Source organism: Alicyclobacillus fodiniaquatilis (assembly GCF_042678105.1).
Taxonomy (GTDB): Bacteria; Bacillota; Bacilli; order Alicyclobacillales; family Alicyclobacillaceae; genus Alicyclobacillus; species Alicyclobacillus fodiniaquatilis.
Genome location: NZ_JBHUCX010000013.1, coordinates 154,454 through 212,124 on the forward strand (window position 1 = coordinate 154,454; position 57,671 = coordinate 212,124).

Genomic DNA, 57,671 nt, shown 5'->3' on the forward strand with positions numbered 1-57,671 from the left:
GGTCTCAACACCTGCCATAACGTCGTTCGCTTTTGCAAATTGATTTATGGCTGCGTTAGCAACCAATTTCGCATCCGTTAAATATGTGCTGTCCCCTGTCAATTTAAACAATTCAACAGCCGCACCAACAACGGTGCCGTAGTTATATGTCCACTGTGCTGTGCCACCGTTTGGATAGGTGTTCTGCTGAGTTTGCGGATTCCAGTCTACGCCGTCCATAACAGTACCTGGTTGATAATCCGTTCCATTTACATTGCCGCCCGTGGGTAGAACAAGAGTGTTCCATTCCCAATCAAACACTTGCTTGGCATCGGTAAGGTACGATTTATTGCGGGTAGCCGCGTAAAGTTCGGTTGATAGAATGGTATCTGTCATGTTAGCGGCCGTGTCTCGGTAGTACGGATTGTACCAACTGGATCCAGCGCTCGGTTTATCCCATGTGATGCCGCCTTCTGACGTCCAACTATTCTCGATATCAGCCTGAAGGGCTTCCGCGTCTTGTACAAGTGCTGGCACACTGGAACTACTCATACTACTCGAGGTGGTTCGTACTACTGGAAATGCCGTTGAAAGATTGGTTACCTTTGCTTTAACTGCCTGCATGAGTGCAATCCCCAACCAGCCCTCATCGTCATTCCAGCTATTATACATTTGTGTGCCATATTGATTCTGAAGACCAGCAATAAAGTGATTCATGTAAGAACTATAGGCTGTCGAGTTTGTCGCCAGATCCGCGTCTGCCAGTGCATACAACCCATTGGCTTCCCACCAATAGTTTCCTGTATAGCTTCCACCCGGGGTGTTTTCGAACTGATTGCCACTACTGTTCCAGTAGCTTCCGATTAAGCCTTGAACAGCCGTGGTCGCTTCAGTCTGGTAATTTACTGGGCGATTGGCTTGACTAGTCGGTGTCGAGTCTGCGAAAACTTCGCTTGTACTCAAGATGCTACCCGCAGCTAGCACGCTGAAGGCGGTCATCATACTGCGTTTTACGAGCTTGGCATTACACGAGCCCATTGCAACAGCCCTTTTCATCACTGATTCTCCTCTCAACTCATGTTGTCGCATCTAAAGCCGAGCGAATGTTCAAGTTGAGCATCTCCCGAAACTTAAACTCAACTTCCCATCAAATTAGAGGATGATTGGGATCCCTTTTCTAAATATATATTGGATTGAAACAGTTTTGTTAAAATTCAATTATTATAAATATACGGTGATAGTTTGATTGATATTGTTAAAGGTTGTATAAAATGAGGTGACATATGGGGCCTCGCTTCGCTGGTTCAGGGAGGCGGGAGATGTGCCGAAGTCCCAGGTCTGCCTGGCTGAATCCGTGTTCATGTGCGGCTAGAATATATGATGATAAACTTGTTCTGGTGAGTGACTTATTTAGAATGTAGAAGCTTTAGCAAAGATTTGGCCTTTTCTGGGTCATTCATCAATGCCGTTCTGTATTCCAACATCCAGTTCAGCGTTTCAAGAATCTGATCCAATTCATCTTTCTTATGTTCGATCTCTATCATCTTTTGGCGAATCCACTCAATCACCTGTTCATGGGTAGGGGCATTGGTGTCATGATCGTGCAAAACTGTCTTCAGTTCGGCGAGCGAACACCCCAATCTCTGAAACTTCTTTACCAGTTTCAGACGTTCGATTGCCTCGTCTGCATAGTTGCGATAGTTATTTTCCGCTCTCTGGACATGACGACTGTCCAATAAACCTTCCTTTTCATAAAAACGAATGGTGTGCGCTGATAAACCCGTTTTATCAGCCAGTTCTTGAATTTTCATGTCAATCCCTCCGGCATATCGCTTGCCTTAGAGTTCACTCTATAGTTTAGACTCCAATTGTTCAAGTAAATCTACAAATCAACAATTGAAGGAGGATATCGTGATGCGCGTTTTTGTAACAGGAGCAACAGGGTACGTCGGCTCCGCAGTCGTCCGTGAACTCATCGCAGCCGGTCATCAGGTCGTTGGTCTTGCCCGCTCAGATCATGGCGCTGCGGCGTTGAAGGAAGTAGGGGCCGAGGTGCTCCTCGGTACGCTTGACGATCTCGACAGCCTTCATAGCGCCGCCGCTGCTGCGGACGGTGTCATCCACCTCGCGTTTAAGCATAATGGCGACTTTTCGGATTTCGCCAGTTCCCTCGCAACTGATCTGCGTGTCGTCGAGACGATAGGGGCAGCATTAGAGGGCTCGGGTAAACCGTTCGCAATCACCAATCACATGAACGGGGAAGCATCAGAGAACGCGGTGTTCGCGCTGGCTGGCGTGCGATCATCAGTCGTCAGTCTCGCACCGACCGTGCACGGCGAGGGCGACAAAGGCTTTGTGCCGAGACTCATCAACATTGCACGTACGAAGGGTTTCTCTGCCTATGTGGAAGATGGAACCAATCGCTGGCCAGCCGTGCATCGACTTGATGCCGCGCATCTCTACCGCTTGGTGTTAGAAAAGGCGCCATCCGGTTCAAGGCTAAGTGGCCGCGCTGAAGAAGGGGTGCCGTTCCGGGACATCGCAGGCGTCATCGGTAAACATTTGAACCTGCCGGTGGTCAGTATTTCGCGTGAAGAGGCTGAGTCCCACTTCGGCTTAGTCGTCCCCATTGCGGCAATTGATGTCACCAGTATGTTTCCAGGGGCGAGCGCGCAGATGCGTGAACGCTTGGGATGGAACCCCACCCACCCCGGACTTATCGCCGACCTTGAACAAGGACACTACTTCAACAACTGATTTGGAGCTTAAGGTCATGCCTCGCGAATGTGCGAGGCATGACCTGTTAGTGGTCTTCGCAGATCCAGTGGTCCATCTACGGCGTGCCCCGCAGTCATTTTAATTCCGCCTTTTGCGGTATTGGGAAGGGGAAATTCCGTAAAAGGCGGTGAATTGTCTGGTGAAATGATGAATCGATGAATAACCCAAATCCGCAGCGATCTCGGTGACAGAACGATTGCTTTCCCACAGTGTTGCGGCGGCTCGTTTCATGAGGGCCTTTGTCCAGTACGCCTTGGGAGACACACCAGTGGTTCGTTTAAACAACGCGTGAAACTGCGTTTTTTGCAGCCCACTCATTTGCAGCCATTCTTCGTAGTGAAATTCTCCATCCGCTTCCGTTTCGATTTTTTGCACAAGGCGTTTGATACGAAAATCATCCAGATCCAAATGGTGCTTGCGGATTTGGATGATTTCCAAAATAAATGCTTTCAATAAGCTGCTGGCTATGGTTGTTGAATACACCTCGTCCTTCTGATGCTGTGCGACGATGTGTGTAAAGAGATCGATCATCGCGCCATCGTGCTGGATGGGGAAAACATGGGGCAGTTCGTTCAGTTCTGTATCCGCCAGCGAGATGGTCAATAAGTTCGGGTCAAACTCAGATTCGTTGCGCGCCAAGTGCTGTTCCGTTTTTAATGGCGTGTCTGTCCACAATTCAAAATAGATGTTGTATGTCGAAAGTCGATGTACAGGGTCAGGGTAAAATGAATGTGGCAGCTTCGGCGGAAAGTATATTAAATCTCCCTTTTTTGCGGCAAACGTGTGATTGGGAATTGAAATTTGCGCTTTTCCAGAGTCCACGAGGTGAAAGGCGTAGCAATACCCGATGCGGCCAGTTTCACTCGAGTGTTGCTCCACCGGGAATCGATATTGATGAGCAACTCTGATGAATGGCCGCATCGCCTCCAAATGTTCCATTGTTGCGACACCCCCCTCAAATTCCTGCTGGACTTCAGTAAAAGCATCGGAAAAATTGATCAATTTCTGAACTTTTGTAGAAATATCTTATGTCGAAAATGGATTAAGATCAACTCAAATCGGCATTTTAGAAGGAGGTTGTCTGATGACAACGCATACAAATGGCGGAAGTCTGAGCAAAGAGCAAATCGACTTTTACAATGAAGAAGGCTACCTGGTCATCCCACAATTGCTGTCCAGAGAAGCGTTACAACCAGCTAAAGAGGCCATGAACGAAAAGGTCTCGATGATTGCGGATGAGTTGTTTCAGGCGGGGCTCATTGATGACAAATTGGAACATCGGCCATTCAAATATCGCTTGGCAGAGCTGTTCGCGCATTTGACAGAAGATGACTTTTTGAAATACGGCAGGAGTTGGCGGGATCGACTACCAGGTTATTTTCATCTGATGAGCCAGCCCAAGATCTTGGATGCGGTAGAGTCGCTGATTGGTGGCGAGATCTTCGCCAACCCGGTTTACAATGTGCGCCCCAAGGTGCCCAACGTCGCGGCAGGCGCAGTGCCATGGCATCAGGATAAGTCGTATTGGCCAGATGCGAACTCCAATCCGGTGATTACGGTTTGGATCCCGATGGTGGACGCCAACGAAGTGAATGGATGTCTCCACATCAAACCACGAACGCATCGGAGCCGGGTGTTAGAATGGCATCAGGAGACGTACACAAAAACGGGCTACAATGCGCTTGAAAACAAACAATTGGGCAAGACGAAGACCGTTGCGCTGCCCGTGCCGGAGGGAAGCGCCATCCTTTTCAATGATCGGGCGTTGCACATGTCGACACCAAATCAATCCGATGAAGTGCGGTGGAGCGTGGATTTGCGCTATCAGCCTACGGATCAGGATCCAATGCCAGCGCATGGAACTGGGTTTTTGGCTCGGAGCTACATGTACCCTGACAAGGTTGCCACATTGGAAGATTGGCTGGCCGAGCGGATGGAGCGGGTGTGAAATGCCAAAGAGTGACGACCAAACTGCCAAGCAAAGCAGTTGAGCAATACGCCAGAAATCAAACGCTGTGCGCAAAAATGCCGCGTGCTCACCTGAGTACACGGCATTTTTGCGGTGGAGGTCAGCAAAGCAGAGTATAATCACAGTTTGATTCGCAATTGTGGGACGATTGCAGCAAAAGGTACAATGAATCTAGTAGGAATGCGGACAGTTCGTTTTGTGCTAGGGTCGTTGCCAGATATCAATCGAATGAAACATGGATGAAAGCGGTTAATTTTCTCTTAAAGACATGATGAGTACAGAAGGCATATGCGAAATAAGCGCGAAAGCGCTGTTTTGGAGGGATATATCTTGACTGAACAGGCAGTAGGCGAGCGAACTCGCATCTGGTTTCGACAGCCAGCAAATGAGTGGAATGAAGCTTTGCCCATCGGAAATGGCCGCTTGGGCGCGATGGTGTTTGGCCGCGTCAAAGAGGAGCGGATCCAATTAAATGAAGATTCGTTATGGTATGGTGGACCGCGGGATCGGCATAACCCGGATGCGCCCACATATCTTCCGAAGATCCGGGCGTTGATTTTTGCCGGGGAACTGCAAGCGGCAGAGCGGTTGACGGCGATGGCGTTGACGAGCTTGCCTGAATCACAACGTCATTACACGCCACTTGGCGATTTATTATTCTCCTTTTCAGGTGAGGAAACGGATGTGGTTGATTACGAAAGGGAGCTTGATATTGAGCGTGCTGTCACGACCATTCGTTACAAGCAGGGCGGAATCCGTTTCACCCGCGAGATGTTTGCAAGTTATCCGGATCAGGGGTTGATCATCCGCTTCAAGGCAGATAAGCCTGGGGCCATATCATTCCAGGCGCGGCTGACCCGAGCGAGATCGCGCTATGCGGAAACGATACAGAAGTGCGGCCCTGCTGGCATTCTCATGCGTGGGAACGCAGGTGGAGAAAACGGTTCCGACTTTAGCACTATTTTGAAATGCAGCGCAGAGGGTGGGCGTGTTCAGACGATTGGCGAATACCTCATTGTCGACGAGGCGGACAGCGTAACGCTGCACCTTGCGGCGAGCACTTCCTTTCGCAGCGCGGATCCAGAGCAAGCCTGCATGTCTACGCTGGATGCAATCGCGAAACAACCGTATGAACAGTTGCTCGAACGGCATCTTCAAGACTACCGCGCACTTTACAGCCGCGTGACGCTGCGCTTGCTTGAGCAAGACGCCAAGGCCACCTTGCCAACTGATGAACGCCTGCAGCGATTGCAGCAGGGGGAAACAGATTTAGGCTTGGTGAGTCTCTATTTTCAGTATGGCCGCTATCTTTTGATTGCCGCTAGTCGGCCTGGCTCTCTGCCAGCCAATTTACAAGGGATATGGAATGAGCATTTTCTACCGCCATGGGACAGCAAATACACCATCAATATCAACACGGAAATGAATTATTGGCCTGCCGAAATATGCAATCTGGCCGAGTGTCATGCGCCTTTGTTTGATCTCATCGAGCGGATGCGGATATCCGGACGTCACACGGCGCATGTATTGTATGGCTGTCGCGGCTTCACGGCGCATCACAATACGGATATATGGGCCGACACGGCGCCGCAAGACAGGTATTTGCCTGCCACGTACTGGCCGCTCGGCGCAGCTTGGCTTTGTCTGCATCTCTGGGAACATTATGAGTTTCATCAGGAGATACCGTTTTTACAGAAAACGTACGAGACCATGAAAGAGGCTGCGTTCTTCTTTCTCGATTACATGGTGCCTGGACCAGAGGGCTATCTGGTCACGTGCCCGTCCGTCTCGCCGGAAAACACGTATGTTTTGCCGAGTGGTGAGGCTGGTGTGCTCTGTTTTGGCTCTTCCATGGACAGTCAGATCATCCATGCGCTGTTTACTGCCTGTGTACGCGGGAGCGAAATTTTGGGAATAGACGAGGCTTTTCGCGAGGAACTACAAGCAGCGCTTGCCAAGTTGCCGCCCATTAAAATCGGGAAGCACGGCCAAATCCAGGAGTGGTTTGAGGATTACGAGGAGAAAGAACCAGGCCATCGGCATATCTCCCATTTGTTTGCGCTGCATCCAGGCAACCAGATAAACCTAGATACACCAGCGTTGGCCGCGGCCGCGCGCGTGACGCTGGAGCGACGCTTGGCCAATGGGGGCGGCCATACAGGCTGGAGCCGGGCTTGGATCATCAACTTTTGGGCGCGGCTGAACGACGCCAAACTGGCGGCGGAAAACGTGCAGGCGCTGTTGGCGAAATCGACCTTGACCAATTTGCTGGACAATCATCCCCCCTTTCAGATTGATGGGAATTTTGGCGGCACGGCTGGCATCGCCCAAATGCTGCTGCAAAGTCACGCTGGGGCCATTCACATTCTGCCTTGCTTGCCAGATGATTGGCAGACTGGCCAAGTTGTCGGTCTGCGAGCGCGCGGCAATGTGACAGTAAATATCTCATGGCGTGATGGCAGATTGGAACGAGCATGGTTGGCCGCAGGTGTGGACGGCGTCTATCTGGTGCGCGCGACAGAACCAGTGGATGTGTTTTGTGCTTCGCAAGAAGTGCCTAGCAGTCAGGTAGAGACAAACGTAGTTGAGTTTATTGTGGAAAAAGGCAAAGTGTACGAGTTGGCGCCGCGCGAAGGATCACAAAAATAGGCTGGGTGATGAATCGATGTCCAACGTGAATCAAGTTCTGAAGGTATTTGGATTAAGGCCATCCGTCATTACTCGTCCGCCTGAATCGTTCGGTTCAGAGGTTTACGATGTGATCCTGGAAGGCGGGGAACGTGTTATCGTCAAAATCCCTTACAATAAAGGCAAGTTGGCCAGAGAACAGCGGGTACTCGCTCGATTACAAGGTGCTTTACCCGTTCCTGTGGTGTTAGACGTCTGGGAGGGAGACGAGGAGATAACCGGGGCGCTTCTTCTATCCGCAATCCCTGGGAAATCCATCACCGGTCCAGTTGATGCTTCCATGGCTTATCAAATGGGGCAGATGCTCGCTCGGCTGCATGAAATCCCCGCCCCGGGGTTTGGGCATGACACCATGAATGGATTTGAACATGTAGAAGGAAATCGATGGTTTCGGTTTGTTGAGGATAGTTTTTCATCTTGGGGAATCGATTGCCAAACGGTGCTCGATTACGACTTGTACAGGAAATGTTGTTCATACTTTGAACAAGCGATCAGCAGCATGCCAGAACCGAGTAAGGCATCCATGATACATATGGATTTTCGGCCTGGGAATCTTCTCGCAGAAGGGAACCGTCTCACAGGTGTCATCGATTTTGAAAGCGCGCGAGGGGGCGCAGTAGAGCTGGATTTCGTAAAAATACAATCCTATGTCTGGGACGTATACCCTGCAACAAAACGAGCATTTATGGATGGTTATCGATCCGTAAGCACTGTATCAGACTTGGAGACATGCCTGCCGTTTTACACATTCTTTAACGCGTTTGGCGGGGTATCCTGGTGCAAAAGACGCGGTATAGTGGCCAATCAAGCGTTTCTGAAAGAGAACGTCGACACGTTGCGAGCAGTCATGCATTCGTCCAACAAGGTTGTGTAACCATCTATCATTGGAGTGTGTTACCTAGCTCTGAAGCGGGTATCTGGCGTGTTTCCAGTGAGCAAAACAAATCCTTTCAGAGTGGCTGTAGTGGTTGTCTTTCGCTACAGCCACTCTGAAAATTGCCTTCGCAGTCGTGGTTTTTTATTGCACCTTTATTCTGTTATCTCTCCACCATGTTGATCTGCCCAAGATGGGCCAGTCGGGTTTCCTTGATTGTCTGTCTGAAATGCCTGTGTTTGGAAGGCGAGGAATGTAGCGACCCATCGTTGATCATTGGGGAAGTAAACCAATAGACCGCCATCTTGGTACGTGCCGTTATCTTTTTCGTAAGGAGAACTGTTTCCCTGGTTCATGTGAATATCGTGAATCCCTTGTGTTGGCAGGTTTTCTTTTCGATCCTGTGCGGCGGAACGCGACCCATCATGAAAATATTGACCGAACGCAAAGACGGACGCATTGTTTGTTTGCGCGGATGATACAATGGTGCCGATAAATGCGTCGAGATCGTTTTGGGAAGGCCCATCTATGGGTAAAGGCACCATAGCAGAGGTTTCAAACAGCGTTTCCCGCAGATAATCAAGCGCACCGGAATTTGCGTTATTCTTCAGGGCGGTGAAGCCTGGAGTAAGGGATAGGAGGTTCTGTGTCATGTCATTCTGGAAATTGTCATTTGCATAGTACAATACTTCCGATCCGTCACGCGATAGCACATTGACATCCACTTGATACGCTGTATTGTGATTATCCGTCAAAATCATGATGAAGTGAGGGGACTGGGGCGACCCGGGCGTGTACCGTACAACTTGCCCACGTATGACACCATAGTTTTGGATAGGCATGAACTCGTCACCTCGAGAATGAATTTGCTGTCTCTGTTCATACAATTCGATAATTCAAGGGATTTTCCTGACCGCCGTCAGTATAAGTTATGTTCGCTTAAGATCCGGGATAACTCATAGAGATTTTGAATTTCATACGTTGGAACGATCCCCGTCTCGTTTGGCTTCCTTGCTGGATTGAACCAGCACGTGTCCATTCCCGCCATCTGTCCGCCCTTTATATCCGAAGTCAAGGAATCTCCAATGATTAATCCTTGGCCTACAGAAAAATTCGGAATCCGTGCAAATACGTATTCAAAAAATTCTTTCATCGGTTTCTGATAACCGGTGTCTTCAGAAACAAAAATCCCTTTAAAGATTGGATGTAGACCAGAAGCGCGCAGACGTTGATCCTGCGTTTTCGACACGCCATTCGTCACGATATACAAATCATAGTGATTTTTCAGAGCTGTGATGATCTCCATGGCGCCGTCAATCAGATCGTGCCCTTGTTCTAGGTGCCGACGGTAAGTTTGTTCAAAAAGAACACCATCTACCTCTTGCCCGTATTTTTTAAATAAAAGTGTAAAGCGTGTATTCAGCACTTCATCGCGATTCAACTTGCCTTCTTCAAAGGCTTCCCATAAACCTCGGTTGATTCTTTTATACTCTGCTTCAATCTCTGATGTATAGGGAATCTGCTGTTCCTCAAACAGGAGGCGCAGGGCGAGCTTTTCTGCTCCAGCGAAATCGAGAAGTGTGTCGTCTACATCAAAAAACAAAGTCTGATATTTTTGCAATTGCAACTTCCTCACTTGTTAAATTCCTAAGTGAATACCTGTCGACTCTCTTCCGAATTATAGCGTGCTCAAGACGAATTCATCAAAAGGGTGCGGAACTTGTCCATTGTTTCATGCAGGATGCTGTCATCAGTCTTTATTCACCGGGATCCACACTTCGCACCGGTAATCATCAGCCATCGTGTCACCTAGAGGGTAGACCTCCATTTCCGGCGCTTCGGCGTGTTGGTAGCCTGTGGCTGGAAACCACTCTTGAAATATACGCATCCATACATCCTGAATCGACTTTGGCAATGGACCTACCGAGGGAAACATGGCCCATGTTGCAGCAGGGATTTCACTTGTGGTCCAACCGCTTTCCAATTCCTCGGCGGCGCCTTCCACTGCAATTATATAGGTGAATTGCTCATCGTCATCGTCGAATTTCATTTTAATGCCAAGCAGATTTTTGCCTGGGCAAAGGGAAGTGAGGCGCTCAATGGTTCCGTCTGCTTGACACTCACTCCAGAACGCTGGCATCCTTCTCATAGCATCTCCTTCCTTTAGTGAGACACGAATCGATTTGCCGATAACGGGGAATGCGTTCCGATGCACAATCTTGTAGTCCATTTCTTTGTCTCCCTTCAATGAAAGTTGGAAGGAAATTCGAGGATAGGCTTTGAGTTGAACTCCTTGTGCGCGTGCTTCCGATGGGGAGAGACCGTGTGCCTTGCGGAAGGCTTTGGCGAAAGATTCAGGTGACTCATATCTGTACTTGAGGGACACATCAAAAACTTTGGTAGCCGACATAGCCAATTCTTGTGCGGCCATTGTGAGCCTCCGCCTACGGATGTACTCCGCTACAGTAACGCCTGTCAACATATGAAACATGCGTTGAAAATGAAATCTCGACGAACAAGCCCGTTTCGCCACTTCCTCTATGTCGATGTCATCAGACAACTTGCTTTCAATGTAATCAATCGCATCATTCATCCTATCCAGCCATTCCAAACCATTCATCTCCTTCATGTCCAATCATAAACCATGATGAAACGGATATACCTGTTCATTCGTGCTTTGTTTGGATAGATGGGAAACACGCCGCTAACAATGAGCAGTTCGTGTTTCCCATCTGATGCCGGTACAGCTTGATGTCCCGCTGGGTTTAGTACGGCTTGTCTGGATGCCCCTTTGTTTCGGCTCCCTTCACGGCCTGATTGGCTTTTGCTGCTGCGACGGGCCCGCTTTTTACAGTGCTGCAGCGTGTTGACGAAGTTCTTAATCAACTCTGCTCGCTCCCTGTATGTATTCACGCCGGATCCCTGCATTTGACGATAGTTTGCGGGAATGCCCCAGGGGGAGAACAGGAATGTGATCATGTGCATCGCTTCTGGCGTATTGGAGACGAAGTCAAAGATGCGTTCTCCGCTTTGAATGCTGGCGATGGGATCCTCCCCCATTTTCCCATACGCTTCAAAATAGCCATGGGCGCCTGCGCCGCACGCATGCACGACACGTTCCGGAATCCGTTCGCGATCAAAGTGACTGATTTTCTCGATGAAATGGTAATTTTCCAATGTTGCAGGGCCGCGATTGCCGACTGTAAGCGCAGTCTGGTTTGACGCGGAATGGGCGTCAAAGTGTTGTGTCATCTTGTAATATCCCCTCTTTCGCAAGCATCAACATCACAGTTGCGAAGATGAGAGTCTTATACTGGAAGCAGATTACAGCAAAAGGGTTCGTAAAAAAGCGGATGGGTATACGCAATTTTAAAGTGTGGATAGGGGCTGTCGTGGGCTGCACGATATTCGTTTAGATGTCCTGCCATTGCGGAAGAGGATTGGGGCGGGTCACACAGTGGGACAATATGAGACCCATAAATTCGAGTGAATGACAAGCACGTAAGCGTCTCTTTCAGCGGCTTATGCGTTCTTGTCCGGGCTTGCTGGCGATTGTTTGTCTGTCCCTTCGCACCATTTGTTCGCCCATCCTTGAATCGCTTCGAATGCGGGGGCGAGATCTCTCCCTTTTTGGGTCAACTCGTACTCGATGCGCACAGGGGTTTCTGGATGCACGATGCGCACTAAAATACAGGCTTCTTCCAATTCCTTGAAACGTTCCGCCAACATTCGCGCACTGATACCTGGGATGGTTTCTTCCACTTCAGAAAATCTTTTGGCTCCATTTGCAAGCGCCTGGATGATTAAACCCGTCCAGCGTTTTCCGAGGAGCGTAAATGCTTCTTCAAATTTGGGACACATCGGTTTGTCGCGCATGTTCCCACCTCCACCTGAACTATTTTAACATACTTACTTGACAGCAGTAACTTGTAAAGTTTAGACTAACCGTTGTATTTTAGTTACATTTTGTAACTAGATTGTGCAATGTAACGGATGAATAAACCACGATTCGTGGCACCATAACGCACCAGTGGGACCCTAAAAATCCATACAATTAAAACACTGCAGACGGTGCACCCCACTATGAAGGATATCAGGAGGACGGCAACCATGACGCAATTGTTGAATCGTTTTACGCTAAAAGGTCTGGAACTCAAGAATCGGATTGTGATGGCGCCGATGTGCCAATATTCTGTAACGGCCAAAGACGGAAAACCGAATGATTGGCACTATACGCATTATACCAGTCGAGCAGTGGGCGGCGCTGGATTGATTTTGGTGGAAATGACGGATGTGGAGCCAGACGGACGCATTACGGATTTTGATTTGGGGATTTGGTCGGACGAGCACATCCCGGCGTTTGCAAAGATCATTGATGCCTGCCACGCATATGGGGCGAAAGTTGGCATTCAGATTGCTCACGCTGGACGCAAAGCGGAAGACGCCATTCAACCTGTTGCGCCTTCTCCGATTCGGTTTGAGGGATCACAATACAAGCAACCCAAGGAACTGACGTTTGATGAGGTAGGGGCCATCGTCCAGAAGTTTGGCGAAGCTGCCAGACGTGCTGTCCAGGCCGGGGTGGATACCATTGAACTGCATGGTGCGCATGGCTATTTAATTCACCAGTTCCAGTCGCCGTTGACGAATCAAAGAACGGATGCGTATGGCCAGGATCTGGCGAAGTTTGGCGTAGAAGTGATCCAGGCGGTAAAGCGGGAGATGCCGATCACGATGCCTCTTTTGATACGAATTTCGGCAGTGGAGTACGCAGAGGGTGGATACGGCATCGACCATATGATTGAAATTTGCCGTCAATATCAGCAAGCGGGCGTTGACATTTTCCACGTGAGTTCGGGCGGTGAGGGTGTGCCAGGCGCTCGGCGCCCCGGCAACTACCCAGGTTATCAGGTTCCGTTCGCTCGAGCCATCAAAGAGGCGCTGAATGTGCCTGTGATTGCGGTCGGGATGCTGGAGGACCCACAACTGGCCGAATCAGTGATTGGCAATCAGGATGCGGATCTTGTGGCAATTGCGCGGGGAATGTTGCGGGATCCATACTGGGCTATCCATGCTGCGCAGGCGCTTGGCGCGAAGCCAGAGGCGCCGCAACAGTACGCGCGCGCTTTTTGAGCAGCATGCTGTCCATGCAAGATGCGCACCGTACAAGCGGAATCTTGCAAATGTCAGCAAGTACGGCATCGCGTGTGGCTCGGTGATGTTCAGGGATAACGTTAATGAGGTGAAGATATGGGTTTACAAGGGAAAGTGGCGCTGGTCACGGGGGCAGGCAAGGGCATTGGCAAAGTTATCGCGACAAAGCTTGCTGCTGAAGGCGTTCATTTGGCGTTGCTCGCCAGGACAAAGGCGGATCTTGAATCGCTCGCACAAACCATTGAAAAAACAAGCGATGTCCGCGTTGGGACAGCTGTCGCAGATGTGGCGGATCGAACTGCGGTGGAAGCGGCGCTTGCTGAATTGAAGGAGACGGTCGGGCCAGTTGATATGCTCATCAACAATGCCGGAACGGCCACATTCGGTTCCGTGGCGGAAATGGCGCCGGAGGAATGGGAACGGATTGTCAAAGTAAATCTATTCGGCACGTACTATGTGACCCGCGGCGTATTGCCGGATATGATGGCCCGCAATGACGGCGTGATCATCAATGTGAGTTCCACTGCGGGATTGCGGGGCGCTGCCACGACGTCTGCTTACTCCGCCTCCAAATTTGGCGTGATGGGATTTACTGAATCTTTGATGCAGGAAGCTCGCAAACACAATATCCGTGTCACGGCGCTGACACCTAGCACGGTGAACACTGAATTGGCATCGCGTGCAGGACTCAAAATCGGCAGCGAAGACAGGATGATGCAGCCGGAAGATGTGGCGGATTTGGTGCTGGCGATTCTGAATTTGCCGCCGCGCGTATTTGTCAATCAAGCTGGCATCTGGACCACGAATCCACAATGAGCAGTTGGGGGACGTCATTTCGACGGAGATGGCCTCCGCGATGCAGCTTTATCTAACCAGTCAAACAAAGTAACCTGGTTTTAACACGGGCACAAAATAGAAAACTGTTGAGCCGATGAAGCGTCTTTTTCATGGGGCCAACAGTTTTTTCTTTATTTTTTGCAGCAAAATGCAAGGATTGGCAGCAATGTTTGAATTAAATTCAATATTTTTTTGTTATTGTAGTATCAGTGTGTTGTACAAACATGCCTAAGCAAAACGAGTCACGAAATTTGAGGTGCATGATGAGTTTACAACCTAGTAAACCAACGAAAAAAAGAACACGTCTTGGTATTGTCTACGCCATCGTCTTTTTGTCCTTTACCGCGCTGATTTTTCGAGCTGCATATGTTCAAGTGGTGAAAGGAGCCGCATTTCGCAAGGAGGAAGTCAACACGCAATTTTTGAAGGTGCCTGTGATCCCGCAAAGGGGTTGGATTTACGATGCAAACGGACAACTGTTGGCGTGGGATACACCGACTTCCGAAATTTTAATCAACAACTTCACGGCGAATACAAGCTCTGAATACCAGCGGATCGCCGATAAATTTGCTTCTATTCTCAATACGACACCTAAGAAGTTATATCAAACGATACTGAGTGACAAAAACGATTTGCAAATTCCGTTGACGACGCATGCGACAGATGAGCAAATTGCGTATGTGATGGAGAACAAGCAATCGTTCCCAAATGTAGAGATTGAACAAGCATATCAACGTCAGTATCCTGAAGGGGATTTGGCTGGGCAGGTGCTTGGCTATGTCAGCAGCATCACAGCTGAAAATGTAAAAAAATACAGCAAAGAAGGATACATCGACAGTCAAAAAGTAGGCACGACCGGATTGGAAGAAGAATACGAGCCGATTCTGCAAGGAAAAGTAGGAGAGCAGTTGTTGGCTATCAATCCGACGACAAACCAAGTGCAAACCATTGGGACTGCGCCGGATGCCGTGCCTGGCGACAATCTGCAATTGACGCTGGATGGCCATATGCAGGCGGAAGCGCAGATGATCTTTCAAAATAGCATCAACTCATATTCGGGAAAAGATTTGGTCACGGGCGCTTCTGCTGTGATGCTCAATGTCAAGACAGGCGGCGTCATATCGATGGTGAGCTACCCGTACCTCAATCCGAATTGGTTTACATCGGGTAAGCCCATCACATCGGCTGAAGGCAATTATTTAAGCAACTCAGGGGCACAGGAGAACTATGCAATTCAATCACCGGAGTATCCAGGTTCGACTGTGAAACCCGCCAACTTGATCACGGCGCTGAAAGCAGGCGCCATCACGGCAGACACCACGGTTGACGACGAAGGATATATCCATATTGGCCAAAGCATCATTCATGAAGATGACGGCATTGCGTTTGGGTGGGTCAATCCAATTGAGGCCATTGCCGTTTCGAGTGACGTGTTCTTTTACAAAGTTGGACTTGACCTAGGGAAATGGTTTGGCAGCAGCGCGACCAGCGGCGGATCGTATCCGCCGAGCGATGGCAGCTATCAAAACTATTTGGACACGGATTTTGCCAAAGGCATCAACACCCTGTTTCAGGGGGAGTGGGACTGGGGATTAGGGCATCTAACTGGCATTGATTTGCCAAATGAGTCCCCCGGGGCTTTCTATATAGAAGATTCGAACGATGGATACGCTCAAGTCCAATACCCTTTGAAAAAGAGTGAAGCGTCTATTAAAAAGACGGGTAAATACGTCAATCACGGAACACCGGAAGATCTGGCGTTTGCAGGAATCGGTCAATCGCAACAATTTACGACGATGCAACTGGCGACATATGCGATGAACTTGGCGAATGACGGAAAAAAATTAAAACCACATTTGTTGAGTAAAGTTTATAGCGCGGCTGATACGCCAAGCTCGAATGCAAAGCCGATTAAGACTGTCGGCACAGAAGTAGAAGGACAGATCAAGGCAGATCCTGAAATTTTCCAGATGCTAAAAACGGCAATGCAGGACGTGACAACCGGTGGTGTAGGCGGCGCAGACGCAACGGCAAACGGGATATTTAACTCGTCTCCATATGAGGTCGCGGCTAAAACAGGCACCGCGCAAATCACCATTAAAGGCCAACAAACGGATAACTCTGTATTTATCTGCTACGCGCCCATCGATCATCCGATTGTGGCGATGGCCATCATGATTCCGGGCGGCGGATATGGCGCATCTTTGGCTGGTCCGATTGCCAAACAAATGCTCGATGCCTACTTTGATGAGCACCATGAGAGCTTTATGCCGAAGAAAGACTGGACCAGTACAAAGATTCCAGCGAACTGGAGCACTTCCGCAGCGAATACGTTACCTTAAACCGCCCGTTGCTCCAATTCACATGGTGACCTTTGGCTCACTATCCTGACGGCACCTTGTTACACGCCATTCGCACCCTCCCGAATCACTGGCTTTTTCATGCTGTTGGTGCGGGAAGCATCGCGGATGGCGGTCTAATGCATTGTGAGGAGGGGCACAAATGAAGGCCATAGTGGTAACCGAGTGGGGAACACCGGAAGTCATGCAGTACACAACGGTTGATAAGCCCACGTTGCAGTCACACCAAGTTATCATTCGCGTGGTTGCGACGAGTGTAAACTTTGCGGATATCAAAGCGAGGTGTGGCAATAAAAGCGCAGGCACCGCGCCCCCATTTATACCCGGTTTAGATGCAGCGGGCGTTATCGAACAGGTTGGCGACAAGGTGCAGCATCTCAAACCAGGGCAGCGCGTGATTGCCTTTCCGCACAATGGTTCTTATGCAGAGTATGTGGTCGCAGACGAGTCGCTCACTTTTGCCATACCAGACAGTCTGCCGTTTGACGTTGCCGCAGCGGCGCCCATTGTTTCTTTTACCGCTTACAAGTTGCTTGCGGATGTGGCTAGACTCGTACAAGGGGAAACGGTGCTTATTCATGCCGCCGCGGGCGGCGTTGGATCGACCGCAAGTCAATTGGCTAAACTCCTGGGCGCGGGTTGTGTCATCGGCACCGTCGGCAATGAAGCAAAACGACAAATCGCTTTTGAGTCGGGTTGCGATCACGTCATTTGCTATGAAGGAACGGATTTTGCCAACGAAGTCAACGACATCACGCATGGCCGCGGCGTTGACGTCATTCTGGATTCCATTGCGGGTTCAGTGTCGGAAAGAAGTCTCGAATGCCTTGCGAAGTACGGCAGGTTGGTTCATTTCGGCAACGCCAGCGGAGCAATTGGACATTTTCAGACGAAGGATTTGCATGCAAGCTGTCGTTCTGTGCTGGGATTTAGCCTTGGCACCACGCGCAAGGAACGCCCATACCTTCTGCGTGATACCGCAAATCACGTGCTTCGATATCTGGCAGACAAGCAGTTGGATATCAAGGTTGGCGCGCGTTTCAACTTGGCGCAAGCTGCAGCGGCGCATCGGCTTGTGGAGAGCAGAAATAGCGTCGGCAAAGTTTTGTTAACAGTGTGATCGATAGGCTTGAATTTGTTCTTTGTTGGGAGATTGCGAGACCACGGATGAGCGGAACATGATATGATCCATCTGGGCAGCGACGTGGGACGTTGCTGTCGGTCAGAAGCTTGAAATCGTTGGTGGATTCTATTAAGGTGTATTTCTTTGTTTGGAATCCAGCGAAAATTCAAGCAAATATCGTTTTCGCGCGCGAGGTATAGAAGGGATGGTTCAATGCATGAATTACGATCCGCTGTACAACCCGTACCATTCGCAAAGAATGACGACGTTTGCCCGCAAAGGGATGGTGGTGACGACCCAACCGCTGGCCGCAGAGGCTGGCCGCGACATCCTGCGCAAGGGTGGCAACGCCGTTGATGCTGCGATCGCGACTGCTGCTTGCCTGACCGTGTTGGAGCCGAACTCCAACAGCATCGGCGGCGATACGTTTGCCATCGTTTGGTTTGAGGGGAAAATGCACGGTTTGAACGCAAGTGGCCCGAGTCCCAAATCCATCTCCATTGAAGCGGTCCGACAAGCTGGCCATCAAGCGATGCCTAATTACGGGATGGTGCCTGTCACCGTGCCGGGGACACCAGCAGCTTGGGCGGCATTATCTCGCAAGTTTGGACGCCTGCCGCTGACGGACGTGTTGCAGCCTGCGATTGAGTATGCGGCAACTGGTTTTCCTGTCTCGCCGACCATCGGCAAGTATTGGGCTTTGGGATACAAACACATCAACGCACTCGCTGATCCCGTGTTTGCGCCCTGGTTGGCGACGTTTGCCCCAAACGGACGCGCGCCAGGCATTGGTGAGTTGTGGAAATCGCCGGAACATGCGAAAACGTTGCGTACCATCGCGGAAACGGGCGCAGAGGCTTTTTATCGCGGTGAATTGGCAGAGCAAATCGACGCGTTTTTCAGACGGCATGGGGGATTTCTCACAAAGGCCGATTTGGCGGATTACGAAGTGGAGTGGGTCGCGCCTGTTCAGACAAATTACAGGGGCTACGACGTCTGGGAGATTCCGCCCAACGGGCAGGGCATCATTGCGTTGATGGCGCTCAATATCCTGAAAGAAATGGAGATTGGCGCAAAAGATCGTGTGGACACGTATCACAAACAAATCGAGGCTGTGAAGCTGGCTTTTGTCGATGGACTCAAATATATCACGGATCCGCGCAAGATGGTCTTGACGGCAGAGGACTTGCTGTCCCAAACGTATGCCCAACAGCGGTTGCGCCTGATTGGGGAAGAAGCCCTGATGCCTGAAGCCGGTCAACCATTTAAAGGAGATACTGTCTATCTCGCCACAGCGGATGGGGAAGGGAATATGGTCTCGCTGATTCAAAGTCATGCCGGTGATTTCGGAGCTGGCGTGGTCATTCCTAACACGGGCATTTGCATGCAGAATCGCGGCAGCGGTTTTTCCCTCAATCCGGACGATCACAATGCTTTGGAACCAGGCAAGAAGACGTACCACACCATTATTCCCGGCTTCTTGACGAAAGACGGACAGCCTGTCGGTCCGTTCGGGGTGATGTGTGGCATGATTCAGCCGCAAGCGCATGTCCAAGTCGTGATGAACCTCGTGGATTTCTTGTTGAATCCGCAGGCTGCACTGGACGCGCCACGCTGGCGGTGGGTGAAGGAAAAAGTAATAGAGGTGGAGCCGCAATTTCCGGATTATATTGCGCAAGCGCTGGAGCGAAAAGGCCATGAGGTGCGGCGCGCGCTTGATTCCGGCATGTTTGGTCGCGGGCAGATCATCCTGCGTGACCCAGTCAGCGGCGTCCTTGCAGGAGGAACGGAACCGCGCGCAGACAGCGCTGTCGCTGCGTGGTAGGGATGGGATGACGCGGTGGCAGAATGCGTTATGATCGTTTTGAAAATGTGACAGCCCCGAAGAAAAACACCATATATTTGAATTTAAATCAGCAGATATTCTTGCGTTGACCTACATTTGCAATATAGCCACTCTGAAGCATATCTGGAAGTTCGTCGCCACTGGTCGGACGCTTCCAATCCGTATACGCCCTGTTTGCTGATGTGAGACAACGAAGTGATCGTGCCACACTTGAAGTTGGTGGATCGAAAATCTGAATCGTTTGTTTTTCATACAAACACAAATTTGGAGGTGCGTTTGCATGGCTCATCGTTCAACTGCGCTCATTATAGGCGGCGGCGTCATTGGTGGCGCTATCGCTTGGGAACTCACAAAACTTGGCATGGATTGCACCATCGTTGACAAAGGCGCTTTCTCTGCGGAGGCATCGACCGCTTCGGCAGGCATGCTATGTCCGCAGGCGGAGATACTGGATAATCCCAATCATGCGGAACTCTTCAAACAGAGCCAAGACCTGCACCGGGCTTGGACGGAAGAGTTGGAGGCAAGCAGTCACATTCCGGTGCAGTATATGCAAAAGGGAATGCTTCGCGTCGTGTTGGGTGCGCAGGAGGAAGCGTCGGCGAAAGCGCTAGTGCCATCGGCCAAGACGGCATTGGAGTGGCTGGATGCAAAAGACGTTTTGGCGTTGGAATCAGATGTGACTGCAGATGTGCGCGGGGGGATTTATTTTCCCGAAGATGGTCAACTACATCCCATCTACTTAGCCAAATCCCTCTATACGGCGCTTCAGCAGAAGGGCTGCCAAATCAAGGAGTGGACACCGGTTCTGAATTTGTTGCTGGAAGGCGAACGCGTGCTTGGAGCTCGTACCACAGATGGCGACTATTTCGCTGATTACACCATCGTCGCGGCAGGCGCATGGAGTTCATCCCTCTTAGCGCCACTCGGATTTCATATGCCAGTTCATCCCGTGAAAGGTCAGATGTACGCAGTTCGCTATGCGTCCATGTCTCTACAGCATATTGTGCAAGGGCCAGGGGGCATGATCATCCCTCGCCTCGACGGCACATTCACAGTTGGGGTGACGCACGAGGAAGTGGGGTATGACAAACGTCATACGGTGGAAGCAGTGACTCAAGTCCATCAACGTGTAAAACAATTTATCCCCAAATTGCAGGAGGCTATTTTCGTGAAAACCTGGGCTGGACTGCGTCCAGGTACACCAGATGGGTTTCCTTATATCGGAGACATCAGCGGTATGGAAGGTGTCTTCGTCGCAAGCGGACACTATACCATCGGCATTTTACTTGCGCCCATTACTGGGAAATTGATTGGGCAGTTGATGACGAAGGAACGGCCATGCATCGACACGGCACCATTTCGTCCCGATAGATTTAAGACAGCCGTTACGCTGTAAATGAAGTTTTCGATGGCTTGTTGTCTGTTCGACAAAAGAGATGTATGTTCAAAGAACCATCTCGCATTTTGCTAATGCTGAAAACTGGGTGGAACGAGTCGTTTAAAACCGCATCTTTTTGGAGTTAAGCGGCGACACAGGGGGACTACATGAGCGTATCCGAAACGAAGCGATCCAAAATCATCACCAGACTTCGAGACTCGGGCAGTGTCTTTGCTGAAGACGAGGCAGAGTTACTTATCTCCACAGCTCAAACCTTGGATGAGCTTGCAGGTATGGTGGCAAGACGTGTCGCTGGACATCCTCTTGAGTATATTCTCGGCTGGACTGAATTTTGTGGGCTGAGAGTCATCGTCGAACCGGGCGTGTTCGTGCCGCGCCGTCGGACCGAGTTTCTGGTCCAGCAAGCCATCGCTGCCGCGCGTCCAAGTCGCAATATCATCGTTGACTTGTGTTGCGGTTCGGGAGCGATTGGTCTGGCAGTGGCCACTGCACTTGGCAATAGCGAATTGTACGCAGTGGACATCGAACCTTCGGCAGTGCGGTGTGCTCGTCGCAATGTCGCTGACAACGGTCAGGTCTACGAAGGTGATCTATATGATCCACTGCCTCCAGCTTTACAAGGACGAGTGGATATCTTAGTCGCCAACGCGCCTTACGTACCCACTGAAGCGATTGAGATGATGCCACAGGAAGCCAGACAATACGAACCTATGGTGGCACTCGACGGTGGTGCGGATGGACTCGATGTGCAACGTCGTGTGGTTGCAAAGGCCGCAATGTGGTTGGCGCCAGGTGGCAGCTTGATCATAGAGACGAGCAAACGCCAGGCAACGCAAACCGCTGAAATGTACTCGAAGCATGCGTTGAGTCCGCGGATTGTTTGTTCTGATGAACTTGATGCGACTGTTGTCGTTGGAACCAAACCAACACTTTAACACGGTGGAAATATACACATCTAGCAGTTTAGTACGCTTGCGGATATAAGATCAATTTAAGACGATAAACTTCCATAACAGAACCTAATAAATTGACTAATCACGCCTGATTTAAAATGGGCGTGATTTTTTGGATAAGGCTTTTTAACCTCGTTTATTGTAGGCATAGGCCATGTATTTGAGTTGTCGAACCTAGTCGCTATTTCTCGGGAAATGTGGATTGAAAGAGTTTGACTGAAGCAGCGAAGCTGTATTTGTGGGTTGAACTCAAAAAAAATGAACGATTGGTGAAGGAGAACTTGAAAAGAGTTAATGTAGTTTCTGCGATCATTCACGACGAAAACAACAACTTGTTCTCTCAGGGAACATTTGCAGAGCTACACTTTAAACACCCTCAAAAAACGCAAACATTAAAAGAAAACAAACCAAATCATAAATTTATGGCATTTCGCACGAACCAATTAGGATTATAGAATTTAATGCAAAGGTTGCTGCAATACGTATGGGCAACTGGAGAAATCTGAATCTTTGGATGTCTCATTGGGTGAGGTGGTGTGACGTAAAGCAGCTTATCCGCGATTCGCAAGAAAACGGTCGGCTTATTTAGCAGATTATGAAAGCGCTATCTGAGCGCGGGGGAGGTCACATGTTAAATTTACCTCCGAAGACAAGTACAAAATTGTATGGCAAGGTGCCTCGAAAGAACAAGATTCCATCGTTGCGCGGCTCGCGGCAAGAACGGAATGTGGCGGGCTATCTTTTTATTGCACCTTGGTTAATCGGTTTTTTTCTGCTGACACTCTACCCGGTGGCTTGGTCTTTTTATCTGTCGTTTACGAATGACACCTTGTTCACAAAGCCGAAATGGATTGGATTTGAGAACTTCATTCATATCTTCACCACAGATACGATGTTCGACAAATCGCTGTTCGTCACGTTTATTTTTGTAGTGATTTCGGTGCCCGTCAAGTTGTTCTTTTCGCTGATGGTGGCACTATTGCTCTCACGGAATATCAAAGGTATGTCGGCTTATCGAACGGCAATTTACTTGCCATCATTGATTGGCGGCAGTGTGGCGGTATCTGCCCTATGGAAAAACATGTTCGGGGTAACCGGATATCTAAACCACATTCTCGAGTGGTTTGGAATTCCGAGTGTTGCGTGGCTGACCAATCCAAAAACTGCACTGGCGAGTTTAATTCTCCTCAATGCATGGCAATTTGGATCGACGATGGTGATTTTTCTAGCTGGGTTGAAACAAATCCCGCGAGATTTGTATGAATCAGCTGCGGTTGACGGGGCGGGGAGATTAAAACGGCTCATCGCGATCACTTTGCCGATGTTATCTCCAGTTATGTTCTTCAACTTAGTGCTCGGGATCATCGGCGCTTTTCAGCAGTTTACTTCCGCCTTTGTCATTACCAGCGGAGGACCCTTGGACGCTACGTATTTTTATGCTTTATATCTCTATACGAAAGCGTTTACGGATTATCAGATTGGCTATGCATCGGCACTAGCTTGGATACTCTTGGTGATCATTGCGGTTCTCACGGGGATCAACTTTCTTCTCTCGAACAAATGGGTGCACTATGAGTCAGAAGGAGCGGGTGGTTGATGAACGTCATAATCGGAAGGTGGGCCGCCATCAGACACCACCTGTTTCTCACCGTATTTTCTTTTATCATGCTCTATCCAGTGATCTGGTGGATCGGCGCTTCCGTCAAGTCGAATGCGGAACTTACACTGCCGTCGCTTTGGCCAAGAAACCCCCAGTGGAGTAACTATTCAAAAGGATGGTTTTCATTGTCGGGGGTCAGTTTTACAAAGATATTTGCCAATACATTTTGGATGGAAATATGGATCGTCTTGGGCGCTGTAATCACCAGCACGCTTGTGGCTTATGGATTCGCCCGAATCAATTTTCGCTTCAAGCGCTTATGGTTTGCCGTTTTGATCAGCACGATGATGCTCCCAGGTCAAGTTCTGATCATTCCACAATACATCTTGTACAACAAATTCCATTTTGTAAACACGTATGTACCATTGATTTTACCCTTTTGGTTTGGCGGCGGGGCATTCTTCATTTTTTTACTGATCCAATTTATTAGAGGTATCCCGCGTGAACTGGACGAAGCAGCGAAAATCGATGGCTGTTCTACTTATGGAATTTATTATCACATCATCCTTCCACTCATACGGCCTGCCGTTGTCACGGTGGCAGTCTTTACTTTTCTTTGGAGTTGGCAGGATTTCTATAGTCAACTTCTTTATCTGAGTTCACCAGTCAAATACACCATTGAATTGGCGCTGAACATGTTTTTAGAACAAGGATGGCAGGTGGAGTGGGGACAACTGTTGGCCATGTCGCTGATTTCGATTATTCCGTCGATCATCATCTTCTTCAGCGCTCAAAAATATTTCGTGGAAGGCATCGTCACCTCTGGTTTGAAGGGCTGATGCTTTTGGCAAGGTGAGTTCTGGATGTCATGGTTAAAACTTTGTGTCTGTTCCCATACGGCGGCTTATACGTAGCAGATGATGGGAAAGACCAATATGCCCATGAACGATATGAGGGGGATTCAGCTATGAATTCAAAGTTCACAAAACTCGGAATTGCCTTGGCGGCGAGCGCCACTTTAACCACGGCTTGTAGCGCGGCAACAAATCAACCTAGCACATCGACGAGTGGGAAAACAAATCAAAAAGTGACGATAAATTGGTACTTTGAGGGTCCGCAAACGCGGGCAACGCCCACTCAACAGGCAATTAAGCTGTACGAAAAGCTTCATCCTAATGTGACAATCAAGGCTCAATTCGGCAGTTGGACGGGATATCAACAAAAGCTGACGGTTCTTGCAGCCGCTCACAATTTACCGGACATCGTTCACATGGATATGGCATGGTTTCAGTCATATGCATCTAAAGGTGTTTTACTGAGTCTGAACAACTCAAAGTTGGCTCAAACGATTCCGCAGAAATACCTGAATCTTTCAAAGTATAACGGACAGATTTATGGAGTCCCTGTTGGGATGAACGGGTCGGGATATGAGTATGACATCCCCGAAATCAAGAAATTGGGCTTACGCATGCCTTGGGCGAACTGGACGTATAACGACTATTTTAAATGGGCTCAACAGGCCGCTGCGAAGTTGCCCAAGGGCCATTACGCCATTGTCGATTCTTCAAACAGTTGGCAAGCGTATCAATCCTACCAACAGGCGCTTGGCGAGGGTGAAGTGTTTCCTGGTGGGAATAAAATTCACATTGTAAAAAACACCTGGATTCAGTTCATGAACATCTATGCAAAGTTTCGTAAAGATGGCGTGGTGCCACCTGCGGCGATATCTCTGAGTGAGTCTGATGGGGATCCCACTTCAGATGCACTGGTCAAGGGCTGGGCGTTGATTGTCCCTACTACCGCTGCTTCAGCTAACGTTGAATGGTCCTTACTTCCGGGCAAGATCGGGGTCGTCAACGATCCCATTGATAAAAAGGGAGGTGGCTGGCAGCAACCTACCATTTTCGAGAGTATAAGCGCAAGTTCGGCGAACGCTGCACAGGCTGAGCAGTTTCTTGGTTGGCTGTACGGCAGCGTCCAGGCAGGAAAGATTCTTGGCACATCTTGGGGATTACCTCTGAAATCGAATATCTGGAAAGCGATTGCGCCGAGCCAGTCGCAGGGTAACAAATTGGGCGAACAAATGCTACAGGTTGGCAAAGCCAAAGCCCTAGGGTTTTATCCCCTGCCCCCTTACCCGGCATGGAACGATTGGTCGACCACTTATACGAATGCGACCGAAGCAGTGATGTATGGTAAAGAATCTGTGACACAGGCTTACAACCAGATCACTCAGGCTGCACAACAGGCATTGTCTCAATCAGGCAGTTGACGGTTCTTGATGAAGCAAAGATCAAGGGGAGCCAGAGAATGATTTGGAGGCGTTTTATGAACCTGCAAAATCAAGTCATCTTCATCACAGATGCAGACAGTTCATCCGGCCAGGTGCTCACTAACTGTTTGGCGAGACAAGGCGCCCGGTTTATTTTAAATAGCGTCTCCAATGGCACAGCTAATCGCGAGGTTTTGGAGAAGTGTAAATCTGCCGGATCGAACGTCGTACTGGTCAATGTGGATTTGTGTAATCGCTCGGCTGTCCTCGCCATGCTAGAAAGGGCCGCAGAGCAACTTGGAACCGTTGACGTTCTCATTCACAACAACAACGTGGTTCAATCAACTAGGGTGGAAACTTGTGATGAAGCACTTTTTTTGGAGTTGCTCAATGTCAATGCAAAGTCAGCTTTCATTTGTACACAAGTGGTCGGAAGGCAAATGATGGCCAAACAGAGGGGGAGAATTGTGTATGTAAGTTCGATACATGCCGAAAAACCAACCGGTTCTTCGTTTGCCTATAGTGTATCAAAAGGTGCGGTAAAAATGCTCAACCGCGAAGCCGCACTCAAGTTCGGACGTTACGGCGTGAATGTTAACGCCATTGAATTGGGGGCGATCGAAGGCGATGATGCGCTGTTTCGCAGCGAGATCTCGACACTCTATGATGCGTATCAGTATAAAGTTCCGAATGCAATCGTCGGGAATTATGACGATTTAGCCCAACTGGTCATTTATCTGTGCAGTGATGAAGCACGTTTCGTAAATGGCGCTGACATCCGCCTGGATGGGGGATTTTTGCTGCATTACATGGACGCGAAAATGAGGCGGCCTCCGTCGTTTCAAGGAGAAGTGTTATGAGATTAGCGGGAAAAGTCGCGTTGGTAACCGGTGCGGGCACAGGGATTGGCAAAGGAACTGCGATAGAACTTGCCAGGCAAGGTGCATACGTTGCCATCAATTATTACGGAAACGAGACGGATGCGAAAGATACGAAGCAGCAGATAGAACAAATTCCTGGGGAAGCGATCATCGTCCAAGCTGATGTGTCTGATAAAAATCAGATCGAAACTATGGTCAAACAGGTGGCGGATCGATATCACAGGATTGATATCTTGGTGAATAACGCCGCACTACAGTTGAATTATGATCTTTTGGACTATACAGATGATCTTTTCGACAGAATGATGTACATCAATTTGAAGGGATACTGGCAGTGTATTCAAGCTGTTATTCCCTATATGAAGGAGCAACGATTCGGGAGAATCATCAATATTGCCTCAGTCCATGCCAAAAGACCGACAGATTTTGACGCAGTCTACGCCATGACCAAAGGCGGCATCAAAATGCTGGGACGAGAAAGCGCGATTGAGTTGGCGAAGTATGGTATTACCGTGAACACGATTGAACCAGGAGCTGTGAACGTGGGGAAAAAAGGACCGAAAGAAGCAAGACCTATCGTCCCACCAGAACAAGCCGCTAAAATTCAGAAAAAGCCCAATGATATGTACAAGAAATTCCCGCTGGGACGGGTTGGGCGACCTTCAGATGTTGCGCATTTGGTGTGTTATATCGCGTCCGATGAAAGCGAGTTCATGACGGGCTCGTCGATCCGCTTAGACGGCGGTAGCATGTTGCTCTAGGAAATCTATGATATCTAATCGCAAAGGAGTCTGAAGCATGTCAAAGCAGGAAACGTACGAACATACCTTAGCCCATGTGAATACGTATTCAAATCCTTCTACGCTGAAAATTACGGACATTCGCTTTACGGATATCGTCGGGGCGCCCATGCATTGCAGCTTGATCAAGGTATATACGAATCAAGGTTTGGTTGGCTTCGGTGAAGTGCGCGATGGTTCCGACAAAGTGTATGCACTGATGCTGAAAAGTCGCCTTTTGGGCGAAAATCCATGCAACATCGACAAATTATTTCGTCGCATTAAACAGTTTGGTGGGCATGCTCGCCAAGGCGGCGGTGTCAGCGGTTTGGAAATCGCGCTTTGGGACTTGGCGGGAAAGGCCTACAATATCCCCATTTATCAAATGCTCGGTGGGAAGTTCCGGGACAAAATCCGGATTTATTGTGACACGGACGTAGCTGGCAGGGATACGGGCACCGCGATGGGCGAAGCACTAAAAAGGCGTATGGAAAAAGGGTTCACGTTTTTGAAAATGGACTTGGGGATCAATCAAATCATCGATCATCCGGGCACTCTGAGTGCACCGATTGGTTTTTTGGAGGAGATGAGATCCCTATCTGCTGCTTGGTACAATCGAAAGAACAGGGACATTTCCGAGCATGAACTGCGCAATCTCCGCAATCGCCAGTACGACATTCACAATATTGCCCATCCATTTACGCAAATTCAGGTAACCGAAAAAGGACTAGATATGTTGGAACAATACGTCGCCGATGTGCGCGCTGTCATCGGCAACGAAGTTCCACTCGCCATCGATCATTTCGGGCACATCGGCCTGGAGAATTGTATTAAGCTGGGTCGCCGGATCGACAAGTTTAACCTTGCCTGGATGGAAGATATGATTCCTTGGCAGTACACGGAACAATATGTGCGATTGGCCAATGCGGTGTCCACGCCAATTTGTACGGGTGAAGATATTTATCTCAAAGAGAACTTTCGGCCGTTGGTAGAAGCTCGCGGCGTGTCGGTGATTCATCCGGATCTGCTGACAGCAGGCGGTATTCTGGAAACGAAGAAAATCGGTGATATGGCGCAAGAATATGGCGTGGCCATGGCGATTCATATGGCGGAAAGCCCGATCGCCTGTTTGGCAGCCGTTCACGCTGTTGCCGCTACGGAAAATTTCCTCGCACTGGAATACCACTCTGTCGACGTGGATTGGTGGGACGATATCATCATCAGCCAGTTGCCAAAACCACTGGTTCAAAATGGATTCATCACGGTTTCTGATGCGCCGGGGCTGGGAATTGAAGAACTGAACGATGAAGTGATTGCGGCGCATGTGCATCCGGATATCCCCGGGGTATGGGAGTCCACTGATAGCTGGAATGATTATTTGTCCAATGACAGACTATGGAGCTAAAAATTCAAACGTGAGGTGTTCTATATGAAATTCGACAATTATGAAGATATCATACAAATAACGCCGCTGTGGACAGGGGAGCGCTTTGCCAATGGACGTCCCAAAGTTCCGGAGGATATCCTACGGCGTATGCGCAGGATCACACTGGAGGAAGCATGGGGGCCACTCTGGCACCGAGGGTATCACTATCAGTTTGAAGGGGATCTCAAGATGATCCATCCGAACAAAGTGATCGTCGGCCGTGCGGTCACGGCTGTGATGGTGCCGATGCGTCCAGACTTACACCAAACGCTATTGAACTACGGCCATGAACAGGAAGGCCGCCACGGCTTCTTCAATCAATGGGTAATCGACTCATTGGAGGAAGATGATGTCGTTGTTGTCGACATGTTCGATAAGGTTTACCGGGGCACTTTCGTGGGCGGCAATCTTTCGACCGCGATCGCTTCACGCACAAAGCGGGGCGGAGCCGTCATTTGGGGTGGTATTCGCGACACGCAGCAGGTGATTGAGATCGAGAATATCAATGTCTATTACCGCGGCAGCGATCCGACGGCAATTGGCGACGTGACGTTGGTCGGCATGAATGGGCCGACCCGCATTGGGCGGGCCATTTGTCTACCGGGTGACGTCGTCTTAGGTACGCCAGCGGGCATTGTTTTTGTTCCAGCGCACTTGGCGGAGATTACTGTCGTGAATGCTGAGAAGTCTCAAGTCAGAGATATATTTGGTTTTGTTCGCCTCAAGGAAGGCGTTTATTCAACAGCGCAAATCGATGCATCATGGGGTGTTTCACTTTGGCAGGACTTCTTGAGTTGGTTCGAACAAGACCAAGCTGCCTCTGAGTATCGCCATTTGACATGGGATGCGGAGCTGGCAGAGGCGCGGAACCGGGAGGAAAGCGGGCCTGCAAATGACGTAAGGGTTTAGTTGCAGGGAGGGCCACATAGGCGGAGGATAAGTGGCATTATCGCGCTTATCTTTCGCCGTCCTTCTTTGGGCGAGTTCGACCAAACTCCGCAGGTTGTTCCTCACATTGTCGTCTAGTTTCCGTAGGTTTCGCCGTATGCGATAACAGGCACCAACCACATATTTTGAAGTGGTATAATTGCAAAATGATCAAAATAGATTCTCGTGATGACTTCCTCATCTGGCAATTAAGTCACATTCCTCAGAGGTGTTTACTGATGGAAGATGGAGTTATTCAGAAAGCAATTCGCTTGATGGAATCTGATTTTCAGGTCATTACCCTCACTGCAGTTGCGGAAAAATTGTACTTAACGCCAAGTTATCTGAGTCATCTGTTTAAGCATCTCACGGGAAAATCCTTTGTGGAACATCTAACCGAAATTCGTATCAAAGAGGCAAAAAAATTACTTTTGGAAACTGGTATGAAAAATTACGAAATATCTGATGTGATTGGCTATCAGAATGCGCGGTATTTCAGCCAAATGTTTAAGAAACATGTGGGGTTGCTTCCAAATGAGTTCCGCTCTGTGGCCGTTTCTGTTTATCACAAATTGAAGCGAATGTTCATTGAGGGTGAGTTTGTTTCAGGCCAGACCCTCTTCGTCTCGGAGACAGCCGAGCGCTTGGCTGTGAGTCAAGATGTCGTCCGCGAGGCCTTGGTTATCCTGGAGAAAGAAGGACTGTTTACAACCTATCGAAACGAAGGAACCACCGTATCCGACATCACCGTCAAGGATATCAGGGATGCATTTGAGCTGCGGGAACTGATTGAAGGTTACGCGGTTCGCGAGGTGATGAAAACGCTTAAATCTTCCGATGTGTTGTATTTGGATAAACTCCTCGAAAACATGGATGTCGCTGTGCAAGAGGACAATTCTTACCGGATGATAGAGTTGGACATGAACTTCCACGAGTTTTTTTACGTGCGCTGTAGCAACGAGGCAGTTCTGAAAACATGGAAGTCGATTAAGAACAAGATCATGCGCTTTAACGCCATGACAAACAAAGGATATACGAACGAAGGGCTCCGACTAAACCACACCAAACTGAAGGCAGTTATTCAATCAGGTGATGTGAACTACACAGTAAGGCAGTTCATCGAACATATGCAGGGATATCGCCGGTTTAAAGATCCCATATGAATGCCTTAAAGACCAGAAGTGTGCAAGTCTAGGGGATGCGGTGGGGCGATGAGGTGCACGGTTTCCTTGCCCGCCGTGGGCGGTTAGGAGATTACGATCACGCCAAGAATTTGTGATTTCATGCATACTCGCGCAAGGCATGAGCCCATTGTTTATTACTGTTGTTCTGAAGCGCTTTAGGTTCAAGTACCACTGCTTCGGCCCCGTACAAAAAAATAGTCGGCAATGAAAGAGTTCCCTACGACAGGTACTGCTGCTTCAAGTATGTCCTTCCCATTCACAGGGACTTGGATCTCCTCCCAGGGGAAGATCCAACCTTTATCGCGGAATAGTTTAATTCCCTTTTCCATCAGTTTGACGCTTACATCCACTTTATACGGACACGATTGTAATGATCGCTAGTCATAACAAGTACGTTGTGAAATGATGATGGTACATAACAAGTCGTGTTCGGAATATTAAATCTAATCTGTTGAACCCGGTTTTAAAAGGAGGATTTCCAATGCCTGATACACATGACACACCTCAATGTTCGTTTTGCGATAAAACGGCTGGACAATTTGGTGTCGCCATCATTTCAGCAAAAACACAAGGTGTCTATATCTGCGATGAATGTGCAATAATGACTGTCTTCGGTCCTGTGATGGAAATGCGTGGCGGGAAGATTGACTTCGTGCTTCCAACTGGGGATAAAACTCATCTTCAGTCTTTTGGCGACAACTTCTTGGGCGCAGAGTACTGTCCAAAATGTCGCACATATAGCGTCGAACTTGGTACACCTGTAAAAAACACTTGTATCAATTGCGGTTCGATCTTTCCTGCACGAGAAATGGTTAAATATGAAGACTTAGATTTAGAGTAAAAAAGAACAAATGGCTGATTGAAAAGTAATCGTATTGCTGTGATCTAAAATCATATGAACTGTACTTTCATATCTGAACAAAGCATCCATGACAAACGATTATTTGTACATCTGCTTATGGAAGACTATAACAAGTTATTATGGAAGGAAAAATAGGGTCTTGCCTGCAACGGGCTTCTTTTTTGCTAATGATCTTAAACAATTATTCAATACATCCCGTTTTCGAAGATGCAGCCAATAGTTTCATAAATTGCTTCAAGTCGTGTCCAAACCAGACTGTGCCAGATGTACTGTCGGCGAGTTGTTGCAAATAGGCTACACCTTGCATATACCCCGCCTCACTCACGTAGGTCTGTGGGAGATTGGGCGCTGTACCATAGCAGTCCGCAGAATAGGCTGCATCGGATGCGAGAATGATGGTCCCTTGCTCACGCAGATTCACCTCTAAAGCCAGCATGCCATACGAATGCCCCTGACCTAAGTTATGAACGACCAAGCCCGGCAGCAATTCAAATGGGCGAGCGTCATAAGGCACCGTGCGTACGTTTAGACTTGCGCTCGCCCATGCTTGCACGTCTTGGCGGACAAAATCGACAGACTCCAAGCCTGTGCCGAGTTCTCTTTGTGCAGCATGCCACTCCCATTCGTGAACCAAGATTTCAGAATGGGGGAAGAACTCAAGGTTTCCGGCGTGATCGCAATGCAAATGAGAGCAGACTACATATCGAATATCGCTAGGCTTGACGCAAAGTTGTGATAGACGCGTGAGCAGCATGTCCTGAGGCCCCGCCAGCCATGGGTAGGCTGTCTGTAACGCTGAGGGCCAGCGGCCATGCACGCCCATCGAATTTGGGTGACAACCTGCATCAAACAGCACGTAGCCTTGTGGGTGTGAGATGAGTACAGCGTATATGGGATACACCGTGTTCTGTAGATTGATGTTGTGTGACCACGATTGGGCCGAAGGAGCAGGCGGAAACATCCGCCCATTATCGAGGATAAATAGGCAGATGTCTCGTGTGCTCGCCGGGTACAGTGTGCTCATGAGGACTGAAACCAACTGTTTACGAGTGACTGATTGGCGGAAATCCACTTTTTGACCCCTGCTTCTTTGCTGCTTGCCGTGTTTATATCGTTTTCCAATGAGCCAAGTTGCTGCTGATTCAACTTAAAGTTTTTCAGCCATTTTGCCACTGTTGGATTGCTCTGTGCCCATTTTTTGTTGGCCTCAGTCTGTATCCAGCCCGCTTTTCCGAAACTGCCTTTTGGATCCTTGAGATATTTTAGATGCCATTTTGAGAAGGCCCAGTGGGGGCTCCAAAGTACAACGACAACAGGTTGTTTTTCATTATAGTCCTTTTGCAATTGTGCCAACATGGCGGTTTCGCTGCTGTTGACGAGTTTCAGACTGAGATTGTAATCTGGAATGACCGTTTGTTGGATGGTTTGGGTTTCACCTGCACCGGGATCAATTCCGATAATCTGATTGCCAAACTCCTGTGCATGTGCGTTGAGTTGTGATAGGGAGTCGATATTTACATAGTCAGGTACAACGAGACCCAGTTTGGTCTGTCCTTGATACCATTTGCCGAGGTCGGTGAGGGTCGACTGGTACCGCTGCATGTAAGTTTTATCCGTTGTTGGCAACCAGACGTCAAAATGGACGTCTATGGACCCCGATGAAAGGGCTTCAAACAGTGGGCCAGCCTCCATTAGCTTTGCGTCGACGTTGTACCCCTTGCTCTCAAGGAGTTGTTTCCAGAGATAGACATCGGCCACATCCTCCGCCCAGTCTACGTAGCCCAGTGTAATCGTCTCTTTGCTCTTTCCCGATTGGGATGTCGATCCCGCTCCGTTAGATGAGGATGGTGATTGATTTGACGTACCACATGCCGTTAACAACGTTCCGGATAAAGTCATCATCGCAGCCATTCCAAATAGCTTTCTTTTATTCATAAGTTTCCCCTTTCTAGGTTTGCTCTTGACTTGTCTTTTCTAAGTGTTTGAAAATCTCCCCGGTTTCTATGAAATCCGTAAAGCGATTCAACCAGTCGTAGAACTGGAGTGCGTTGCGCATGTCCGAAAGAAGTTTCATTGCATTTTGATGATCGGGGGATGGATCCTCGCAAGCCATTGTCTCTAGGACGGGCTTAACCTTTTCGGCCATGCGCAAATAGGCCTGTCGTTCTGCCCGCAGGGTACCGACCACAAAGACAGGGAAGTTGTGAAAAAAATCTTTTTCAGCAGTGTAATAATTGCGGTGTCTGTCTTTGTCCCAATACTTCTGCGCGCTGCCGGTGTCGACTAACGCTTTTAATGCGTTGTGGACACTGGCACGACTCATGCCGACAGCGGTTTGGATTTCATCAAAGGACATGGGTGCATCTGCAACATACAGCAGGCCGTAAATGCGGCAGACTGACTGTGGCAGTCCATGTACGCTCATCGTCTGCTCCATTGCCATTGCAATCTGCTCACGTATATCTTGGATCTCCTTTTGCACTTTCATTCCTCCATTTGCCCTAGCTGTGATGGGAGACGAATTTGTACAGGACATCAGCTATCTGTTGTTGATCAAGCACTTGATGTCTACTTTGTCTAAAAAATATTATACATTGTTTACACTGAGTTGCAAATGCATGTGCAGTGCGGTACAGAACAAAGGAGAACCGTATACGGGATAAAACACTCTGGCTCAAGGTATACCACCATCAAGAACAAACCAGGAGGTTGTGGTGAAAGGGGCACTGAGTCGGCCATTGAACATCAATTTTGAAGCGAATGAAACGGCTGATATCAGTTCGTGGAACCCATGTTCGAAAACTGGAATGTACGATTTTCGACACGTTTAATAACAAACGGGATTATTATCTTTAAAATCTAAAGTATTAATGGAGTGTGCGAGAGGAGAACACAACAAGCACACCGACTTGCGTACGGCGTGCTTGTTGTGAAATAGCTTATCGATATGACAAGTTACCCATACCGAGAGCGTCCCCGAATGGCCTAATGCACTGATGACTTATGCCATTCTTCCCACTGTTCAGCTAGTTTGAGACATCTTTGCCGATGCACGTTTGAATTTCCGCACTCTACCATCTGAAAGGGAGGTTCTGGATCAAAGAATTGATTCGTCACTTGTCTTAACGATATAATGCGTCCCCAGAAGTGGATATCACGGTCTGCAAGTGCCTCTTTTCGGAGACCTGTGACGAGCGGAGAAACGAATAAAGGCAGTTTAGTGATTCCGGAAATTTGTATTGCCAGCAGGCTAACATCAAGGTCCTCATCTTCGAATCTGTCGATGATAGCTTCTACATAATGGCTCCGAAGTGTGGGGCGACATAGAATGTGGTATAGTGCTGCGGAACGTACTTTGGCGTTGCTATGCTGCAAAGCAGATGTCAAATAGGTGTCATCTAGCTGATGTTCCCCCTGTGCTGATTTACACATCGCAGCAGAGCGAACGATTGGTGATTCGCTGGAAAATGCGTCAGACAGCATGCGCAACCCATGTGGCGAAAATGGCGTAGCAAGGGAAAAAATAGCCTCCACGTTGGTTGTGGCATCAACTGTCCCTATTTTGGGGAGATCTTCTTCAGGCATCGAGTTTATTGCACGATGCCGCGCAAAAGAGGATGGCTCAACATCTGGTTCGTATTCACACAATGATACTGAAGTCCGAACCGAAACCACGCCGGCGCGCAGGTCTGACCAATGGTTGCTCTTGAAGGCCCCCTTAACAAGAGCATGCTTCACTTGCTCGTTTGTCCATTCCGGATGCGCTTGCCACAGGCAGGCAGCGGCCCCAAGCACAATTGGTCCTGCAAACGATGTTCCTTCATTGCGGGCGTAACCTTCGGGCACATCATCTATATCTTTGTATGGATGGGCAGCTAACATTCGAGAATTTCCCCAAGGGAGCACTAGATTACCTGTGGGTGCGAAAATTTCCGGCACCCACTTCCCACAGAAAGTTGTACCTCTTGACCCATGATATGAAGACGCATTTGCAATTTTTCCGTCATTTGGTATGACAATGCCACCGACAGATAAAACGGATGGGGCGCAAGATAGTGAACACAAGCTCCCCGAATCGGCTGAATTACCTGTGCAAGATACTACAAGGATGCCTAAATCCGATAGTTGTTCGCAGAGGATCGCACTATTCTCCAATTGCCATGGTAGCAGTGGGGGATGAGGTCTCGTATTAAAGGATACAAGAACTCCGCGAATACCAAGTTTCCAACCAATGTCCCTGACCCATTCGAGCGCGGAATCAAGCGCAAAGTCTTCGGGGCCTGTGTTATGTGCAGAAATAAGATAAAGTTCTGCATCAGGGGCAATGCCCGCATATTTGCCATTGGATAGCAAGCCAGTCCCAGCTGCCGCAGCTGCTGTCTGCAACCCATGGATACCAGTCTCCCAAGGGCCTGTATGGTCTGCATTCATTAACTCTGGTTCTACTACACCACGTCCGATCCGAATGATGTACGTATTCCGTACACCACTTGAAGATATGTCTGGGTGGTTGGGAAAAGTGATGTCTACAATGGCAATTTTAACTCCGTGTCCTGTCAACTCACTTGGAACATCCAAAAATTCACGAATAGACGTCCAATTATTGCGCGTTGATTTCAGTTTTCATTCCTCCCTAAATACAAAAAGCCACGTAGTATACATACACCCGTGGCAAATAAAAAAAAGCCCAGGCTCCGTTGCCCAGGTCATGCAGTCGGAGCGAATTAGCGCTCCGAAAAATAAGTGAGGGCAACAAGTGATTTCGTAAAATTGCGTATGAACAATATCATTGACCTCACTCCTTCCGAACACCTATATTGGATATATCATACAGCCACACTAATGATCTGTAAAGATACGAATTAAAACATAGATGTAATAGTGGTTAGTTTCAAATCTGAAAAACAAGTAATGGATGGAACTCATCCTTGCTGTACTTGTCGAAAAAGAATTGGAGCGGATATCGTGAGAATCGCGACTTTCAACTTATGGAACAGCGATACAATGCGAGAACGGCGGATAGAGGCCATATGCCACGAAATGAAGCAGGTCGATGCAGATATTGTAGCGCTTCAAGAAGTGTGGATGCACGGCAGTTGCGGGGTGGTTGACTGGATTGCAACAAATTGCGGGTATGCGCACACAGTATATCGTCAATATCCAGATGACCAAAATGAGGGATTAGCATTCATGAGCAAACGACCTATAGCGTCTGTTTCAACGATTTGGGACAGTGTTCCTGAAAAGCAGATCGCGATTCGTGCCGTGATAAAATTGCCGCATTCAAAAGTAGCTGTCACGAATGTTCACTTAGATTGGAGTTCCGCCTTAACCAGGGAGAATGAAATTGTGGAACTAGAACGATGGCTTAGTGCTCAGTATTCATCCGATACATACGAGGTATTGTGTGGGGATTTTAACGGAGATGCAGACTCCAGTGTGCACAGATTTCTTACAGGTAGGCAATCCCTTGGCAATCGGGCAACATTGTGGACTGACGTGGCGGAATACTATGCTGATAAACGCCAAAAGAGTTCTTCTATCACCTTGGACTTTTATCATCATCCGCGTTGGTCGGGTGTAGCCAATATAGAAATTCCAATGAGATGCGATTGGATTTTATTGAAACAAGATTACCCGAATCCATCACCAGTGATTCAAACTGTACGCACCTTCGGTACTGCTCCTTCAGGTACGACGGGCGTGTTTCCAAGCGACCATTATGGCGTGGCTCTTGATACGGATTTCCCGGCCACACCAACCCAATCTGACAAATAAGCAGTTCATCTCGCCTCAAACCGTCCCCACAATTCACCTTTCACGCGTAAAGACACAGAAGGTTCGACTTCAACAGGATGTGTCTCATCAATAGACCATCGATACTTTTGCAAAATCCGGGTCATCACCAGCGTGACTTCCGTCTGGGCAAGCGTGTTTCCGATACAAGTACGACTGCCTGCGCCAAACGGGATGTAGGCAAAACGGGGCCAAGTGTGTTCCAGGGCCGGATCGAATCGTTCCGGCAGAAACTGGTCAGCATCTCTAAACCACTGTGGATCACGATGCAGCAAATACGGGCTGATGATCAGGGTGGATTTTGGACGGATGGTGACGTCATCGGTTTCGATGGGCGCGATGTTTTCACGCAGCATGGTCCATGCGGGCGGGTAAAGTCGCAGCGTTTCGCGCATGACTTGGCGTAGGTAACCCAACTGGCGGACATCGACGTAATTCGGGCGGTGTGTGCCGAGTACGGTGTCCACTTCCGCATACAGCTTTGGGCGCACATGTGGGTTCTCGGCAAGTGTATAAATCATCCAACCGAGCAGGTTCGCAGTCGTTTCATGGCCAGCGATGATGAAGGTGACCAATTGATCTCGGATTTCCTCAACGGGCAAAGCGGTTCCGTCTGCGTTTTGTACATTGAGAAGAAAGGTCAGCATGTTGTTCTTGCCGGTTGTGTTCGCAGTGTTCTGCAACAATTGCGCGATGATGGCATCGAGCGTACGCACTGCCTTGTGGTGGCTGCGATTGGCGCGTGTGGGCAACCAGTACGGCAATGGGACGGATTGCATCAGGCGTTCGGCGCTGTATTGCACAATTTCTTCAATGATGGCGTGCAACGCGGCGCGATCGGATCCTACTTTTGTTCCAAACAGCCCTTCAAAGACGATGTCCAGCGTCAAATCAAGCAATTGCTGCGTGATGGAGATGGAATGCCCCGTGGCCCAAGTGGCAATGCGCGCATCGGTCAGTCGCAGGATATCATCTGTCAGTTGTTCGATGGCCTCCGCGTGAAAGGCAGGCTGCAATTGACGGCGTTGACGGGCGTGTGTCTGCGCTTCACTGGTCAGCAACCCTTCGCCAAGTGTCAGACCGAGGATCTTTGCAGAAGCGCCCTTGATAACTTTGTCCTCATCCAAGGCCAGAATCACACGGACGAGATCTGGGTGATGGATGATATACGATGTTTTCCCGGAGACGTTCGGCACGCGGACGAGATCGCCCAGGGATTGTGTGCTTGCTAAAAACGAGATGGGATCACGCCGGAAGCGACGATAATGGCGGATGGGATTGCCGGTCAGTACACCTTCACGCAAAGGCATGTCATTTCACCTCTATCTATCTTTCAGAAACGTTCAGACGCCTTGTAGGGTTTAGGCAAGTGATTTCATGGTAACAAATTGCGTGGTACAAAGACAGCGCCGTCCAGCAAGGAAGACGCAGGAGAATGGCAAGAAATAGAGTATTCCTAAAATTGATAAATCTCGCTGTGAACTGAATGCGAAAGGGTGGGGCAGAGAACGTGAATGAACTTCATTTGAAACAACTCACAAACAAACAACCTTTTTGCGCAGGGGTCATTTTGCGCGACGTGGAGGGCATTGTCGTCACGCTCAACCCTGACGGCATGCCGCCTGATGTTGAAAATACGGCTTGGCGAGTTGGCGGCGTTGGCGGCGGGCAAGAGCCAAATGAATCCATTTGGGCGTGTGCGCTGCGCGAAGCCCATGAAGAACTCAGTGTGGCAGCCGAGTTGATCCATTCGCCAACCACATTTTTTCACGATCTCGATAGCGGTGAAATCTCCCCGGTGAGCGTCGTGGATGACCTCGCTCCATTGCTGTTTGAACGAAAGACGAATCCCACACCGCATCAACCGTATCGTCCAGGTCTCCCAACAGGGCCATATATCTATTTTGCTACATTTCTGGCCAAAGTCGCGCATCTTGAAGACATTTATCCAGGTGACGACGTGCAAGCGCTCATGGTGTTGCCTCCGACGAGATGGGGGGACATCGAAAAAGGAGTCACTCTGCAGGCGATGATAGATGCGGGCATTCGGGTGATTTGTAGAGAAGGCGTGGATACCCAACGTCGACTTTGGGCGCCGGAGAACGAATCATCTGCAACGGTGATGAAACTGCTCCAAGCGCATCCATCTCTGTTTGAGCGTTGAGAAGTTGAGGCGGATGCAGGCTTAACAATGGACGGAGGCGGAGCAAATGATGGGGAATTTTGACGTGCATCATAAGTCGGGGCGGATGGCGGCGTTGATACGGTTGCCAGATGGGGATGCATGCGTACGGATCTATAACTTGCGGACAAAGGAAGTGATCGGCGAGATCGACCCATGGTTTCTGCCGCAGGGTCCTTTGTTTTCGCCAGATGGCGCACAGCTCACGTTCTTCGGCAATGATGGGAAACTCTACGTGTTCGACATCGAACGCCAAGCGGTTGAACAGGTCATTGACGACCCGGGATTGGACGCCAGCTTTGGGGTGTGGTCTCCATCAGGAGATGCCCTTGCCTTTTCCGCGTTTCAACCTGCGGACAAACATCATCCGCCCGACATCTACACGCTGGATTTGCCCAGCGGCAAGGTGATTCAGCTGACAAACAGCCAAGCGGTTGACCGCTTCCCACAATGGTCGCCTTCTGGGAGGCACATCGCCTTTCATCGCCAGCATTTACATGTGCAAGGCGTTCCTAAATCGATTCAGGTGATGGATGTGGTTTCTGGGGAGATGGAGGAATTCATGCCAAGCGAAGGCATGAGTTATGACTTTGCGCGCGGATGTTGGTCGACCGATGTCAGCTGTTTGTTGGCGATGGAGCAAAAGGCAGATGTGCATCGACTGCAACTCATTCATGTTCAACACAAACAGGCGCGCGAAATTGCGGCGGGATCAGATCTCCTCGGCGCTACTTTCTTTCCTGATGGTCGTCAAATCCTCATTGTCCGACAGGGACAGTTCGAGATCTTGTCCTTTCCAGATCTACACTGCAAACATTTGATTCAATTGCCGAAGGGAACACAGATCCTGCAGGGCTTCCGCGGACCGAATGTAGTGCCAGATGATGATGGGATTGGTTTCGCGACGACTGACGCGACGATTTATCGCTGGACTGCGCACGAAGGACTGCGTTCGCTGATTCATATCGACGACTGCCAGCTTAGCAAGCCGGAGTTCGAGTACGAGCAGTACACCTATCTTGCGCCGGATGGACGTAGTATACCGGCTCATCGGTTGATCCCGCCACATCCCAAAGACTTGGCCATCGTCTATGTGGTTGGAGGGCCGCGCGACGAGATCAGTCTCAACGACCGTGTGTTGTTGCGACTGGTGAAAGAGGGATATGAGGTCATTTGCCCTGCCTATCGTGGGTGTCGAGGATATGGCGTAGAACATGAAGACGCGCACATCGGAGAATACGGTCGCGTGGATGTTGCAGATGTCATTGCCTGTGGCAACGATTGGCGCAGGCGGACTGGCGGTCAGCGACCAGTGGCTGTGATGGGGTTCAGCTATGGCGGATTTCTGACTTTGCTTTCGCTGGCCCAAGCCGATGCAAATTGGGCTTGTGGCATTTCACTATGGGGCGCGACTACAATTGAAAATATGGGTTTGCATGTGCCGAGAGCGTACCCTGATGATCCCATTGAAAGAGAAATTGCTCAAGTGGAGCGTTCCCCCATCCAACAGGCATCAAAGGTACATGCGCCGCTGCTGATACTGCACGGTGGTTGCGATACAACATCAACCAATGAAGATGTGGAGTTGATACAAGCGCGTGTCGAAGCCGCAGGTATGCCGTGTAAGCTCGTCATCTATGCGGATGATGGCCATGGACTGATGCGTCATCGCCGTGAAATGTTTGCGGAAATCTTGAGCTACTTGGAGCAGTATGCTGGGTAATGACGGGCACGCGAGGAGATAAAGGAGAGGAATTGCAGACCCTGTTGGTGAAGTGGTTGAGGTAGAGACAATCACGAATTCATCCAGAGACAAGTGTGCCTTCCTTTTGCTTAAGCGTTTGGTTTTCAGGTGTCACGAATGAAGAGTACAATTTGGAGGGACTAGAAATGATCGAGATTGAACAAATTCACCACGTGAGCTTGGCTGTAAGAGATCTATCGAGAGCAAAGGAGTTTTACTCTGGAGTTCTCCAATTCTCCGAAATTGAGCGTCCGCCATTTGGATCAAGAGGGATTTGGTATGCGATAGGGGATCGGCAATTGCATTTATCAGAAAACTCAGAAGCGGAAACGCTACGCGCCAGTGGAATTGATGATCGTGAAGGACACTTTGCCATCTGGGTAAAAAGCTACAGAAGTACGATTGACTGGTTGCAAAAACAAGGGATTGCTTATAAAACAAAGCCAGATAGCATCGCGGGTTTTTCTCAAATATGGATAATTGACCCTGACCATAACGTAATTGAATTTGATGCTGAATTTAACTCGTAAGTACGAATGTGGTGACAGTTAGCAGAACACGGATGTCATGAGCCCTATAACGCCTATGGTTTTCAATGATCAGATGCACGGGCGCAATTCACTTTCAGGTATAGGAAAGAAGGAACTTCGTGACGCACACCATGCGTATTGTCGCCATGCAAAAAGAACAAATTGGCGATTTAAACAAAACAAATGAGCCATTTTTGCTATTCGGCAGACTTGTTCCTACGTTTCATGACGATGTATGGTCGTTTACGGAGGAACTGTTCGAGATGCCATCTGAAACAAAATTTCCGGATGATCGGATAGATTGTGAAGCATATATCAGTCAACCGGACAAGATCATCTACCTTGCATATGCGGATGACATCTGCATTGGCCAAATTCGGCTGGTCAAACAGTGGAACAAGTATTGCTACGTAGAAAATCTGGCCGTGTGTCAGGCTTATCGACAAAGCGGTATCGGGAGGCAGTTGTTTCGCAAAGCGGAGGCGTGGGCAAAAGAACGGGGATTGCTTGGCATCACGTTGGAGGCGCAGGATGACAATCTGGCTGCCTGTCGATTTTATCAAAAAATGGGCATGGCATTAGGCGGCGTCGATACGATGCGCCATGCGTTTAACCTGAATATCGACAAGGCTTTGTTCTGGTATCTGAAGTTTTAATTTGTTGTAGGGTTTGAAAATAGAATTTGTGTAACTTGATATGGTAAGCCACAGCACGATAATTAGTTTACCCTTTTTAGGGGATGTACACGATCTATTCAGCTATCTCCAGACCAAAGACGCTCTTGATGTGCGGTACATGTGTTTTTCCGAACACATCCGTTGCATTAGAGCGTCTTTTTTATTGGTAGTAAACAACCTTTCCTTACACAAATTCTTTATTTTGTCTTGCGTATAAAATCTATCGCAGATCGTGGTCAATTGTTTTGGTAGATCTAAAATACAAAAATAGTATATTGTAATGAACGGATATAACATATATAAATCATAAATTACACACCTTAAGGCGTAGAAATCCGCTTCAAATCTAAATTAACATCGAGATAATTCAATTATTTGGGTAATGAAAACGCTTATTTCTTTGTTGACAACTAAATAACCTGTATGTTCTAATGCATATTAGATACAACATTAATACATATATAAGGGAGGTTGGTGGGTTAAATATACGGAGTGGATGGATTATTATATCGGAATTATTTTATTGGATTGATGAAAGCGGTTTATCTTGATGAAGGGATTCAAAAAGGGGGAACTAGAGATTGGAAAAGTCAAAAGCTGTGTTAATCGCCACAACAGTGTTGATTGCAATGGGGGCGACGGTCGGATGTGGTAACGCTTCCGGTGGTGGAAAGAGCAACGGTAAAATTACGCTGACAATCAGTGAGTGGACGAATCCACCGGCTATCGCTGCAACGAAGAAGCTGGATAAAGAATTTGAAAAGGCGCATCCCAATGTGACCATCAATCTTGTGGATGCCCCGACTTCCGGAAGTGCGTGGACCACGCTCACGAACACAGAAATGAAGGCGCACAATGTTGATGTGATGGCCCAGTATTCGATTAGTGGTCAAGTTCCGCAGTCGTATATGACGGGACTGCAACCTTCAACGCTTGAGGAATGGATCGATGCGGGAGATATCAAGGATCTGACAAATGAACCATTTATGAAAAAAGACTTCCTGCCTGGAATACAGCAACAAATGATGGGCTATAAAGGGAAGATCTGGGGAGCCACGATGGCTTCATATGGTCGCGGTGGTGTCTTTTACAATGAGGCGCTGTTTAAAAAATACAATTTGTCCATCCCCACGACTTATAGCCAATTGTTAAATGTATGCAAGGTTTTTGCCGCACATGGAATTACGCCTTTGATGGTTGGCGCGAAAGACGGTTGGGATCAGATGATCACGGAGGATGCAATCCAACAGATGATTCCGCATAGCGACGCAGATGCCTTAAATAAGTCGCTCTGGACAGGAAAAACGACATGGTCCAGTGATCCTGTGTTCAAGACGGCGATGACTGAGTATCAACAGCTCTCGCAATATTTCGAACCAAATGCATTTGGTGAACCATATGCACCAACCCCGGGCTTGTTCGCAAACGGGAAGGCAGCAATGTTGGTGGACGGCACATGGGATGGTTTATCGATTGAACAGGCCAATCCTAAATTAAAGTTCTCGTGGTTCCCGTTGCCGATGACGCAAGATCCGGCGAAGAATCAAATGCAGGTGGCGGGGGACTTCACTTGGGTGATCCCAACGAAGGCGCCGCATGCCGCACTCGCATTAGACTATGTCAAATTCTTCTCTGAACCAGCTCATTACAAGCAATGGGAGAACATGGTTGGTGCCATTCCGACTGAAAAAATGTCAACTGTAAATCTACCTTGGATGAAGACTGAATTGCAATATTCACCAAAGAGCGAGCAGGAATTTCATATATTCCAACCGACGGCTGCTACTGGATCACTTTTATATTTCCCGAATGACACGGCGTATCTCAAACCACAGGGGCAGTATTCGCTAGCTGATCTATTAAGTAAATCTACGCAAGAGTGGTTGGCGGCAGTTCATCACTGAGTTGATGAATGACAGGCAACATTTGGCGAATGAATGTGGCACTGATTCTTGTTTTTCGGTGCCACATGATTTTAAAAGAACCCGGTTGAGGGGGGAGAAACTTTGAATGCATTTGGACGGAGCGGTTGGCAACGATGGGCCCCGTTAATTGGAATTATTCCTGCACTAGCCCTTTATATTGCGTTTGGCATATACCCATCCGTAATGACTGGTGTATATTCGTTTACAAATTACAGTGGAATTGCCGGAACACCTATAAATTTTATTGGATTCCAGAATTATGTTGAGGCATTTACAAGCGGCATTTTCTCAATGCTCCCAGCCATTAAAGTGACACTGATTTTTGCAGTGAGCGTGACCATCATTCAAAACGCGCTCGGATTGCTGTTGGCGATTGTCTTTAACAACAAAGTACATGGCGTGGTTTTCTATCGCGCGGTCGTATTTTTGCCGTTGGTTCTCAGTGTCACTGTGACAGGTATGCTATGGTCACTCATTTTTGCGCCAGAAGGCGGGATCGCGGAACCAATTTGGAAAGCGATTTTTGGCCATGCATCATCATTTTTTGGATCTTACAGTCTAGCATTGCCTATGGTCATCGCGGTTCAGATCTGGCAGAGTGCCGGGTTCACGATGATGATATATCTAGCGGGTTTGCAGGCGATACCGAATGATTTGAACGAGGCGTCAGCGCTTGATGGCGCAAATCGTTGGCAAAGATTTTGGGGAGTCACTTTTCCGATGGTTGCCCCGTCGATCACGGTTAATGTTTTGCTGTGTATTATCGGTTCTCTTGGTTCTTACGATTTGATTTACGTGTTGACAAATGGGCAATTTGGCACGCAAACGCTGAGCATGTACATGTTTAGTACAGCGTTCCAGGGCTCCAATGAACTCGGTTATGCATCGATGATTCAGATGTTGCAGTTCGTTTTGGTGCTCATCGTGACAGTGATCATGCAGTGGTATCTCAGGCGTAGGGAGGTCCAATTATGACGAGATCGGAACGGGTGACAAACCGGGTCGTGGTTCATACTGTCGGGATCATCATTTCCGTTGGGATTTACCTACTTCCGTTGTTGTATCTGCTGATGATTTCTCTGAAAAGCACACATAACTTTTTGACGTCGCCGCTATCCATTCCAAATCATCTGGAATGGTCCAACTTTGTTTCGGCGTGGCAGCAGGGGTCATTCAGCGCATATTTTGTCAACAGTATTATTTATACTGTTTTCATTACAATATTTACCTTGCTGATATCTTTAATGGTGGCATTTCCGGTAGCAAGGAATATGTGGAAATTCTCAAATCTAGTATATTTGTTTTTCCTGATATCCTTGTTTTTGCCTGGCGGGTTGATTGCCTTATTTGCAGAGAGCCAAACTCTTCACCTGTTCAATAACCGCATTGGATATATTGTGTTGAATGTTTCTACGGGATTATCTTTCTTCTTCTTTGTCGGGTATATCAAGAGCATACCTAAAGAATTGGATGAAGCGGCAGTGATGGATGGGTGTGGTTATTTTCGGTTCCTATTTACCATCTTGCCACCTTTAATTCGACCGGCTTTAGCATCAATGGGGCTGTTTACCGCAATTGGCGCGTGGAACAACCTGATTGGTCCTGTCGTGTTCTTGTCGGATTCTAAGTTATGGCCGCTGACTCGCGGATTGTTTGCCTTCTATGGACAATTTGGGAACAATTGGCCGCTTTTAAGCGCTGCGATCATCATTGTGATGGCGCCGCTGATTGTCTTGTTCGTCTTCCTTCAGCGCTACATCGTACAGGGCGCTATGGGCGGCGCAGTGAAACAATAAGTTTGTTTGTTGGTTTAGGAGGATATATATGTCAGAGTTGACGATTCGAGACGTGCGGGTGATTCTCACAGCCCCGCAGGGCATCGATTTAGTTGTCGTGAAGGTAGAAACGTCGGAGCCAGGGCTCTATGGCCTTGGTTGCGCCACATTTACGCAACGCGCGCTTGCCGTGAAGACGGCGGTAGAAGAATATCTGCGTCCCTATTTGATTGGCAAGGATCCGCGGAGAATAGAAGATATTTGGCAATCCTCTATGGTCAATTCGTATTGGAGAAATGGTCCGGTGTTATCCAATGCGGTTTCTGGTGTAGATATGGCCTTGTGGGACATCAAGGGAAAACTGGCGAACATGCCGCTTTATCAGTTGTTGGGTGGAAAATGCCGAGAAGCTGCTGCGGTCTACCGCCATGCAGATGGGCGAGATGTTCACGAGTTAGAAGAGCATGTGATTGAATTTATGGAACAAGGATATCATTACATACGTTGCCAGTTAGGGGGGTATGGTGGCCGTTTCGCTGTACAACCGCTCGCTGGGGCGTTGCCAGGGGCATATTACGACCCTGATGTTTATGCGAGAAGTATTCCGACTATCTTTGAGCATATTCGAAAAAAATTAGGATTTGAAATTGAACTGATGCACGATATCCATGAGCGAGTTACACCGATTGAAGCGGTTCGCATTGCCAAACAAGTAGAGCCGTATCGCTTGTTTTTCCTGGAGGATGCGCTGCCGCCGGAGCAGATCGAATGGTTTGAGATGATTCGGCATCAGTGTACGACGCCCATCGCCATGGGTGAATTATTCAACAACCCATTGGAGTGGAAATTGCTGATCACCAATCGACTGATTGATTTCATTCGCGTTCATCCCAGTCAAATTGGCGGGATTACACCAGCCAAGAAACTCACTACATTTTGTGAAATATTTGGTGTGCGGACGGCTTGGCATGGACCGGGGGATGTTTCTCCTGTTGGGCACGCTGCCAATGTCCATCTTGATTTGTCTTCAGTTAATTTTGGCATTCAAGAGTGGAGTGGCATAAGTGAACAATTGCAAGAGGTATTTCCGGGGTGCCCGCAGGTGAAGGATGGTCACGTTTATATCAACGATAAGCCTGGACTTGGTGTTGATCTGGACGAAGAAAAGGCTGCTCAGTATCCATGCAAACATGGCGTTCCGATGTGGACGCAAGCAAGATGGCCAGATGGCACTGCAGTACGGCCATAAAACGTTTTTGCGATTCTGTTGAATCATCATTTTGGAAGTTTAGGAGATGAGGGCAATGTCTGAACAATCAAGACCCGTTGCATTGGTGACAGGCGCAGGAAGAGGGATCGGCGCGGTTATCGCCCGTGTCCTTGGAGCGCGTGGATATGACATTGCGCTACATTATTGGGATAACGAAGATGGGGCAAAGGAATTAGCGGATGAGATTCAGTCGCATGACAGTCGTGTCGCATTGATAAAAGGGGATTTGACACTTGACGGAGTCCCTCATTCCATTGTTGACGAGGCTGTGAGGGAGTTTGGTCGAATCGATGCTTTGGTCAACAATGCAGGGTTGACCATCTCGGAAACATTTCTGCAATTTGAACAGAAGGCAGTGGAGCATTCTTATAGAATCAATTTCTTATCGCCCTACCTCTGTGCCCAACGTTGTGCGAATGCCATGGTGCAGGCGGGAATTAAAGGGGCAATTGTGAACGTGACCTCGGTTCACCAAGAACGCGCAACGAATCGCGATAGCGCGTACGGTGCCATGAAAGCTGCGCTTGCAAGAGCGACTGAAAGTATGGCATACGAATTAGCGGAGTATGGAATTCGTGTAAACGCTGTTGCACCCGGACGAATTCGAACATCGCTTTCTCCGTTGACGCCTGTTGATGAGCAAATTAACAAAGCGATTCCTATTCAACGAAGCGGCACATCCCAAGATGTCGCTGAGGTCGTCGCGTGGTTGATTTCCTCATCCTCAAGTTATGTGACAGGGACAACGATACGAGTTGACGGTGGAATGAATCTTCCGTTGCAAAGCGCTTTGATAGATGGGAATCTGAGATTTTTTTAAGTCTTCATGACAGAGTGACCTCAACAGCACTCAGATCTAAAATTGGAAATAACAGTTCGAACAAGTGCCAATATCTCTGTAATTGAGAAGCTGGTGGATTCTACCTCCAGCTTCTTTGTGTTGGCTGTTTGACAGGAAACAAGTGATGGATGGTTTGATGTTTTTTTCAAAATAATTACTTTAATGTATTTTTGCGTCGATAGGGATGTGAAGTTGTCTTCTTATTGTATTTTTAAATTATTGGATAGTACTTTTAGTCAATTCACAAGAAATATTAGAATTTTAGTTGGCATGTGTCGACATATGAATGTAAAATTTGTATTATAAATGTCATATTAATTTGGAAGGTGTAATATGTCCAAAAAAACACTTCTCTACGATGCGGTCTACAACACGATTAAACATGAGATTTTGACTGGCCGTTATCAGCCTGGTGATTTGATTCCATCGGAACATGAACTGATGGAGCGGTTTGGCGTCAGCCGTGTCACGACAAATCGCGCGCTTAGAATGTTGGCGGCCGAGGACTTGATTGTTCGGAAAATAGGGGCCGGGACGTTTGTTCAATCCAAGTTCGAAAATAGCGATGTCCCTATGGCAAAGACAAACGTAGACACAGATCATTTATCAACTCAGGCTTCGACAAAGTTAATCGGCTTTGTCATTCCTCAACTATGGGGGGATTATGCGCTTTCACTGGTCATGAATACAGAGCGGGTGCTGCAGCAAAAGGGGATGACGTTGGCTGTATCTTGCTCTTATGGCCAACAACGTTTGGAGCAAGAGCGCATAGAGCAACTCTTACAGTTGAACGTCAAAGGGCTCATTGTTTTTCCGACTGATGGTGATTATTACAATGACGCCATTCTTCGTCTTTATATCGAGCGTCTTCCAATGGTTGTCGTGGACAAACGAATGCCTGGTGTACCTCTGCCTCACGTCATGTCAGACAATATCAAAGGGGCAAAGGATTTGACAAATTATCTGTTGGAACTGGGGCATGAACAAATCTCCTTCATGACGATCCCGGTTGAAGGCACATCTACTTTGTTTGACAGATACAAAGGATTCACAGAGGCCATCAATGAGTCTGGATTGCAGTTGAATCCAGACTATTACGTGGATTTGCTGGATTATCAAGAATCCGGTGAAGGATATGATGAGAAGCAATTGAGCTTTATTGAGGAATTTCTTCGCGCCCATTCACAAATTACGGCTGTGTTTGCCACGCGATATGAAATTGCGGAACACGTATATAAAGTGGCGGAAAACATGGGGCTTCGTGTACCGGAGGATTTGACCATCGTCTGTTTTGACGGCGCGTCATCCATGCCGATGCACTGGCAATTTACGCGTGTGGTCCAAGACGGCAAAGCGGTGGCTACAGAAGCATTGCGCATTCTATTCGACATCATCGACGGAAAAGAAAGCAGTGCTGACAATGTGACCATTCCGACAAAATTTTGCATGGGGCATACCTCTGGGCCGCGCAAATAGTCCTGGTGATCTATTCGTTTGAAATATAGAGCGGCTTTCTTATGCGCTCACAAAAGCGCATTCACGATTTTTGAGTTGTGGATGGCCTGGTTGCGTGTCTGCAAATAGGAAACAAGAAGATCGTCGCTGAATGGGAGAGAGTCCATTCTTGCAAAAATGACGTCGAGACGGGTGCTACATTTATGATGTGGCGCCCGTCTTTATGTTTAGACGATCACGACAACAAACTGGGCCCAGTCACTCGAATGACATGTCAAACGCAGTCTCTTGCAGTGGGCGTGCATTTTGAGTGGAAACGCCGTGATTTGTCGTGAAATCAATATGTTTGAACTGAAATGAGAGGAAGGTGACGGGGTGACTCAAGTGTTGCCAGAGCGGTTTCAGGGGCTTTTTCGCGAGCATTATCCGACCGTTCTCCGAAGATTGAACTATCTCGTCGGGGACCGCGCCATTGCGGAAGATTTGGCACAGGAAGTGTTCCTGCGTCTTTATCGGTCGCCGCCGGATGATTTGGGCGTCGTCGGCCCGTGGTTGCACCGGGTGTCCACCCGCGTTGTTTACGATTATACGCGCAAAAAATCGGCGCAAAAAAAGCTGGAGACAAACGAATTCGCCATTGGCATACCGGATGGGAATGAACCGTCGAGCGAATTGCATGTGTTGAAGCGATATGAACGAGAGACTGTCAAGCATGTGTTGCAACAGTTGTCGGAGCGGGACAGGCAGGTTTTGTTGCTGCGTTATTCCGGCTACAGTTACACGGAAATCGCGGAAATCGTTCAGGTGAATCCAAAGATTGTCGGCACGATGTTGAACCGTGCGTTAAGTAGATTCGAGCGTAAATATCATGACGAGGAGGCGCGAGCTGATGAAGGATGAAGAAATGCAAAAGGACCCCACTCAGTCCCAGGAGACAGGCAAATTGGCTTATTTTCGCGACGCAGGCGCTTTTGCTTTGACAGATGCAGAGATTGAAGCGGCGCTCCAGCGCTTGCAGATGACGGTTCGCGAAGAGTCAGTTCCTTTGGCGTGGACAGTGTCTGATGAAGTACATGCGCCATTTGAAACAGGCGGGGCGCAAGTGAACGGTGAATTGCAGAACTCGGCTGATGCGTTGCAGTCTGTCGCTTCATCGAAAACAAACGTGGTGCATTTGAATGCCAAGCGCGTGCGTGCTGCTGGCGCCAAGCGCATTTGGCGCTTTGCATCCGGGGTGGTTGCCGCAGCGGTGTTGGTTGGACTGATGGTGACCCCGATTGGCAACAAAGTCATGGCCGGCGCGATGCAGGCGCTGTATTTCCACAACATTGTCGGTGTTGGGCAGGACGACATGAACCAAATTGAAAAGGCGCTGAGCACCAGCGGCACCAGCCGGATCGATCTGAAACAGTATGGAAGTATGGAGGTTTCTGGCGGAAGCGATGCAGAGCCAAATCTGACGCTGGCCAAGGCCCAGCAATTGATGGGGATTCCTGTGAAAGCTTTGCCGGGATACGATGCGAAACAGGACAGCGTGTATTATACGCCAGGGGAGAACATCACGTTCCGCTTGCACGTCGCGGCCATCAATCAACTCATTCACCGTTTCGGCGGGGCGACGGATTTTCCACCAGCAGTCGATAGCAAAGCAATCGTCTTTCATGTACCAGCGCGCACCGATGAAGAAGTTGATGGAAAAGACGGGCGCTGGATGGACCTGGACGAGTTGCAAATGCCGAGCATCGAGGTGCCAAGCGGGGTGGATTTAAATCAGATACGGCAGGCTTTGCTCAATCTTCCCTTCTTGCCAAGCGACATTCGCCAATCGCTGTCGACATCCGCGGATTGGAAAGACACGCTGTACGTGCCGGTGGATGGCAAGGTCACGAATTTGAGTGTCAATGGATACGCGGCCATCTTGCAGAACAATGGCCAAGGAAGCAATCCGTCCATCCTCTGGTTGGAAAATGGCGTGTTGTATGAACTGTCGGGATCGACAAAGACGTTTCCGACCGATGCAGCGCTCGTGGCGCAGGCGAAGGAGTTAACAAAGTGACGGGCATCATTGAGACGCGGGGTCTGACCAAATTGTTTGCTGGTGACCGGGGTGTAAGGGATATTCATCTACAGGTCGGTCGGGGACAGGTGTTTGGCTTTCTTGGCCCGAATGGCGCAGGCAAGAGCACATTTGTCAAAATGCTGGTTGGACTTTTGCGTCCCACCGCTGGGGAGGCCTCTGTTTTGGGCTTCCCCATTGGGGATCTCGGCGCGAGGAGACGGATTGGGTATTTGCCGGAGTTGTTTCGTTATCAAGCCTGGCTGACTGCAGAAGAGGTGCTGCGGTTTCACGGGCGCTTGTGCAGAATGGATGCTAGTCATATCGAGAAACGAATTCAGGAAGTGACAAGCGCGGTCGGGCTGGCTCGACGCGCGCAGGAACGCGTCCAGGGCTATTCCAAGGGGATGCAGCAGCGACTTGGGTTGGCCTGTGCGCTATTACCGGAACCTGAAGTGTTGTTTCTCGATGAACCTGCCTCCGCGCTCGATCCCGGCGGACGCCGCGAAGTTCGCCAATTGTTGTTGCAGTTGCGGGATGAAGGGATGACCGTCTTTCTCAACACACATTTGTTGGAGGATGTAGAGGCGGTTTGCTCGGATGTCGCGTTGTTGATGAACGGCCGCATTCGCGCGCAAGGCACGGTGACAGACATTTTGCAGTCTGAACCTGTTTGGGAATTTACGATAGGCGGCTGGACGCCTGATTTGTCGATGCCGTTGCAGGAGCGTGTCGCGCATTTGGACGTGGGACTCAAAGTGGGAGCGACCGATGAACAAGGGGTCACTGTATTGGAGGCGACGCTGCAGGACAGTGAGCAAGCGGCTTGGCTCAATGCGACGTTACATGAACTTGGTGTTTCGGTGTATACCGTTTACCCTCGTCAACATCGATTGGAATCGTGGTTCATGACATTGACCGAGACACAAGGAGGGGAGGCAAAATGATGATCATCGCATGGATGACCTGGATTGAAATTCTGCGTAAGCGCGTTTTTGTGATGACCGTGTTGATGACGCTCGCCTTCCTTGCTGTTTATACGTTTGCATTGCATGCCATCGCAAGTCATGAAATGAGTGTGCAAGTTGGGCAACCGGTGGATCTGCTGGACAATTACGTGGAGAGTGTGCTTTTTTTGGCCATGGGCTTATATGTGGCCAATTTTACCGTCGCTTATCTTGCGATTTTCTCATCGGCAGGGACCATCTCAACCGAGATCGAAAACGGGTTGCTGTTGGCGATTTTGCCGAGGCCACTCTGCAGATGGCGTGTCTATTTGGGCAAATGGCTTGGCTATACGGCGTGGGGCGTGTTGTACGGGGCGCTGATGTTTTGGGCGGTGGTGTTGATTGTCCACGCCTTTATCCATTTTCCGCTCTTGGCTGATTCCCTCTGGAAGTCGTTTGGCGTGTTTGAACTGATCCCAATCACACTTGTTTCACTATCCATTCTCGGCTCGGTTTTTATGCCGACACTCGGCAACGGTGTGGCGATGACACTCCTGTTTGGGCTGGGCACCATCGGCGGTTTTGTGCAACGGCTCTCGCCCGTGGAAACCCAGGCTGCGATGAATAAAGTTGGCTTGATCACCAGTTTGCTCATCCCGACAAATGCGACTTATTATCGAATGATGTCCGAAATGATGGGTGGCACCAATATGCTGGTAGGCAGTCAAGCCGTCTATTCGCGCTTGGGCCTCTTTGCTGGCGGACCGGTTCCGAGCGATGCTTTTTTGGTTTACACAGGGCTGTATATCTGCCTGGTCGTTGCCTTTGGCATGTGGAAATTCATGCGCAAGGACATTTGAGATTGGATGAGTCCGCCATGCGTGACGCGTCGTGGGTAGAGCACACCAAGGTATCGTATTATTTTTTAAGGGGTAGACGGGAAGATAATTCGTGTTTTTCAAAATGGCGCGACAGACGAGATAGGCGTAAAATAGAAGAGGCGGGCAAATTCATAGAAAGAAGGCATGACCAGATGGACTATGTGAAACTGGGCAATACCGGCTTGGAAGTCTCCCGCATTTGTCTTGGTTGTATGAGTTATGGTGTACCGGAGCGGGGGAATCACCGCTGGGTGTTGAACGAAGACGAAAGCCGCCCCTTTATCAAAAGGGCGCTGGAGTTGGGCATCAACTTTTTTGATACAGCCAACGTCTATTCGGATGGAACCAGTGAGGAAATTGTCGGCCGCGCTTTGAAAGAATACGCTGCACGCGATGAAGTGGTCATCGCAACCAAAGTACATGGCCGCATGAGATCCGGCCCGAACGGCGCTGGGTTGTCTCGCAAAGCCATCATGAGCGAGATCGACAACAGTCTCAAGCGCTTGGGTACGGATTATGTAGATCTCTATCAGATTCACCGCTGGGATTATGACACGCCTATCGAAGAGACGATGGAAGCATTGCATGACGTCGTAAAGGCTGGGAAGGCAAGATATATTGGCGCTTCGTCCATGCATTCGTGGCAGTTTCTCAAAGCGTTACATATCGCTGAAAAGCACAATTGGACGCGTTTTGTCAGCATGCAGAACTATTTGAATCTCTTGTATCGTGAAGAGGAACGCGAGATGCTGCCGCTTTGCGAAGCTGAGGGCATCGGCGTGATTCCCTGGAGTCCGCTGGCGCGCGGGCGTCTGACACGGGATTGGGACGAGAAGACTGCACGTTCGGAGACGGACGAATTCGGCAAGACGCTCTATGCGGCGACCGCAGACGCCGACCGCAAGGTGGTCGAACGCGTGGCAGAGGTCGCTGCGAAGCGCGAAGTCCCGCGCGCGCAAGTCGCGCTCGCTTGGGTGCTGCAGAAATCGCCTGTGACAGCGCCGATTGTCGGCGCCACGAAGATGCATCACTTGGAAGATGCGGTATCTGCCGTCTCTCTCAAGTTGACCCCAGAGGAAATTGCGGACTTGGAAGCGCCTTATGTGCCGCACTCGGTGAGTGGTTTCAGATAAGAATGCACAGGGAATCCGGCGAGTTTGCCGGATTCCCACTCCTCATCAATTATGCTGTATCCTCAATTTTGCATAAAACCTCCTGTAGTTGCTTCTCCAATTCTTGCTCTCAAGTAGAGGGCCAAATTGAAGATCGGTTTGTGCACCAGCTAAAACATTTCCCGCCACTCGTAGTACGGGCTCTGTGCCACCTCGTGTTGACGACATATCTCGGCTTACATGACTTTTGGCACATGACGCTTGAGGGAGGCATGTTTTTCAACGTAGCGCTATACTGACGACATCAATCACCAAGCGAAGTCCTGTGTGATGATCTTAGGGAGGGAAATCAAAATGTCTCTTGTAGAACTTGTTGCCATTTTAGCTTTAGTTGCCTATGCCATTTGGAAACAGACGCAGGTGAGTGAAGTGCGAAGCAAGGGTAGATTTAAGCTGGCCATCATCTATGGCATCGTTGGGATTGTCGTCGGTGGAATTTCGTCTCCACACGGAACAGCCGCGATGACGATGTTTATTCTCAGTGTTTTGCTCAGTTTAGTCATTGGGGTGGCTCGTGGTTTTTTGACTCGCGTTTGGGTGGAGGCCAACGAGCGCATCTTCCGCAAGGGGACCGCGTTAACCGTAGGGTTGTTTGTGGCTTTGATTGTCGCTAAGTTTGCGTTAGGCACGGTCGCATATCTGCAGCACATCCAAGATGACGCGAGTTTTGGCGAAATTATGATCATGATGGCCATTATGGTGGCAGTTCAAGCGGAAATCGTTTGGCGTAGAGGCAATGCGTTGATGAATCCAGCAGTTCGGTCAACGCCTAAAATGTAATCTGCGAATTCAAAGCCCCGACTTTGCCAGACGTCAATATTACCTAAAAAGCCTCGTTGAGTTATCTTGTCAAAAAGCGTTCGAGCCGCGATTTGACGGATATCCATCACTTCGAAAGGTACATAAAACGGCGTACCTTTGATACGCCGTTGGCAATGTTGCGCTTGTCTCTGCTCTTCTGCGGTTGCGGCAGGTTATCAGTGCCCATCCCAACCAATTTTACTGATACTGCAAAGTGACAATGCCGGAATATTGAGACAGGTTATTCTTGTTCACGTCTAATACACGCATTTCGCTCGAACGCTCGCCCGAAGCTTCAATAAAACGATCGACTTTCTCGAACATGAGCATGCCAAGGAATGATAGTGCCTTCGTGCGGTAATGCATCGGGATCGTCACTGTGGGATGGAGTTGGTTCATCACTTGTGCAGCATCAACGCCACTTAAAGTCATTTTACCGCCGACCGGAATCATCAGAATGTCGACTTTGCCAATATCTCTGATTTGATCCGCTGTCAATAGATGACCTAAATCCCCGCAATGGACGATGGTCAACCCATCCACCACAAAGCGAAATACAATATTGTTGCCTCGTTTCTTACCGTTCACCTTATCATGATAGGTCTTAAATCCCTTGATGAACACATCATCATGACTGTATTCTTTCGGCTCATTCACCAGCAGGTAGTTGCCAGAGGCTACATGAATTTTATTATGATCTCCATGATTATGTGTCACTGCAACAATATCCGCTGCGATCGGTTTTGGCATTTTATAACCGAGTAATTTATCATACGGATCGATTAAAATCCGCGTCCCAGTTTCGGATGTCCAAAAATGCCGATTGACCGAACCATTTGATTTGCATAACCAAGTCACCTCTCAATTTCTTTCACTTGTGATGGTTGCATAGAACCCCGTTATTCAGGGTGTAGCACTTGCTGCATCCTTGTTAACCGCCTTGAGTCGACGGTCAGCGATGGTCATGACCATTGCGATGAAGCTTACCGCGATCATGATGATAGCAATGTGATGGAGACCACTATCTGATACCTTTGTGTGAAAAACAATGCCAATTAACGCGGAGGAAGCAATAGAACCAATATATCCGAACGTACGGAAGAGACCCGAAGCTGTACCAATCTGGTCTGCGGAAACCTGCATATACAACGCGGTTTGGTTACTGCTGGACATTGTCCCCATCGTGACACCGAAGATGAGGGTGACCAACAAAATCCAAATAATTGGCGTGCTCGTAGTAAGAAAGAGTACCCCAATGGAGGCAACAATGCAGGACACCGCGGCGACAATGAGCGGTCCACGAACCAAGTTGCGTTTTGAAACTGGACCGACTACCAAAGCCGAAAGCACGCTCATTGGGAGGATAAGAAGTCCCGCTTCAAGTGCGGACGCTCCGCGTGCTGCGCCGATCCACTCGGTTACGCCATACAGTACGGTATAAAGGCACAACATCAGCGATGCAAACCGTGCATAGGTGCGGGTAAGCGCTAGGTTCGAGGCAAGCATACGTACATCGATGAAAGGATGCTTTGCTCTCAATTCCCACCAGATGAGCATAACGCAGAGCACAACGGACAGACCAAGGGCAATCCACAGAGGATGAGGCAATGAGAACAGGAATGTCATGAGTGCGGCGATGGTCATCGCGAATAGAGCGATGCCGCTCACGTCGATGCGTGATGAGATCTCCCGCACTGTCTTTGTTCCCTTCATGTTTGTATCCTT

Annotated in this window: 52 protein-coding genes and 1 pseudogene (1 of these 53 cut by a window edge); 38 read left to right on the forward strand and 15 right to left on the reverse strand. The window is 48.9% G+C overall.

Features of this window, described 5'->3' with window-relative positions; translation table 11 throughout:
- Positions 1–1,035 (reverse strand): glycoside hydrolase family 76 protein (locus ACFSB2_RS03810; RefSeq protein ID WP_377941384.1); only part of this gene is annotated, 1,035 nt, incomplete at its 3' end.
- 350 nt (positions 1,036–1,385) lie between these two features.
- Entirely contained in the window at positions 1,386–1,790 is a 405-nt protein-coding gene (locus ACFSB2_RS03815; RefSeq protein ID WP_377941385.1) for a MerR family transcriptional regulator, read from the reverse strand.
- Positions 1,791–1,893: 103 nt separating this feature from the next.
- On the opposite strand from ACFSB2_RS03815, the gene ACFSB2_RS03820 reads away from it, so the two are divergent.
- The gene (locus ACFSB2_RS03820) at positions 1,894–2,736 is read left to right on the forward strand and encodes an SDR family oxidoreductase (protein ID WP_377941387.1); all 843 of its coding nucleotides are present in this window, start codon (positions 1,894–1,896) and stop codon (positions 2,734–2,736) included.
- A gap of 99 nt (positions 2,737–2,835) precedes the next feature.
- On the opposite strand, the gene ACFSB2_RS03825 is transcribed toward ACFSB2_RS03820, so the two are convergent.
- Positions 2,836–3,696, reverse strand: coding sequence for a helix-turn-helix domain-containing protein (locus tag ACFSB2_RS03825; RefSeq protein WP_377941388.1), 861 nt, complete (start codon positions 3,694–3,696; stop codon positions 2,836–2,838).
- A 145-nt stretch (positions 3,697–3,841) separates the two neighbouring features.
- Here ACFSB2_RS03825 and ACFSB2_RS03830 point away from each other — a divergent pair, with 145 nt between their 5' ends.
- From ACFSB2_RS03830 to ACFSB2_RS03840, 3 genes are all read left to right on the forward strand, one after another.
- Positions 3,842–4,705, forward strand: a complete 864-nt coding sequence (locus ACFSB2_RS03830; protein WP_377941390.1) for a phytanoyl-CoA dioxygenase family protein — start codon at positions 3,842–3,844, stop codon at positions 4,703–4,705.
- Positions 4,706–5,056: 351 nt separating this feature from the next.
- Complete coding sequence (locus ACFSB2_RS03835) at positions 5,057–7,375, forward strand: glycoside hydrolase family 95 protein (protein ID WP_377941391.1); 2,319 nt, start codon at positions 5,057–5,059, stop codon at positions 7,373–7,375.
- 16 nt (positions 7,376–7,391) lie between these two features.
- Entirely contained in the window at positions 7,392–8,288 is an 897-nt protein-coding gene (locus tag ACFSB2_RS03840; RefSeq protein ID WP_377941393.1) for a phosphotransferase family protein, read from the forward strand.
- A 155-nt stretch (positions 8,289–8,443) separates the two neighbouring features.
- Here ACFSB2_RS03840 and ACFSB2_RS03845 read toward each other — a convergent pair whose 3' ends face one another.
- The 5 genes and pseudogenes from ACFSB2_RS03845 to ACFSB2_RS03865 all read right to left on the reverse strand — a co-directional run bounded on the left by ACFSB2_RS03845 (position 8,444) and on the right by ACFSB2_RS03865 (position 12,164).
- The gene (locus tag ACFSB2_RS03845) at positions 8,444–9,130 is read right to left on the reverse strand and encodes a DUF2278 family protein (protein WP_377941395.1); all 687 of its coding nucleotides are present in this window, start codon (positions 9,128–9,130) and stop codon (positions 8,444–8,446) included.
- Positions 9,131–9,207: 77 nt separating this feature from the next.
- Positions 9,208–9,909 carry a YjjG family noncanonical pyrimidine nucleotidase gene (locus tag ACFSB2_RS03850; RefSeq protein ID WP_377941531.1) on the reverse strand — a complete coding sequence of 234 codons (702 nt, stop codon included), beginning with the start codon at positions 9,907–9,909 and terminating at the stop codon, positions 9,208–9,210.
- Between the two features lie 129 nt (positions 9,910–10,038).
- Positions 10,039–10,899, reverse strand: coding sequence for an AraC family transcriptional regulator (locus ACFSB2_RS03855; protein WP_377941397.1), 861 nt, complete (start codon positions 10,897–10,899; stop codon positions 10,039–10,041).
- A gap of 287 nt (positions 10,900–11,186) precedes the next feature.
- Positions 11,187–11,513, reverse strand: a pseudogene (locus tag ACFSB2_RS03860) (catalase); the annotation flags it as partial.
- Between the two features lie 297 nt (positions 11,514–11,810).
- The gene (locus tag ACFSB2_RS03865) at positions 11,811–12,164 is read right to left on the reverse strand and encodes a winged helix-turn-helix transcriptional regulator (protein ID WP_377941398.1); all 354 of its coding nucleotides are present in this window, start codon (positions 12,162–12,164) and stop codon (positions 11,811–11,813) included.
- A 234-nt stretch (positions 12,165–12,398) separates the two neighbouring features.
- Between ACFSB2_RS03865 and ACFSB2_RS03870 the strand changes: the two genes are divergently transcribed.
- The 17 genes from ACFSB2_RS03870 (at position 12,399) to ACFSB2_RS03950 (ending at position 31,873) form a co-directional block, all read left to right on the forward strand.
- On the forward strand, positions 12,399–13,421 hold the full coding sequence (locus tag ACFSB2_RS03870; RefSeq protein ID WP_377941399.1) for an NADH:flavin oxidoreductase/NADH oxidase: 1,023 nt from the start codon (positions 12,399–12,401) through the stop codon (positions 13,419–13,421).
- A 117-nt stretch (positions 13,422–13,538) separates the two neighbouring features.
- Complete coding sequence (locus ACFSB2_RS03875) at positions 13,539–14,258, forward strand: 3-ketoacyl-ACP reductase (RefSeq protein WP_377941401.1); 720 nt, start codon at positions 13,539–13,541, stop codon at positions 14,256–14,258.
- 284 nt (positions 14,259–14,542) lie between these two features.
- Complete coding sequence (locus ACFSB2_RS03880) at positions 14,543–16,621, forward strand: peptidoglycan D,D-transpeptidase FtsI family protein (protein WP_377941402.1); 2,079 nt, start codon at positions 14,543–14,545, stop codon at positions 16,619–16,621.
- 160 nt (positions 16,622–16,781) lie between these two features.
- Positions 16,782–17,759: a quinone oxidoreductase family protein gene (locus ACFSB2_RS03885; RefSeq protein WP_377941404.1), complete on the forward strand. Its 978-nt coding sequence runs from the start codon at positions 16,782–16,784 to the stop codon at positions 17,757–17,759.
- A 220-nt stretch (positions 17,760–17,979) separates the two neighbouring features.
- On the forward strand, positions 17,980–19,587 hold the full coding sequence (locus ACFSB2_RS03890; RefSeq protein ID WP_377941408.1) for a gamma-glutamyltransferase family protein: 1,608 nt from the start codon (positions 17,980–17,982) through the stop codon (positions 19,585–19,587).
- 301 nt (positions 19,588–19,888) lie between these two features.
- A complete protein-coding gene (gene thiO, locus ACFSB2_RS03895; protein ID WP_377941410.1) occupies positions 19,889–21,007 on the forward strand; it encodes a glycine oxidase ThiO in 1,119 nt (372 codons plus the stop codon).
- A 149-nt stretch (positions 21,008–21,156) separates the two neighbouring features.
- Positions 21,157–21,945, forward strand: a complete 789-nt coding sequence (locus ACFSB2_RS03900) for a putative protein N(5)-glutamine methyltransferase (protein WP_377941412.1) — start codon at positions 21,157–21,159, stop codon at positions 21,943–21,945.
- A gap of 230 nt (positions 21,946–22,175) precedes the next feature.
- On the forward strand, positions 22,176–22,418 hold the full coding sequence (locus ACFSB2_RS03905) for a hypothetical protein (protein ID WP_377941413.1): 243 nt from the start codon (positions 22,176–22,178) through the stop codon (positions 22,416–22,418).
- Between the two features lie 173 nt (positions 22,419–22,591).
- Positions 22,592–23,560 (forward strand): carbohydrate ABC transporter permease, encoded by a 969-nt coding sequence (locus tag ACFSB2_RS03910; protein WP_377941414.1) that lies wholly within the window; start codon positions 22,592–22,594, stop codon positions 23,558–23,560.
- On the forward strand, positions 23,560–24,402 hold the full coding sequence (locus ACFSB2_RS03915; RefSeq protein ID WP_377941416.1) for a carbohydrate ABC transporter permease: 843 nt from the start codon (positions 23,560–23,562) through the stop codon (positions 24,400–24,402). Before ACFSB2_RS03910 ends, ACFSB2_RS03915 begins: the two co-directional genes overlap by 1 nt.
- A gap of 128 nt (positions 24,403–24,530) precedes the next feature.
- The gene (locus ACFSB2_RS03920) at positions 24,531–25,835 is read left to right on the forward strand and encodes an ABC transporter substrate-binding protein (protein WP_377941418.1); all 1,305 of its coding nucleotides are present in this window, start codon (positions 24,531–24,533) and stop codon (positions 25,833–25,835) included.
- A gap of 56 nt (positions 25,836–25,891) precedes the next feature.
- Positions 25,892–26,695, forward strand: coding sequence for an SDR family NAD(P)-dependent oxidoreductase (locus ACFSB2_RS03925; protein WP_377941420.1), 804 nt, complete (start codon positions 25,892–25,894; stop codon positions 26,693–26,695).
- The gene (locus tag ACFSB2_RS03930) at positions 26,692–27,477 is read left to right on the forward strand and encodes an SDR family NAD(P)-dependent oxidoreductase (RefSeq protein WP_377941422.1); all 786 of its coding nucleotides are present in this window, start codon (positions 26,692–26,694) and stop codon (positions 27,475–27,477) included. The genes ACFSB2_RS03925 and ACFSB2_RS03930 overlap by 4 nt, the downstream gene beginning before the upstream one ends.
- A 37-nt stretch (positions 27,478–27,514) precedes the next feature.
- A complete protein-coding gene (locus ACFSB2_RS03935) occupies positions 27,515–28,900 on the forward strand; it encodes a mandelate racemase/muconate lactonizing enzyme family protein (RefSeq protein ID WP_377941423.1) in 1,386 nt (461 codons plus the stop codon).
- A 24-nt stretch (positions 28,901–28,924) separates the two neighbouring features.
- Positions 28,925–29,830 carry an RraA family protein gene (locus ACFSB2_RS03940; RefSeq protein WP_377941424.1) on the forward strand — a complete coding sequence of 302 codons (906 nt, stop codon included), beginning with the start codon at positions 28,925–28,927 and terminating at the stop codon, positions 29,828–29,830.
- A gap of 257 nt (positions 29,831–30,087) precedes the next feature.
- On the forward strand, positions 30,088–31,011 hold the full coding sequence (locus tag ACFSB2_RS03945) for a helix-turn-helix domain-containing protein (protein ID WP_377941428.1): 924 nt from the start codon (positions 30,088–30,090) through the stop codon (positions 31,009–31,011).
- A 502-nt stretch (positions 31,012–31,513) separates the two neighbouring features.
- Positions 31,514–31,873 carry a ClpX C4-type zinc finger protein gene (locus tag ACFSB2_RS03950; RefSeq protein ID WP_377941430.1) on the forward strand — a complete coding sequence of 120 codons (360 nt, stop codon included), beginning with the start codon at positions 31,514–31,516 and terminating at the stop codon, positions 31,871–31,873.
- 202 nt (positions 31,874–32,075) lie between these two features.
- Here the strand turns inward: ACFSB2_RS03950 and ACFSB2_RS03955 are convergent, their stop codons facing one another.
- The 4 genes from ACFSB2_RS03955 to ACFSB2_RS03970 form a co-directional block, all read right to left on the reverse strand.
- Positions 32,076–32,918 carry an N-acyl homoserine lactonase family protein gene (locus ACFSB2_RS03955; protein WP_377941432.1) on the reverse strand — a complete coding sequence of 281 codons (843 nt, stop codon included), beginning with the start codon at positions 32,916–32,918 and terminating at the stop codon, positions 32,076–32,078.
- The gene (locus ACFSB2_RS03960; RefSeq protein WP_377941433.1) at positions 32,915–33,829 is read right to left on the reverse strand and encodes a glycine betaine ABC transporter substrate-binding protein; all 915 of its coding nucleotides are present in this window, start codon (positions 33,827–33,829) and stop codon (positions 32,915–32,917) included. The genes ACFSB2_RS03955 and ACFSB2_RS03960 overlap by 4 nt, the downstream gene beginning before the upstream one ends.
- A gap of 13 nt (positions 33,830–33,842) precedes the next feature.
- Entirely contained in the window at positions 33,843–34,376 is a 534-nt protein-coding gene (locus ACFSB2_RS03965) for a GbsR/MarR family transcriptional regulator (protein ID WP_377941434.1), read from the reverse strand.
- 503 nt (positions 34,377–34,879) lie between these two features.
- Entirely contained in the window at positions 34,880–36,472 is a 1,593-nt protein-coding gene (locus ACFSB2_RS03970) for a S8 family serine peptidase (RefSeq protein WP_377941435.1), read from the reverse strand.
- A gap of 333 nt (positions 36,473–36,805) precedes the next feature.
- Between ACFSB2_RS03970 and ACFSB2_RS03975 the strand changes: the two genes are divergently transcribed.
- Complete coding sequence (locus ACFSB2_RS03975; RefSeq protein ID WP_377941533.1) at positions 36,806–37,672, forward strand: endonuclease/exonuclease/phosphatase family protein; 867 nt, start codon at positions 36,806–36,808, stop codon at positions 37,670–37,672.
- Positions 37,673–37,677: 5 nt separating this feature from the next.
- Here the strand turns inward: ACFSB2_RS03975 and ACFSB2_RS03980 are convergent, their stop codons facing one another.
- On the reverse strand, positions 37,678–39,000 hold the full coding sequence (locus ACFSB2_RS03980; protein WP_377941436.1) for a cytochrome P450: 1,323 nt from the start codon (positions 38,998–39,000) through the stop codon (positions 37,678–37,680).
- A 200-nt stretch (positions 39,001–39,200) separates the two neighbouring features.
- Between ACFSB2_RS03980 and ACFSB2_RS03985 the strand changes: the two genes are divergently transcribed.
- The 16 genes from ACFSB2_RS03985 (at position 39,201) to ACFSB2_RS04060 (ending at position 55,925) form a co-directional block, all read left to right on the forward strand.
- Positions 39,201–39,854 (forward strand): NUDIX hydrolase, encoded by a 654-nt coding sequence (locus ACFSB2_RS03985; protein ID WP_377941437.1) that lies wholly within the window; start codon positions 39,201–39,203, stop codon positions 39,852–39,854.
- Positions 39,855–39,903: 49 nt separating this feature from the next.
- Positions 39,904–41,595, forward strand: coding sequence for a S9 family peptidase (locus ACFSB2_RS03990; protein ID WP_377941438.1), 1,692 nt, complete (start codon positions 39,904–39,906; stop codon positions 41,593–41,595).
- A gap of 167 nt (positions 41,596–41,762) precedes the next feature.
- Positions 41,763–42,146 (forward strand): VOC family protein, encoded by a 384-nt coding sequence (locus ACFSB2_RS03995; protein ID WP_377941439.1) that lies wholly within the window; start codon positions 41,763–41,765, stop codon positions 42,144–42,146.
- Between the two features lie 119 nt (positions 42,147–42,265).
- On the forward strand, positions 42,266–42,802 hold the full coding sequence (locus ACFSB2_RS04000) for a GNAT family N-acetyltransferase (protein WP_377941440.1): 537 nt from the start codon (positions 42,266–42,268) through the stop codon (positions 42,800–42,802).
- A 602-nt stretch (positions 42,803–43,404) separates the two neighbouring features.
- Positions 43,405–44,727, forward strand: coding sequence for an ABC transporter substrate-binding protein (locus tag ACFSB2_RS04005; RefSeq protein WP_377941441.1), 1,323 nt, complete (start codon positions 43,405–43,407; stop codon positions 44,725–44,727).
- A 102-nt stretch (positions 44,728–44,829) separates the two neighbouring features.
- Positions 44,830–45,723, forward strand: a complete 894-nt coding sequence (locus tag ACFSB2_RS04010; RefSeq protein WP_377941443.1) for a carbohydrate ABC transporter permease — start codon at positions 44,830–44,832, stop codon at positions 45,721–45,723.
- Complete coding sequence (locus ACFSB2_RS04015; protein WP_377941445.1) at positions 45,720–46,544, forward strand: carbohydrate ABC transporter permease; 825 nt, start codon at positions 45,720–45,722, stop codon at positions 46,542–46,544. The genes ACFSB2_RS04010 and ACFSB2_RS04015 overlap by 4 nt, the downstream gene beginning before the upstream one ends.
- 28 nt (positions 46,545–46,572) lie before the next feature.
- The gene (locus ACFSB2_RS04020) at positions 46,573–47,772 is read left to right on the forward strand and encodes an enolase C-terminal domain-like protein (RefSeq protein WP_377941446.1); all 1,200 of its coding nucleotides are present in this window, start codon (positions 46,573–46,575) and stop codon (positions 47,770–47,772) included.
- Positions 47,773–47,827: 55 nt separating this feature from the next.
- Positions 47,828–48,613, forward strand: a complete 786-nt coding sequence (locus ACFSB2_RS04025) for an SDR family NAD(P)-dependent oxidoreductase (RefSeq protein ID WP_377941447.1) — start codon at positions 47,828–47,830, stop codon at positions 48,611–48,613.
- A gap of 354 nt (positions 48,614–48,967) precedes the next feature.
- A complete protein-coding gene (locus ACFSB2_RS04030) occupies positions 48,968–50,110 on the forward strand; it encodes a GntR family transcriptional regulator (protein WP_377941449.1) in 1,143 nt (380 codons plus the stop codon).
- 354 nt (positions 50,111–50,464) lie between these two features.
- Positions 50,465–50,989: a sigma-70 family RNA polymerase sigma factor gene (locus ACFSB2_RS04035; protein ID WP_377941452.1), complete on the forward strand. Its 525-nt coding sequence runs from the start codon at positions 50,465–50,467 to the stop codon at positions 50,987–50,989.
- Entirely contained in the window at positions 50,979–52,145 is a 1,167-nt protein-coding gene (locus ACFSB2_RS04040) for a hypothetical protein (RefSeq protein WP_377941453.1), read from the forward strand. Before ACFSB2_RS04035 ends, ACFSB2_RS04040 begins: the two co-directional genes overlap by 11 nt.
- Positions 52,142–53,092, forward strand: a complete 951-nt coding sequence (locus ACFSB2_RS04045) for an ABC transporter ATP-binding protein (RefSeq protein ID WP_377941454.1) — start codon at positions 52,142–52,144, stop codon at positions 53,090–53,092. The genes ACFSB2_RS04040 and ACFSB2_RS04045 overlap by 4 nt, the downstream gene beginning before the upstream one ends.
- Positions 53,089–53,952 carry an ABC transporter permease subunit gene (locus tag ACFSB2_RS04050; RefSeq protein WP_377941455.1) on the forward strand — a complete coding sequence of 288 codons (864 nt, stop codon included), beginning with the start codon at positions 53,089–53,091 and terminating at the stop codon, positions 53,950–53,952. The genes ACFSB2_RS04045 and ACFSB2_RS04050 overlap by 4 nt, the downstream gene beginning before the upstream one ends.
- 173 nt (positions 53,953–54,125) lie before the next feature.
- Positions 54,126–55,106: an aldo/keto reductase gene (locus tag ACFSB2_RS04055; protein WP_377941457.1), complete on the forward strand. Its 981-nt coding sequence runs from the start codon at positions 54,126–54,128 to the stop codon at positions 55,104–55,106.
- A gap of 333 nt (positions 55,107–55,439) precedes the next feature.
- Positions 55,440–55,925 carry a hypothetical protein gene (locus ACFSB2_RS04060; RefSeq protein WP_377941459.1) on the forward strand — a complete coding sequence of 162 codons (486 nt, stop codon included), beginning with the start codon at positions 55,440–55,442 and terminating at the stop codon, positions 55,923–55,925.
- A gap of 219 nt (positions 55,926–56,144) precedes the next feature.
- Here the strand turns inward: ACFSB2_RS04060 and ACFSB2_RS04065 are convergent, their stop codons facing one another.
- Together ACFSB2_RS04065 and ACFSB2_RS04070 are read right to left on the reverse strand one after the other, a co-directional pair.
- Positions 56,145–56,804: an MBL fold metallo-hydrolase gene (locus ACFSB2_RS04065; RefSeq protein ID WP_377941461.1), complete on the reverse strand. Its 660-nt coding sequence runs from the start codon at positions 56,802–56,804 to the stop codon at positions 56,145–56,147.
- A gap of 45 nt (positions 56,805–56,849) precedes the next feature.
- Positions 56,850–57,671, reverse strand: partial view of an MFS transporter gene (locus ACFSB2_RS04070; RefSeq protein ID WP_377941463.1) — the 3' portion only. It continues 570 nt past the right edge of the window; the window shows 822 of its 1,392 coding nt (coding positions 571–1,392); its start codon lies off the right edge, out of view; it ends in the stop codon at positions 56,850–56,852.

Coding starts and splice junctions, on each gene's coding strand:
- ACFSB2_RS03815 (WP_377941385.1), bottom strand. CDS start 1,790: ATGAAAATTCAAGAACTGGCTGATAAAACGGGTTTATCAGCGCACACC.
- ACFSB2_RS03820 (WP_377941387.1), top strand. CDS start 1,894: ATGCGCGTTTTTGTAACAGGAGCAACAGGGTACGTCGGCTCCGCAGTC.
- ACFSB2_RS03825 (WP_377941388.1), bottom strand. CDS start 3,696: ATGGAACATTTGGAGGCGATGCGGCCATTCATCAGAGTTGCTCATCAA.
- ACFSB2_RS03830 (WP_377941390.1), top strand. CDS start 3,842: ATGACAACGCATACAAATGGCGGAAGTCTGAGCAAAGAGCAAATCGAC.
- ACFSB2_RS03840 (WP_377941393.1), top strand. CDS start 7,392: ATGTCCAACGTGAATCAAGTTCTGAAGGTATTTGGATTAAGGCCATCC.
- ACFSB2_RS03845 (WP_377941395.1), bottom strand. CDS start 9,130: ATGCCTATCCAAAACTATGGTGTCATACGTGGGCAAGTTGTACGGTAC.
- ACFSB2_RS03865 (WP_377941398.1), bottom strand. CDS start 12,164: ATGCGCGACAAACCGATGTGTCCCAAATTTGAAGAAGCATTTACGCTC.
- ACFSB2_RS03870 (WP_377941399.1), top strand. CDS start 12,399: ATGACGCAATTGTTGAATCGTTTTACGCTAAAAGGTCTGGAACTCAAG.
- ACFSB2_RS03875 (WP_377941401.1), top strand. CDS start 13,539: ATGGGTTTACAAGGGAAAGTGGCGCTGGTCACGGGGGCAGGCAAGGGC.
- ACFSB2_RS03880 (WP_377941402.1), top strand. CDS start 14,543: ATGAGTTTACAACCTAGTAAACCAACGAAAAAAAGAACACGTCTTGGT.
- ACFSB2_RS03885 (WP_377941404.1), top strand. CDS start 16,782: ATGAAGGCCATAGTGGTAACCGAGTGGGGAACACCGGAAGTCATGCAG.
- ACFSB2_RS03890 (WP_377941408.1), top strand. CDS start 17,980: ATGAATTACGATCCGCTGTACAACCCGTACCATTCGCAAAGAATGACG.
- thiO (WP_377941410.1), top strand. CDS start 19,889: ATGGCTCATCGTTCAACTGCGCTCATTATAGGCGGCGGCGTCATTGGT.
- ACFSB2_RS03900 (WP_377941412.1), top strand. CDS start 21,157: ATGAGCGTATCCGAAACGAAGCGATCCAAAATCATCACCAGACTTCGA.
- ACFSB2_RS03910 (WP_377941414.1), top strand. CDS start 22,592: ATGTTAAATTTACCTCCGAAGACAAGTACAAAATTGTATGGCAAGGTG.
- ACFSB2_RS03915 (WP_377941416.1), top strand. CDS start 23,560: ATGAACGTCATAATCGGAAGGTGGGCCGCCATCAGACACCACCTGTTT.
- ACFSB2_RS03920 (WP_377941418.1), top strand. CDS start 24,531: ATGAATTCAAAGTTCACAAAACTCGGAATTGCCTTGGCGGCGAGCGCC.
- ACFSB2_RS03925 (WP_377941420.1), top strand. CDS start 25,892: ATGAACCTGCAAAATCAAGTCATCTTCATCACAGATGCAGACAGTTCA.
- ACFSB2_RS03930 (WP_377941422.1), top strand. CDS start 26,692: ATGAGATTAGCGGGAAAAGTCGCGTTGGTAACCGGTGCGGGCACAGGG.
- ACFSB2_RS03935 (WP_377941423.1), top strand. CDS start 27,515: ATGTCAAAGCAGGAAACGTACGAACATACCTTAGCCCATGTGAATACG.
- ACFSB2_RS03940 (WP_377941424.1), top strand. CDS start 28,925: ATGAAATTCGACAATTATGAAGATATCATACAAATAACGCCGCTGTGG.
- ACFSB2_RS03945 (WP_377941428.1), top strand. CDS start 30,088: ATGGAAGATGGAGTTATTCAGAAAGCAATTCGCTTGATGGAATCTGAT.
- ACFSB2_RS03950 (WP_377941430.1), top strand. CDS start 31,514: ATGCCTGATACACATGACACACCTCAATGTTCGTTTTGCGATAAAACG.
- ACFSB2_RS03955 (WP_377941432.1), bottom strand. CDS start 32,918: ATGAGCACACTGTACCCGGCGAGCACACGAGACATCTGCCTATTTATC.
- ACFSB2_RS03960 (WP_377941433.1), bottom strand. CDS start 33,829: ATGAATAAAAGAAAGCTATTTGGAATGGCTGCGATGATGACTTTATCC.
- ACFSB2_RS03975 (WP_377941533.1), top strand. CDS start 36,806: ATGGATGGAACTCATCCTTGCTGTACTTGTCGAAAAAGAATTGGAGCG.
- ACFSB2_RS03980 (WP_377941436.1), bottom strand. CDS start 39,000: ATGCCTTTGCGTGAAGGTGTACTGACCGGCAATCCCATCCGCCATTAT.
- ACFSB2_RS03990 (WP_377941438.1), top strand. CDS start 39,904: ATGGGGAATTTTGACGTGCATCATAAGTCGGGGCGGATGGCGGCGTTG.
- ACFSB2_RS03995 (WP_377941439.1), top strand. CDS start 41,763: ATGATCGAGATTGAACAAATTCACCACGTGAGCTTGGCTGTAAGAGAT.
- ACFSB2_RS04015 (WP_377941445.1), top strand. CDS start 45,720: ATGACGAGATCGGAACGGGTGACAAACCGGGTCGTGGTTCATACTGTC.
- ACFSB2_RS04020 (WP_377941446.1), top strand. CDS start 46,573: ATGTCAGAGTTGACGATTCGAGACGTGCGGGTGATTCTCACAGCCCCG.
- ACFSB2_RS04025 (WP_377941447.1), top strand. CDS start 47,828: ATGTCTGAACAATCAAGACCCGTTGCATTGGTGACAGGCGCAGGAAGA.
- ACFSB2_RS04030 (WP_377941449.1), top strand. CDS start 48,968: ATGTCCAAAAAAACACTTCTCTACGATGCGGTCTACAACACGATTAAA.
- ACFSB2_RS04040 (WP_377941453.1), top strand. CDS start 50,979: ATGAAGGATGAAGAAATGCAAAAGGACCCCACTCAGTCCCAGGAGACA.
- ACFSB2_RS04050 (WP_377941455.1), top strand. CDS start 53,089: ATGATGATCATCGCATGGATGACCTGGATTGAAATTCTGCGTAAGCGC.
- ACFSB2_RS04055 (WP_377941457.1), top strand. CDS start 54,126: ATGGACTATGTGAAACTGGGCAATACCGGCTTGGAAGTCTCCCGCATT.
- ACFSB2_RS04060 (WP_377941459.1), top strand. CDS start 55,440: ATGTCTCTTGTAGAACTTGTTGCCATTTTAGCTTTAGTTGCCTATGCC.